A 57671-nucleotide genomic window follows, 5' to 3' on the forward strand; every position below is an offset into this window, starting at 1 on the left:
AGCCGCCACCCGCGCCCATATTACCATCCATCATAACCACCAGCATTGGCTTTGCTTTACCTGCAGCAATAAGGTTGTCCATGATCAGATCGGTCCTACCCTGGCTGGCCCAGCCCCGCTCATCCTCTCCGCCGCCATGCAACAGGTACAATGCGGGATACAGCTCAGGACTTTTATCATAACCTGGCGGTGTATAGATATAGCATCTGCGCCATGAATTGGTGACTGCAGAAAAATAACGCTTGATGCGAATGTCGCCATGCGGTACATTCTTTACTCCATAATAGCCTCCATCCCTGAAAGGAATTTCGATCCCGCTTGCCATGCGTCCCATTCCATAAAAGGTTTCACTGGCAGGATCTGCCAATGCCAAACCATCGATGAGTAAGGAATAATAATGGAACCCTTCCCCAATGGAATCGGTTACTACATTCCAGAATCCATCCGCGTCTTTTACCATATCATATTTACGGCCCAGGTCTACCTGTACCTGCCTTGCTTCGGGAGCTTTAACGCGGAAGGCTACCCGGTTATCCGGCAATACCTGTGGATAGGTTGCTGATCGTACATTGGTGCTGGCCGGAGTGCCCAGTATCGTAAAACGCCGGAAAGAAGAAGTGTCTACGGGTTTGAAAAGAAATTGACTGAACATATAGAGACCATTCTTCCATACTTTGAAATCGTGTACACCCGGTTCGATGTAATAGATATGGGGCACATTTTTTTCGTAGAGATAGTCGTGGGTCCTTTTACTGAAAGTGATAAGATTGTCTTTATCGCCACAGGAGATCCAGAGCAATTTGAGTTGTCGTTTTGCCGCTTCCGGATCTGGAACCAATTGTTCCGGCGCCCTGGTATTGGGAGCGGAGGAGAATCCGCCTACCCAGGCAAAGCGGTCAAGGTTTCCGAGGCCAAAGTTAAGCGACTGCCCTCCTCCCATCGAAAGACCTGCAATTGCGCGGTGTTCCCTGTCTTTCAACACCGGATATTTCTTTTCTATAAAAGGGACCAGATCATTCAACAGGTCCTGTTCAAATGTGGCAAATGCCTGCACTTTGTCAGGGGCCATGATATTTCCGGTAGCCCTGTCATCTTTCATGGCCCTGCCATTGGGCATTACCACGATCATTGGCGCCAGCTTACCTTCTGCATACAGGTTATCCAAAATGATTTGCGGCTTACCATGGTTAAACCATTCTTTTTCATCGCCACCTATTCCATGCAGCAGGTACAGTACGGCATATTTATTCCTGGAAGAGAATCCCGGCGGCGTATAAACGAGCGTTTTGCGAACAGCGCCTACTGTTTTGGAGCGATAACTGACCGTATCGATCTTACCATGCGGGATACCGCTTCTTTCAATATCAAAACCTGCTGGCGCTTCCTTCACAGAAGGCTGGGCAAAAGAATGGAATCGAAGAAGAAGGCATACAAACAGGAAGAGAAACCTGTTATTCATAACGGCAATATTATTTCAGCAATTAATGAACGATGTAAGGGTTGAAGGTTTCCATCTTAACACCCCTGTCGCGCAATACGATGGTATCTTTGAAAGCATGGGTGGTAGTTCCAAAATCTGCCTGGTACTGCAGGTACAGCACATCTCTTTTTTCATTTCCCCACATATCGCCTTTCTTTACCAGCTCACCGGTTCCTGTGATGGTATAGGATGCTGTAGCAGGGTTGGCAATACTGCATTTTCCCTGGTTATCGAAATGCAGGATCAGTTGGAAAGGCACATTCACATTCCCGCGATTCTTCGCATTCAGGGAAACAGACACTTCATTGAGAGAAGTGGTGACCATATTGCAAAGCTCATCCTTTTCAACAAATGGCGCATGGTAAATCACTGTTGTGTCCAGCGCCGTATTACCTCCTGCTCCATTTACATTATCTATCCCCCTGCGCAAATAGGTTCCATGATAGGGGTTGATATACTTTACTGCAAATAGCACATAATCTTTTGGCACTGTAACCCAATCTCCGGCATTCCTCCGGTCGGGGTCCGGAAGATTGCTCTTACCGCTAAGTACAGAATCGGCATTTGTTACTCCAGTGATGCGCATCGGAATAACGAAAGTATTTTTGATGGAGCGCGGGTCCTGGAAGAATTCATCTTTCAATTGCACTTCAAGACCGCCCATGAATTTACCTGAAGGGATCAGGATCGTCTGGTCTTTGGTTGAAGGTAAAGAGTAATAGCTCTCAGGCATCATTACAATATCGTCACCGGCAGCTGATTCAAATTTCAGGTCCTGCGCCAGCGATGGATCTGCAACAACAGTCAAAGTAATATTCTTCTTATTTTCATATACTCCACCCATGGTAGCCATCACAAGGCATTTATGCTGGTTATCCAAGGTATTGTCATAAATATCCTCTCCCAGCACCAGTGTTTTTACAGGCGATTGATAAGGGAAATAAACAGTGGAATATTTATAGTCGGGAAATACAGTATCCTTATTGGAGCATGAGTAAAAGACCACCAGAAGTATGAACGACAGCAATATCAATTTTTTCATTTGTCTATTTTTTTATGGTTAGGCAACCAGTTCTACCACCCCTTGTTTTGCAGCAGGTTTAATTTCAGAACATCATTATAGGGCAAAGGACCGTAGTTCATATAGTCTGCATACTGCCTGTTCTCAACATTACTGACCGTGTATACATTATTGTTGATACTAACTCCTTTGGCCGGTTCAGTAAGGTTTTCATTCCACCTGCGCAGGTCCCAGAACCTGAACCCTTCGAAGCACAGCTCTATCCTTCTTTCGTTGTGGATCAGCTTTCTCATATCATCTTTACTGGTAACAGAAGCAAGATAAGCATCAGGCTGTGTTATTCCTGCCCTGTTCCGGATTGCGGCAATCACTTCCCTGGCGGAATAACTGTGTGCACCTTTACCATCGGGTCCCCATGCTTCATTGGCAGCTTCTGCATAAGCGAGGAACAATTCCGTATACCGGATATACGGCACATAATGTCTCTGCGTATTGGTGCTGGCCGGATTGAGGTTCACATCTTCGCGGAGCAGTTTACGCATATAGTAGCCGGTACGGGTAGAGGTGGAAATAGCATTCAATCCATCATCGGAAGTGCCGACCCTTGTATAGATAGTGGCGCCGCCGGGTCCCATCTTGCTTCCATTCACCACAATATACAGCGCCAGACGCGGGTCCCTGTTTGTATAGGGATTGCCGGCATCATAGCCGCTGGCAGGATCGTTAACCGGAAAACCGTTCAACATGGGGAATGCATCCACCAGGTTCTGTGTTGGGTTCACCCGTCCATTACCATAGAGTGTTGGAGGATAATTATCCCTTTCCAGGTTATTCCCATCGCCTACATTACCTCTCCAAAGCACTTCCCGTGGATTATTCCCTGCCGCCAAACCGTTGATCTCACCTGCGTTCTTGCTCGCATACCAGTACACCCCATTATTGGCAATGCCAGACAATCCGCCGATAAGGTCCAATACTGCTGCTGCATCATCTGCTGCTTTATCCCAGGTGATGGAAGTTCCCTGTGCGTAGGCAGGACTTGCAGCGAGTAAAGATATTTTCGCACGGATTCCTTTTATAATACGAGAAGTCATTCGTTGTGCATTATAGGCGCCAAATACGCGGTTGTAATCAGACACTGTTGTTTTACCTGCATACTTCGATGGTATTTCTCCGGCGGACCCGATATTCACAAAATCTAGGGGCAGAAAACTTTCCGCCATTTCCAGGTCTTTGTAAGCCTGTTGCACACATTCTTCAAAAGTATTGCGCGGCACCCTGAATTCGGATTTGCTATCCAATGATTTTGTGAGTATGGGTACTCCCAGCAACTTATTGTCTGTTCCCCAACCACCATGCGCCTGCAATAAATAGAACATGAACAATGCCCTAAGTCCATATGCTTCACCTTTAACCCTGTCGTTGAACATCTCTTTCGTGTGTTCGCCTGTCGATGCCCAGTTCACTTTGTCGGCTTCCTCCAAAATCAAATTCAAATATTGAATGGCGGCGAATGATCCTGTCCATTGGTCCATCGGATTGTTGATGGATGACCAGTTACCGGTGGCCATCAAGCGAAAACTGTTGTTGGGGTTGTTAGACACTGCATCATCAGTGGCAACATCATTGAGGGAATAACTACCCAACGGTAAACGTACATAACCATTCAGCAAAAGACCTTCTGCAAATGCCGCATCATTGTAAATATCACTCAGCCCGCGATTATTTTCATCGGCAGGGTTCAAAATCTTTTTACAGCTGCAAAAGGCGATGCCCAAAGCAAATATGAAAATATAACTAGCTTTCATAAAATTAGTTGTTTCGAGATTACCTAAAATTCACCTTTCACGCCAAAATTGTAGGACCTTGATTGTGGTATGGAACCGATATTCAGTTCAAGGATCTCCCTGTTTTTGGCAATTGTAAGCAGATCAAAGCCACTAACGTAGATGTTCACCCCTTTTACGAATGATCCCTTCAGGATCTTTTTTGGCAATGACCAGGTAAGTTGCACTTTTGAGATGTTGAACCTGTCGGTGCTGTAAGTCCAGTAATCAGAGTTGCGAAAATTATTTCCGCTGCCAAGCGTACTCAATGCCGGATAGCTGGCAGTGTTCTTTGTTTCTTCCGTCCAGCTGTTCCGCACTACCCCTGAATATTTAGCAGCTCCCGTTACCCAGAAATAATCACCGTTCTTTATGGCTGTTCCACCAAATGATCCGGTTCCCAGCACAAAGAGTGTGAAATCTTTCCATTGCGCAGTAATATTCAAACCTCCGGTAAAAGGGCTGCTCCAGCGTCCTAACATCACTTCATCCCGCTCGTCAATCACTTTATCGCCATTTTGATCTACATACCTGATATCACCCGGCTTTACAGTACCGAATCTTTGGGTTGCATGCTGATCAATTTCACCCTGGTCTCCAAAAAGGCCCTGACTTTGCAGTCCGAAAATCGCATCTACCGGTTTACCAGCGCGGTTGCGGTAAGCATCGGTGAATAATTCATCACGCTTCAGCGCCTTTGTAGTAACATAAGTGCCTGCTGCTCCAAGAGTGAGCCTGACCTCACCTACCCTTTCATGAAAATTCACACTGAAATCGAATCCCTGGTAACGGTTTGCCCCGAAGTTGGCGTAAGGCACAAAAGATGTTTCAGGATAACCGGTAAAAAAGAATCCGGGATACAGGCTATAGTTCTGCACAGGCATTCCATCTTTTTTGATATGGAACAAACTGGCCATGAAATCGATCTTTCCTTTATACAATGCGCCCTCGATGCTCAGATTGAACTCCTTTCTTTTGGCATAAGTAAGCCCCAGGTTCTCACCGCGGGAAATGGTGGTGGTGCGGTTGACGAAGGTCCCATCTGCCCAGGAGTAATAAGCCGTAGGAGAATAAACGGCATCGTACAGGTAGTAATTATTAATGCCAAAGTCCAGGTCTGTATTCACAATACCGGCAGAAGCCGTCAGTTTCAGGCGGTCCACCACAGCGGAATTTTTCAGAAAATCCTCTTCGCTCAGCACCCATCCCAGGCTGGCGGTTGGGGAAAATGCCACACGTTTGCCTGCTGGCAGCCTGGTGCTGTTCACAACCGCTCCGCTGAATTCCGCATAATATCTCTGATCGAAATTGTATCCCAGGTGCAGTCCGGCATTTGCGTTTGTACGGTACTGGTAGTCGCCCGTCTGCCTCCTGCGCATGCCATCAGCCAAAAGCATTACGGATACATTGTGCTTTTCCCGGAAGGTGTTTTTATAGTTGATCTGAAAATTGAAATCGATCAGCTGATCACTCCAGGTATTGCTGAGGTTTTGTGTACCGGGCCTGGCATCCTTGTTATACATGGTAAGGTCCGTAATGGAATCCTTACCATTGATCTTATTCCAGGTGGGCACATAGATCGCATAAGTATTGTTCACAGATTCATTATACCGGTTTGAATAGTCCACGCTCACTTCACCGTGAAAAGACAGTCCGCTCAACAAATTCCTGAGATCCACATCTATACCGCTGGTATACTGAAATTGCCTGTTGGTGAAAATATTATAACCTGCGCCATAAACATCAGAGATAGGATTTGTGAGAAATTGCTGGGTGCCTCCCTGTAAATACTTTCCTTCTATCAAATTCCGGCGGCCACCCGCCAGCGCCTGCGCTCCCTTGGATCCTGCTGCTATATAACTGACAGGGATAAGCGGCGCAAAGCGATGTGGCTGCAAACTATCTGCACGCTGCCAGTAATTTCCCAATGCATTCCTGCTGGTGAAAAAAACGGCAGACACATTTACATAGGTGCTGATAAAATTATTCAATTTAAGATCGATATTACCACGAAGGTTCAGCCGGGTAATATGCTCATCCTTTCCTTCACCAAAATTCAGCAGTGAATTTTGATTATGGAAACCAGCCAGCGCATAGAACCTGGCACGTTCAGTACCACTTGAGAATTCGGCATTGGCCGTATGTGTATTAAAAAATTTGCGCAAATAATCAGAAGAGAAATAATCGATATCGGGATATTGGTAAGGGTTTGAATGTGCGGCATGTTTTGCGATGGTGGAGTCTGCATATAAAGCAGGCAAGCCATCGTTCTTCAATGCCTGGTTGTAATAGGTCATATAATCGGCAGCACCCAGATAATCAGGATATGATTTCGGTTTGCTCACCATTGTATTGAGACGCACATTGATTACCGGGGCGCCGGCCTTCCCCCTTTTTGTGGTGATCATCATCACGCCGTTTGCTGCGCGGCTACCATATAACGCAACAGCATTTGCCCCTTTCAGGAATGTGATCTGTTCAATTTCGTTTGTAGTGACGTCAGTAACAGACCGGGGCACTCCATCGATGAGAACGAGGGCTGCACCCAGGTTCCATAAATTGGTCCCTCCGGCAAATGCTTCAATGCCTTCGAGGGGATTGGTGCCATAATGCTTATCGAGGTATTGAGGAGGATTCAATATGGAAATGGCGCCAGGAGCATCTTTCCTGTCAACTGTCCTGTATGCTACATGCACCAGTGAATCTTTGCCGGGGGTTTGCAGGTCTTTTGAGTTGGCGGAAGTCTGTCCCAGGGCATCCGGACCAATCCCCGCACACAATCCACAGGACAGCACCACTCCAGCTAATATATTTTTTTTCATTTATTTCCTTTTAATCTTTTTGAACGAACGCAATTAATAGCCGGGGTTCTGAGGAAAGGAGAGATACAGGTTCACATCGTTTACCTTCAGAGGCAACCAGTAATTCTTATCCTCGAATTTGCGTGTTACCAGTATTTTCTCCCTTATATTTATCGGATTGCCGTTGATATCGCGATCAAATTCAATGGCAGTTTTTTCCCTGTACTTCAATTGGTCAGCAAGCAGCCATCTGCGCAGATCGTTGTAACGGAATTCCTCTTCAAACCCAAGTTCCATCGCGCGTTCACGAATGATCTCTCCCATGAATTTCTCTTTGTCCGCAACAAATTTTGCATCAACCCTTCCGGCGCCGCAGCGGTCCCTCACTTTGTTGAAGGCTGCTTCAGCAGTGATATAATTGGGACCATTGCTTGTTGCAGAACCGTATCCCTGCAATACTGCTTCTGCGTACATCAGGTATACATCAGCGAGACGCATATAGGCCAGCTGCATATGGTTATTGGGGAAATTATCGATATTGTTGGCTGTCATCGGAGTGAGCTTCCGGAGAAGATATCCTGTGCGTCCGATAGCGGAGTTATCACGACTGTGCCCGTTATTTGCCAGATTGGTATAACGGAATTTTTCTTTATCGGCCGGCGCAGACCCTTTGATGACCTGGTCCCTGTCTATCACGATATCATGATAAAAGCGCGGATCACGGTTCACCCAGGGATTGGCCGGATCATAACCTGACATTGGATCATCAATTGGTAAACCATTCGCCATGCCATAATTCTCCACAAACCTTGCATTCGGGGATGCATAACCGCCACCGATATTTCCTTCGGCAAATATGGAACTCGGCCCCCAGGGACAACCGGTAAACCAGGCGCTGTATACCGGATTCTGAAAAATAGCTTCAGGATATCCGGGAATGAAACTTCCGCCATTGGTGTAGAAAAGATTACTGTATTTGGAAAATTCGATCAGTCTTACCCAGGTCTCACCATTATCAACCAGCTTCAGTAATTCCGCAAATGCCTCTGCCGCTTTCATGCAATAGTTCACATCAAAACCTGCATTGCCGGTGGATGAACGATTCATCAGCGGGCTACCGGCATACAAATAATTCTTGCCAAGATACCCCAGGGCAGCGGTTTTGGTTAGACGAAGCTGATTCTTGCCCAGCGTAGCCTTACCTGCTTCCGTGTTATCCCAGTTGACTGGTAAAAGATTGGCTGCTTCTCTGAAATCTGCCGCCACACGATCTGCCATGGCATGATAAGTCAGGCGCGGCAACTCAAGTTTTGCACTGGGCGATAATACTGTATCGATGAAAGGAAGTCCACCCCAATAGGTCATCAATTCAAAATGGTACCAGCCTCTGAAAAATAATAATTGTCCTTTGATCAGGTCTTTCTCCTCCTGCGTACCGTTAAGTTTATCCATATTGGCCAATCCTAAATTGGCTTTATGGATCCCATACCAGGAATTTGGCCACAGGCCCTTTCCATGCCCGGTTGCCGGGTCGGCAACATACCTGGGAGCATCCAGCCATGAGATCCATTCACCCGTGGTCCAACACCAGGAGTCACCATTGTCCAGTTGCTCATTCAACCAGGTAACGCCGGTCTTATGGATGATCTCATCGCCCAGGATCCAGTCACAGGCCCAGGTCTTACTTGTATATTCAGGAACCAGGGAATAAAGCTCTTCAGTGAAGCCCTGGAAATTTGTAAAATTGATGAAGGCGTCGGTTGGAGATACATCTGCTGCAGGAGCCCTGTCAAGATAACGCGTACAACCAACCATCCCCGTTAGCGCCAGAAAGATAAAGCTGGCAATGATAATATTCTGATACCTTTTCATAAAACAGGCTTTTAAAAGGTTATGTTGCAACCCAGGTTGATACGTCTGATGGTTGGATAGGCTGTAGCTGCCCCCATACTCACTTCGCGATCATCTGGCATTTTTGTCCACAAAAGGAGATTATCCCCGTTGATGTAAAGCCGGAATGCATTGATTCCGATATTCTTTAGCTGGGCTAACTTGAATGTATAAGCGATCTCGGCATTTTTCAATCGCAGGTAAGAACCATCGTACAGGTAGGTGGTTCCATAGTATGGCATTACACTGGCATACCTGGGCATAGGAACATCAGCATTGGGATTGTCCTTTGTCCAGTATGCGCCCTGCTTATAAACATTGTCGTAATGGTACTGTCCGGAGAAGCTCACCAATTGCAGGTAACGGTTGATATTGTTCACTCCGTAGAACTGCACAAAAGCGCTGAACCCTTTCCACTCAACACCAATGGTAGCATTGTAGGTGTTTTGCGGTCTCTCAGGGTATCCGGTGGGAACAACATCTTTATTATCGATCACACCATCACCGTTATAGTCGATCATATTGAGGTTACCCGGCAGTTTCTGATTGTCGTAGGTATTGAGGCGTGTACTTCCATACACTTCGTTCCAGTTGTTGTAATAGCCACTGCTCACGTACGAATATGCCTGACCGATAGGCTTTCCGGCCCTTTTCTGGTAATCATCCAGCAGTTGCGCATCTTCCGCTTCAATGATCTTGTCTTTTGCGTGGGTCATTGCGAAATTCGCCCATACTCTCAGGTCCCTGTTCAAGGATTTATTAAGACGAAGTTCAATCTCATAACCTTTGTTTCTCACTTTTCCCAAATTGGCCGTGGCCGGCTGAACCCCGAAATAAGAAGGCACAGAACGGGACGATCCTGCCAACAGGATATCTGTACGATAATCATTGAACACTTCAACGGTACCGGACACCAGGCCATTCCATAATGTATAGTCCAATCCAAAATTTGCCTTGGTCACTTTCTCCCAATGGATATCCGGATTACCTACACTGGCTTGTGCTTCAGACCACCAGGTATAAGGACTGTTCTGGCCTGCAGATGAGCCCAGGGGCGTATTACGCCCATAGGTCCAGTTGGTCATATACAGCCAACGGCCATTCACGTTATCGTTCCCTACCTGTCCGTAAGATGCACGAAGTTTCAATGAATTCAGGAATACCAGGTTCTGCATGAATTTCTCATTACTGATCATCCAGCCTACAGCAGCAGAAGGGAAGAAAGCGAAACGGTACTCCGGTCCGAATTTTTCAGAACCGTTATAGGCGCCATTGAATTCGGCGAAATACCTTTGATCGAAATTATAGGTCACCCTGCTCACCCAGTCCTCGCGGAAATGCTCAAACTCACTACCGGTTGCATACTTGTCACGGCTGAACAATCCCATGGCAGTAATATCGTGCATACCAAACCTCCTTGCATAGTCTATCTGCAGCTGGTAAAATAATTTGCGGTAGGAAGAACCGTTTAACACTGCATCCACATTTGGATTCCAGCGTGGAGGGATCCAGTCGAACTGATTTGTACCCAGGTACCGGCTGTATTTTTTTTCACCGGTCACAGGGTCTATGTACTCTTCCTGGATATTTCCATTGTCATAGATCCCGCCCTGTGACACGAATGAATTGTCGAATGAAAGTGTTCCTTTGGCGGCCAGCCCTTTCAGGATCGCACTAAGGTCCTGCCTCAGCGTAAAATCAGTGGTGATCCGTGTTGTGGTGGTTTTTCGAATTCCATTATTACCCATTACGGCCAGCGAGTTGATGGTAGATACCGTTTCCAGTGGGAAGTATCCCCATCCGCCATCTGAATATCGTGGATAATAAAGGTTGGGAGCATTGTTATAGATACTTTGCCAGATACGGTATTCCCAACTGTCCTGTCCATACGCATCCTGCTTCACGCCATAAGAGCCGGCCAGATTGGCCGAGAGCAAAGTGGTTTTGGTAAGATTGAAATCCAGGTTGGTGCGAGCATTCACGCGATCAAATCCATAACCGGGCTTATAGGTTTTACCATTATCGATCTTTTTGATGATATCACCTTCATGCAGGAGATCGATCGAAGAGAAATATTTTACGTTCGGAGAACCACCCGCAATGTTCAGGCTGCCATTATAAGACATTACATGATTTTTGATCAACTGGTCCTGCCAATCTATATTCGGATATCTTTCCCTTTCCTCCTGGTTTGCCGGATTCCTGTATTTTTCCAGCTCGGCATGGGGCACATAACTGAACCACGAGGATGGAGAAATGCCCAACTCCCTTTCAATGGCCAGATCGCGAATTTTGATAGCATCATAAGCGTCGTGTTTGCTTGCCAGCTTGGAAGGGATCTTCATGGTCATATTTCCGGTAAAACGGATCTCAGCTTTGCCTTCTCTTCCCCGTTTTGTAGTGATCAGGATAACGCCATTGGCGCCCTTCACACCAAATACCGCCGTGGCGGAAGCATCTTTCAAAACAGAGATCGTTTCTACAGAGCCAATGTCCACGCTGTTCATCGGACGTTCAATTCCGTCTACCAGCACCAGCGGGTCACTATTATTCCAGGTACTCTGTCCGCGGATATAGATCCTCGGGTCTTCTGCGCCCGGCGTTCCCTGCGTTGCAACAGTGATAACGCCTGGCAGGTTTCCTGTTAATGCAGCGCCCAGGCTGGATACACCACCGGTCCTTTGCAGTGTTTCACCTTTTACCTGTGATATGGCGCCTACCAGGCTTTGCTTTTTTTGTTTGCCATAACCCACCACAATAGTACTGTCCATTGCCGAAGTAATGGGTATCATGCTGACCAGGATATTTCGCTTCCCTTCAACAACCAATTCCTGACGTGCATAACTAACATGCGTAAACACCAGCACAGATTTTTCATTGGCAACTGTGATGGAGAAACTGCCATCTGCTTTTGACATCGTATTATTATTGGTGCCTTTTTCATGTATAGTTACCTCACCCACAGGCGTACCTTTATCGTCAGTTATTTTTCCCGTTATGATCAGCGAATAACGATCATTGGCAGCATCAGTACCAGGCCCTGTTTTATAAAACCTGTTATCCGGACCACCCGCCAGGGCGGGAAGCGATATCAGGAGTAAAACCAGCATGCCCAACAGGCCGTTGGGTGTAAAGCAAGACCTGCGCAACAAATGGTCTCGTCGAAAATTTTTCATATCGTAGTTTAAGAAATTAAATAGGGTTCCATCCGTCCGGGGAGCTATGGCCCGGCAGGCAGGGAATGTCTTGAGCTTCGCAATAAATGTGAAGTGGAGATTAAAAAACGACGTGAAGTAATGTTCAGGTAACTTTTTTCATATGGCAGTAGTTAATTGGTTTAATGAAGTTTTGGCTTTGATATCGTTAGCGGCTGATACCCTTGAAATCGCGGAACTGGTATCACCTACCTCCATAAAATTAGTCCCGTAATAAGGGAAAGGTGCGCTTATTTGTGTTTACTTATGGCACAAATGTTCAATCGGAACATTTTTGGTTATTCAAAATCAACCCAATCCACCGCTACGCGACTTTTATCCTTCGATACCACAAATAAATGCTGCACCCCGGGCTTGTATTTCGTCAAAGGCAGCTTTACGGATTGCCATTGATTGTCCGCAACAAGCGGCAGCTCTGCCAGCAGTGGTCCTGCAGCGTCCTGTATACGTATTTGTAATGTTCCGCCTTCCGGCGCCAGGGCCCGGACCCGGGCCCAGCGCAATGATTGTTTCCCAAAATCAACACTGTTATATTGCACCCAGGCGTCGGCCGCATCAAACACTACTTTCCATCCGGAGAACCTGCTGGCAGTATCAAGAAAATCGATGGACACACCGCTATTACTGATCCGCGAGTAACGGTCCACCTGGATCTTTGAACGGGCCCCGGTAATCCCAATACCCCTGTAAGTAGGATTCACTTTTTGTATGGTGCCGTCCGGATTGAAAAAAAGACTGTCTGCCCTCACCGATCTCGCCTTATCAAATGAAGGAGAATAATCATTATGATGATAGAAAAGATACCATTGATCTTTGAAGCGGATAACCGAATGGTGGTTGGTCCAGCAGCCGGTGGCAGACTCATCCATAAGGACGCCCGTTTTTTTGAAGGGCCCCAGTGGATGATCGCCTGTTGCATATTCTAATCGCTCGATCTTATTCTCAACATGCGGGTAGGTCATGTAATAGATCCCGTTCCTTTCAAAGAGGTATGGCCCTTCTTTCAATCCTTTTTCCGGCAAATGCTGTAAAATCACCGGCGCCGAAGCAAGCTCCACCATATTGTCTTTTAGTTTGGCGCCATAAATATTTCCCTGTGACCAGTACAGATAGGCCTGTCCGTCTTTATCGATAAACACATTCGGATCGATGCCCCGCACATTTTTGACAGGTTCAGGTAAAGGAGCATAAGGCCCTTCCGGTTTGGAGGCAATGGCCACTCCAATGGTAAACCCTCGGCCCAGGCTGGTATCCCGAGCAGTGGATGGGAAATAGAAATAATATTTCCCGTTCCTCTCAATGCAATCCGGAGCCCACATGCTATAACTGTCAGGCTTAACCCAGGGCACTTTATTTTGTACAACGATCACTCCATGATCAGTCCAGTCTGTAAGGTTTTCCGAAGAGAATACATGGTAATCTTCCATACAAAACCACCCCACCCTTCCGCGGGATTCGCCGGCCAGGATATCATGCGACGGGAACAGGTAAACTTTGTTACCGAATACCCGGGCGGAAGGATCCGCGCTGAACTGGTCACGGATCAATGGGTTCTGCGCTTCTGATCTCATTCCAGAAATGACGAACCATACACAAACACCTGCCTGTATAAAATATTTCAGCATAGTTCAAAGTTTACAGTTGATTCATTTGAGAGAGGTTGTTATTGTTTTTCCATTGTACACTATACTTTTTTTCAATTCCGGCTTTTCTGCACAAACGATATTGAAAACCCTCTTTTTCAGATACCCGGGAAAAGAACCTTGCATAGCGCCAATTGTTAGTTGTTGCTTCTTCTCATTCCACCTGATTGGGATAATGGTATATTTTCCTTTTTCATAATTGTATCCATCGCCTTCATCTTCATACAGGTCAAATTCACCGTTTGCACCTTTGTAAATGCGGAGCTGCAAAGTATCCATCGCCTTTTCACCGGTATATTGCATCTCTTTTCCCAGTGGAATGATAGAGCCGGCCTTCACAAAAACAGGAATGATATGCTGAGGCGCATCGGCCAATACTGTCTGACCTCCGCTATAACGCTTGCCTGTATGGAAGTTGTACCACCCGTCCGTTTTCGGGAGATAAACATTCCATTGTGTAACGCCAGGTTCCGTTACAGGCGCTACCAGCATGGATTTGCCGAACATATATTGAAAAGGCAGCCGGATGGCAACAGTATCACCACTGAAATCCATCAGCATGGGGCGCATGATGGTAGATCCATTTTTTGTTACCTGCCATGCTTCTGAATAAATATATGGTAACAGGCGATATCGAAGGTTCATGATGCTTCTCATATTCTCTTCAACGGTTTCACCATATTTCCAGGGTTCGGTTTCAGTCTGGTAACCGTGAATACGGAATACGGGATTGAATGCCCCCCACTGGAACCAGCGGGTAAGGATCTCATGATATTTCACATCTGTATACTGACGTTGTCCCGGACGGAAAAATCCTCCGATATCGGTTGTCCAATATGGCATTCCTGTAATAGAAAAATTCAGCCCTGCTGCGATCTGCCTTCTGTACGCATCCCAGTCCCATCCGATATCACCAGACCAGTTGATGGCGCCATATCGTTGCTGCCCCGGAAATGCGGACCTGGTAAGGATTGTAACCCGCTTACCGGGATCAGTTCCACGCTGTCCCTCATAAACAGCTTTGCTGACAAAAAGAGGATATGTGAGACGATAAAAATTGCCGGGACCAAAAAATGTTTGCTTCCCGGTCAAAGCATCATTCTCGGGTTCCGTGGCATCCATCCACCAACTATCCACACCATAGCTGAAGAGATTTTTCTTCAGTGCCTGCCAATGTGTTTGCTGAGTTTCAGGTTTATAAATATCTATCCAGGGACTATTGGGAATATAAAGGTCTTTTTGAATATACTCTTTCGCTATTTCTGATTTTTTGTCGAGGTTCTCCCAAACAGAAATGGAGAAACGTGCATTCAGCTCATGCAATTGCCGAATGAACCTGCCAGGATCGGGATAGCTGTTCTCATCAAATTTCGGCACACCCCATCCGTATTTACCCCAGTACTGCCAATCCTGCACGATCACATCCAGGGGCAATTTTCTTTTTCTGAATTCCTTCACTGTGTTTACCAAATGCTCGCCGGATGTATATCTCTCCCTGCATTGCCAGAAGCCAAAAGCCCACAATGGAAGCATAGGTACATTTCCCGACAGATTTCTGTAGTCCGCAATGATCTCATCGGTGTTGTTTCCATGAAAAACAACATAGTCCAGCATTTTCGCTTCCGGTGAACGGAAAACAGTTTCGTTTTCCGCCTTCTTCCATGAGAGAACAGGTGTATTGGAAGATTTGCAAACCACCTGAACGGTATGCTCTCCGGCCTTCAGGAATATTTTCTTACTCACAGCTGGTGGAAGCCAAAGATTCGACTGATCGATCAAAGGCTTTTCATCTACCAGCAAGAGGTGACGATTGTCCATATTTCCCAGATCCAGCATAACAATGTACTCCCCGTCTTTCTCAATATTGAATTTTCCTTCATGCACAGATTGTTGCTGATTGATCCGCTGTGTTCCGGTAGTGGTAGTAACTTCTGCTTCCTGATTTGTGTCAGAAGTTTTCAGCTTTTTAGTAAGAGGCACCAACTGATCGGCTGGATTAAAATAAGTAAGACCATATTGATGCCAGAGAATACCATACCTTTTACTGGACAGCAGAAAGGGAATAGCAATCTGGGTATTCACCTGGATCAGCTTGCGGGAGATATTACGCAGGTTATAATGACCATCCTGGAATTGTCCAAGTCCAAACAGAAATTCATCCTCCGGTGAAATGAAGCTTTGCTCCGCGATATAGCAAGGTTGCTCCATAACTGAGGCTGGCTCCAGCTTTCTGCTTCCTGGTTTTTCGTTCAGGAATATATTTCCTGAAGCATCGCGAAAATTTAGATCGCCTGATTGCTTGTTGATAGTGACAGTTACAAACCTGGTGGCAAGTTTCAGGTCAGTGTCAGTTTCGGAAAATTTCATCGCAGGAGCCGGTTGTTTGTTTACAAACACCAGTTCATTCATTTCTTTCGCTGCATCCTTTTCCCATTGCACCCTGACGGCTTTATCAGATAATGGAATAATGTTCATTACCCCTTCTGAAAGCTGAAGGGAAAGACGGTCTTTCTGCTTTGTATACTTTTTCACTACCTGTGTATATACAGCAGCAGGCAGTGAAACGATCAGTAAAAGGAATATCACTCTCATAAATAATAATTGAAAAGAAGCACAACTGGATCTTTTTACAACGGATGCAGATAGGCTACAAATCCACCTCTTCGCAACAGGTTCACATCAACGGACGCAGCGCTGTTCACTACCTGGTAGCTGGTGGTTAGCTCTTTATCATGACTACCATCGGCGATCAATGTCAGTTTGTATTGTACCCCATTGGGTAAGAAATCAAATTTTATCGTTTTTTTCTTTTCTCGTGAGGCTGCATTGATACCTCCAATGAACCAGGCAATTCCTTTACGGCGTGCAATGATGACTTCCTTCCCCGGAAATCCACCCAGTAATTTCGTATCATCCCATGCGGCCGGTAATTGCCTGAGAAAATTTCTTGCAGCATCGGGCAATGAATTATATCCTTCCGGTCTGTCTGCCAGGTGTTGAAGCGCTGATTCAAACAATACCCCCAGCGCCAGCTCATGTCCATACGAAGTGATATGCGGGAATTGCGAATTGGTGAAAGTAACTGGAGTATAATCCATGGAGCCTACAACATTCCTTGTAAATGGCAGTATGGAATTATGTTCAGGAGCTGCTGTAGTAAAATCAGGGCCATTATTATACCATTCAGCTCCACGGACAGCCTCATAGGTCATCAGGTTGGGGTAAGTGCGGGCCCATCCGCGCGGCACGATACAGCCATGGAAATAGACCATCAAATTGAACTGCGCCGCGTCTTCCAGGATATCCAGATAATATTTTATCATATCCTGTTTTTCACTTTCGAAGAAGTCGACTTTTATACCGGCAAATCCTGATCTCTTCAATTTGGTAAACTCCGCTACACGATTTTCATGCGTAAGCATTCTGTCTTTGGGCGTTGAAGGAACCCAGGTATGTTCGCCTCCCGAGTTATACCAGATGAGCGGCTTCACTCCTTTTGAAAGAATATATTTTGCAGCATCCTCAACATTGCCTCCATTGCGCATCACATCCCATTCCCAATCCAGTAATGTATATGGCCAGTTCATTCCTGCCGCCAGGTCTGCGAATGCACAAACCGTTTTATAATCCTGCGTACCGTGATTGTTGGACCAATAGTTCCATGATACCAGGCCGGGCCTGATCCAGTCAGTATTCTTCACCACAGAGGGGGCAGACAGATCGTCAACCAGGGTGGAGGCTACTATATCCTGCAAACTACCGATGATCCCTAAGCGCCATGGCGATTTCCATGGAAGCGTGATGGATGGAGAACTTGCTCCCTGCCCTCTTCCATCACCCGGATCAGGGAAAGCGAGTGCGTACTTCGAACTATCGATAACATTGCTGAGTTTTGAACCGCAATAATTTCGGTCAAGGTCTGCCTCATGCAGGAGGAACCAGCAGGCGCTGTCACTCGTCATGAAAAGCGCCGGGTAACCCCACTCCTGCTTCCTGACTTTATTTCCACTCATAGCGGCGTAGTATCCTTCATTGGCAGGATTCCATTTTTCCATCCAACGGTGCGTATTCATTGGAATAGTGTAAGCAGTCAGTTCTTTTTTTACCTGGAATGATCCCTGCTTTTCCGGAAACTCATACCTGAATGCGAACCCATCATTATAGGCCCGGATGATCACATTCAATTTGTGCCTGTTCTTATTTGCAAAGTACAAGGTCATTTCGTTGGCAGCATTACTGCGAGCCGATCTCTTTCCATGTATTGCATTGTATTGTTCAGTGATGAGTGCCGGCTTTCCAGGCTTCAGCAATTGTAATTCTTCAGCAAAATCCTGATCACTACGCACCAGTCCAAGGTCGATCCGTGGAATTGCATCAGCAATATTTCCGTGATCATTATACGATACAGCAAGGTACCAACTCTTATTGCCGCTGGTCTGGCCTTTGTGAAGCGACACCATCACCTTACCGTTCGGAGACGACATATTTACCTGTTGCGCTGAAGCAACCTGCATGCACGCCATCACTATGACCCAGGAAACAATCACCCTAATATTATGCTTAAGCCAATTCACCATTTATAGTTTTACAGAAATTTCATTGCCGGAATATTCTATTACCTTTTCTGTTTTTTCAGGCAACTCATTCTTACTTTTTGCGGAAGCACCTATCAGCTCCAGTCTGAACTTCCTGCTATTGAGCATTCCCGGGAAAGAACCATTCCTCTTGCCGATAGTGAGGGTCCTTTTCTTATCATTCCAATGGAAGCTGATAGTGGAATGGACCCCTTTTTCATAATTGTAGTTATCGTTTTCATCTTCATAAAGCATAAAATCCCCATCAGCTCCGGGATACACCCGTATTTCCAGGTCATTCCATTTTATTTCTTCGGCATACTGGACCGGCGGTCCAACAGGCAGGATGCTACCGGTTCTTACATACACAGGTATGATATCGATGGGCGTTTCTTTTGCTACTTTCTTTCCGCCTGAGAACTTTTCATTTGTCCAGAGATCATACCATTCGCTACCGGCAGGCAGATAAGTTTCTTTCTTCTGAATGGAGCTGAAATCTTCCACCAGCATGCTATCCGTCCCGACGATAGCTTTCTTCACATACATTGGCCGGGTAACCGGACTTACCAGCAATGATCTGCCGAACATGAACTGATCATTGATATCCAGTGCATTTTTATCCTTTGCAAAATCCATCACCAGGGCACGCATCAAACTGGAATGATTAGCCGTTACCTCCCATGAGGAGGAATAGATATAGGGCAATAAACTGTAGCGTAGTTTGATGAATTTTTCGATGGCATCGAAAGCTTTGTCGCCTTTCTTTCCAAACTGGAATATTTCGCGGGGAGCATCTGCACCGTGCGACCGCATCATCGGACAGAATGCCCCAAATTGCAGCCACCGCACATACAATTCCCTGTATTCCGGGTCATCCAGTTTCCGGGGAAAAGCATTCAGGAAGAATCCCCCGATATCACTGTTCCAGTAAGGGATGCCGCAAAGAGAAAAGTTCAGTCCTGCCGATATCTGATTTCTCAATGTATTCCAGGAGGCGAAAACATCCCCCGACCATGTATTGGCGCCATACCTTTGCTGACCTGCAAATGCAGAGCGGGTAAGAATGAATACGCGTTTACCGGAAGTCATATCCCGCTGATGCTGGTATACGCCCCCTACCGTCATCAATGGAAATGCATTGCGGACTTTCCGGAAGGAGCCCAGGAAAGTCCTGTTGTTAAGATCGCCTGGTTTGGATTGCAGATGATCGGGCTCGGAAGAATCCATCCACCACCCATCGATGCCAATGGAAAACAGACCTGCATTGAGGTATTTCCAATAAATATCACGAGCTGCAGGATTAAAAGGATCATATACCCGCACACCGGATGGATATTCCTGATTGGGCGGCCATTTCTCTGAACCGGATTCGGGCCAGGTTTTGAAATCCATCAATGCCTGTATCTTCTCCAGCTCCTTGTATTGTTTTGTTTGAGGGCCAAAAGAGTTCCAGATGGAAATGATCATATGTGCATTCAGGTTATGAACATCACGCACCATCTTTTTTGGATTGTAAAATTCAGGGTTCAGGAAATCCATAGCATTCCAGAGATAATTATTACCCCAGTACTGCCAATCCTGGATGATGCCATCCAGCGGAACACCCAGTTCACGGTACTTCTTCACTACTCCAACTAATTCATCCTGACTTTTATATCGCTCTTTACTTTGCCAGAAACCGAAGGTCCACAAAGGGAACATAGGCGCCTGCCCGGTAAGGTCACGCATACAGGCAATCACACCATCCGCATTACCTCCGTACATAAAATAATAATCGATCCCGTCTCCCACGTCTGACCTGAACAAAGTGCTGTCTGGATTATCGGCAAATTGGGTAGGAGAATAATTATCCCAGAACAGTCCATATCCTTTTACAGACTGAAAAAAAGGAACATAGTCGTCAGTATTACCCTGCACCATATGCAGCCTGAGATTCCGTTGGATCATTTTTCCCCGTTGCTGCTGCCCTAGACCATAGATGGCCTCATCGTGGTCGAGAACGAAGGACTGCTGAACAGTGAATGTTTTGTTGCCGGCATCATCAAATGGAGAAAACCCGGCGCCATTTTCTTTTTCTTTCAGAAGTGGGGCGCCTTCCCTGGAATAGTAGCTGACCGCCCCGGAAACAAGGTGTAGCTGTACCCTTATCTTTTCGTTCCTGATATTCAGGAACTGTCCATTCCTTGTTACTTTCATGGAGTTCTTTTTCGGCTTCCCGGTCACTGACAAACTTTCTTTTTCAAAAGATCTTCCTGCAGGAAACTTAATTACTCTAACAATCGAAGGACTATAAAACTGAAGTTCAATACTCATGCCCGCAACGGATGACTTCACTCCATACTCAGTTTGTTGCCAGTTCTGCGCTTTCGTACCGGTAATGCAAAACAGGAACATTGCCAATGCAAAGACTGGTTTAAGTTTCATTATCGAAATGTTGATTATCATTTTTACATTTTTCATTTCTTAACGGATCCTGACATTTACCTTCTTCAGATCTTTATCAGCCGAACTATTGCCGTACAATAATTCATAATCTCCCGCCATCACAGTCATTTTCAATTGTGTGTCATCAAAGAATTCAAATGCAACAGATGGAAACGTGATCAGAGCAGTGGCGGTTTTACCAGCAGCAACAGGTACTCGCTTAAACCCGCGCAAAGTTTTCAGTGGTCCATCCTGATCTCCTTTTTTCCGGATATACACCTGAATAATCTCTGTACCGTTCCGCTTACCTGTATTGCTGACAGGAATGGACAATTCAATTGTTTCATCCTTTCGGATCTCATTCTTATTGATGGTTGCTTCGCCCACAACAAACCTGGTATAGCTCAATCCGAATCCAAATGGAAAAAGTGGATCAGACATGAAGCGATAGGTTCTGCCTTTCATGGAGTAATCTTCAAAATCCGCCAGCTGAGAACTGTCTTTATAAAAAGTGACCGGCAGTTTTCCGGAAGGATTGTAATCGCCGAACAATACATCTGCTACGGCTTGTCCTCCCGATTCTCCGCCATACCAGGCTTGCAGGATAGCATCGCAGGTGCCGGTTTCAGGGACCAACCCGATGGCAGAGCCTGAACAATTGACAAAAACAACTTTCTTTCCGGCTGCTTTCAAAGCTTTCAGGCAATTGCGTTGCACTTCCGGCAATTCAATATCTGTACGGTCGCCACCTTTGAAGCCCGGGTAAGAAACAGGCATTTCCTCTCCTTCCAGCAAAGTGGACAGCCCACCAACAAACACGACGGTTTCTATACCATTTAATTTTTTGATCAGGCCATTAAAATCGATATTCACTTCCCTCCCAAAATCAAATTCCAGGTCTGCCTGCCAATTGTTCAACTGTGCGTACTGAATTTCTATTTTATATTTTTTCGCTTTTTCAACTTTGAAAGGATACCTGGACAATAAGGTCCGCCAGTTGTTGGTGGAACTGACCGGAACGCCGTTTACAAACAACTTCATGGACCCGGTAGCTCCACACTTAAATACGATCTCTTCCGTGGCCGCCGCCACAAATTCCGTTTCATATAAAGCAGAGAAATTCTCAAGCTGAACTCCGGAAGCAAACTCATGCTGGCCTGCAGTAGTCAGTTTCAAAGGATGGGTGACCTGTTCTGTGATAACAGGCGCTCCATCCCGGTTTCGGTTATTCCAGTACGTTGCTTTGAAACCTCTTTTATCCAGGAAAGAGCAATCCGGGAAAAAACTTTGTGTCACTTTGTTCTCAACAAGGTCACAGGCTTTATCGTACAATACACTGTTGGCCGGCATTTTGGAGCGAATACCATCCAGGATATTGATGGTCCTGACAGGCTTGCCATTGTAATTACCCCAAAGCATTGGATCATTGTCTGCATTGGGCCCGATGACTGCGATCCTTTTTGCGGATCTTTTCAGGGGAAGGGTCTCATTCTTATTTTGCAGAAGGGTCATGGATTCCCGGGCCATCTGCAAAGCTATCTCCCTATGCTGCTGGTTATTCACAACAGCCATGGGTATGCCGGCCCAGGGGACCAGATCGTCCTCGTCCATTTCTCCCAGATCAAAGCGCCCGGTCAGCACACGCAACAGACTTTTATCGATCTCCGCCTCGTTGATCAATCCCCTTGAAACAGCTTCAGGAAGATTCTTATAAGCATAGCCTTCCCATACACATTCCACATCCGTTCCGGCCAGCACGCCTTTTGCTGCTGCATGCGTTGCATCAGAAGATACTTTATGGCTGGTATAAAAATCAGTGATGGCCCCGCAGTCGGATACAACAATATGTTTGAATCCCCAGTCGCGTCTCAGAATAGTTTGTAGCAGGCGGTTGTTGCCGCAGCAGGGCTCATCATCCAGCCGCTGGTAAGCACACATCACCTGACGGACATCAGCATCCATCACCAATGATCTGAATGCGGGCAGGTATGTTTCATGCAAATCGCGTGGCTTTATTTGAAATAAGTTCAGTGTATGCCTGCTCCATTCCGGACCTGAGTGTACGGCAAAATGCTTTGCGCAGGCAAGTAATTTCCTGTATTTGGCATCAACAGGTCCCTGTAATCCTTTTACAACGGCAATGCCCATACGGGAAGTCAGGTAAGGATCTTCACCGTAGGTTTCCTGGCCGCGGCCCCAGCGGGGATCGCGAAAAATATTGATATTGGGAGTCCAGACAGATAGACTGAGGAAACGCCTGTTCTCTTTTCCACTTCTGATTGCCTCATGATATTTTGCACGCACTTCATCTGAAGTGGCATTGAATACCAGGTATGCCAGCGAATCGTTGAATGATGCAGCCATACCAATAGGCTCCGGAAATACTGTAACGTTATCATTATTGGCCAGCCCATGTAATGCCTCGCTCCACCAGTTGAATTTTTTTATGCCCAGCCTGGGTATTGCGGGCGACTGATCAAATAACAAGGATACCTTTTCTTCGAGCGTCAATTTTGATATAAGATCTTTTGCTCTTTCTGCTGATGGCAGTTGCGGGTCCTGCCAGGGATGCTGTTGGGCAAAGCCCAGGACCGGGAAAAAGATCGCCGCCCCCACCGCCAACACAGCAGCCAATAATTTAAAAATTCCATTATTGCACTTACATTGTTTTCGTCTTATTTTTAGCGGACGCAGCAGACAGACAGGAGATGCTGATATAACAAATCGAAAGGGACCAGGCAGCAGTTCCTTATTGGTTCGTTCCTTTCCTGTAATCAATGGGTTATCATTCCACATGGAAGCAGCGTTTTAAGCAATCAAAAATTTATAAGGAAATAATAAATGTCATTCGTACATTTATTATGTGAAATTAAAAATAAAAAAGCGATAATTGAGGAAATAGACCATTTGTTCAGGATAGTAGCAATTTTGTTCATTACTGCTGAAAACTGCGCCAAACCAAAACGATTGCAACATGCGAAAAATTATCTATATACTTTTTTGCTCTGTTTTTGCCATTAGCTCCTACACACAGGCACAAACCGGGCAGATAAAATTCACATCACTATCCACGAGGGACGGTCTTCTGTCCAACGCAGTGAATACTATATTGAAAGACAGATATGGGATCATGTGGTTCGGCACCGATGATGGATTGAATAAATTCGACGGTACCAATTTCACTGTGTACAGGTATATGCCCGGCGATTCCACCAGCTTACGGACCAACGAAGTACTGGCATTACATGAAGACCCTTCAGGCAATCTCTGGATTGGCACCAGTGGCGGTGGACTCAGCCTGTACGACCGGAAAAAAGATCATTTCCTGCATTATCCTGTACAATCCGGCAGCACCACACTCACTGGCAGTGATGTGATCAGGAGTATTTGCAGCGACTACCGGGGTAAGATTTGGATTGCCCAGTTTGAAGGGTTATACGTAATGGACCCTCAATCCCAGTCCATCTCAAAGCATACATTAACAGACGAAAAAGGCACCCCCATCATCACAACGCTCATCGCTGTATACGCAGACAGCAAAAAAAACTTGTGGATCGCTTCAGAGAACGGTTTGTTACAGTATGCTATCACAACAAACACCCTGAAAGTTTATGAAAACGATAAAACAGATCCGTCCAGTTTACCCGATAACAGAGTAAGAGCAGTAACAGAGGACAAATGGGGCAATATCTGGGTAGGCACTGCAACAGGATTGTGCAAATTGAAACCAGACGGCTCCGGATTTACCCGCTCCTTCCTGAACAACCCGGAAATCACCAGCATCGCAGCAGATGGTGAGGGACTTTTATGGGTAGGCTGCTCCAATGGCTTGTACGTTTACAATATAGAAAAAGATACCTATTCCCTGTTCACCCAGGATTTTCGCAATCACCAAAGCTTATGCAGCAAGGGCGTACGCTGCGTTTACATTGATCAGCAGGGCATTTACTGGCTGGGAACTTACCAGGGAGGTATTTGCAAGTATGATAAAAACCTGAATCTTTTCAACCTTACGCTAAACAGCTGCTTTCAGGAAAACAGGAATCATGTTGCCGTACTCACAGCACTTGCCGAAAATAAAAACGGGAATGTTTTGCTGGGTACCGATGGCAATGGATTGTATGAGCTCAACCGGGAAAAAGACCAGGCGCATCCCGTAAATCTTTCGCTAAAGCATGTTGAGGGCAACTCCCTATCCATTCTCGCATTGCTGCGCAGCACAAACGATAAACTTTATATTGGCACATATTCACATGGCTTGATCATCCTGGACCAGAGAACAGGTGAATGCAAACAACTGGTGAAAGGCAATGGCGTGAATGACCTTACCAATAATGATATCTTCTCTTTATTTGAAGACAGCAAAGGCAATATCTGGATCGGTACAAATGGAGACGGAGTGGTTGTGGTTCAGGGCTCACGTGTGATAGCCCGCTACTCTCCCCTGGCCCGAAACGGCGAAAGCCTCATGCCCATCAATGGGTATATCCGGGCAATCGGGGAAGATGCCGAAGGCAATATCTGGATCGGTACACATGGCGGTGGTGTTGCTTTACTCAATACATCTTCAGGAAAATGGAAAATATACACACAGGAGAACAGCCTGTTACCGAGTAATAAAATACAAAGCCTGCACCGCGACAAAAAAGGAAAAATGTGGATCGGTACTTTCAGCGGACTGGCTGCCTATATCCCGGATAATCAACAATTCAAACTTTATACAGAAAAGGATGGCCTCCAAAATGCCATGATCTACCAGATAGTGGAAGATGGTACCGGAAAACTCTGGTTATCTACCAATACCGGCATCAGCAGGCTGGACACGGCTACAGAAAGTTTTTGGAACTTCACCCATATGAATGGCCTGCAAAACTCAAACTTCGTACGTGCGGCAGGGTTAGAACTCAGTGATGGCGAACTTTTTTTTGGCGGCCTTGAAGGCTTCAATCATTTTTATCCCAACCAGTTGAAGGTAAACCGGAATGTACCCCGGGTTATTCTCACCGATCTCAGGATCTCCAACAAATCTGTTCCGCCAGGCAACGATGCTCCCATCAAAGAACATATTTCCACTGCCGGTGAAATACACCTGAATTATAAACAGAATTTTGCCCTTAGTTTCGTTGCATTGAATTATACCATTCCAAGGCAGAACAGTTATGCCTATAAACTGGATGGCTTCGATAAAGACTGGAACTATATCGGTCCGGGGAATACGGCCTCCTACACCAACCTGGACCCCGGAGAATATACGTTCCGGGTGAAAGCCGCTAATAATGATGGGATCTGGAGTACAACCGACACTACCATAAAAGTGTTTGTGAAACCTCCTTTCTGGCGAACCGCTTATGCCTATATTTTTTACATCCTGGCAATTGGAGGAACACTTTTGTACATCCGTCACAGAGGGATCTCCAGGCTAAGAAGGAAGTTTGCACAGGAGCAGGAACAACAGGAAATTGAGAGGACCAGACAATTGGAGCAGATGAAACTCAAATTCCTCACCAATCTTAGTCATGATTTCCGGACGCCCATCTCCCTGATCATGGGGCCTGTAGACCAATTGATAGACGGAGAAGACAAACCGGAAAAACAGGAGAAGCTCAATATGGTAAGGCGGAATGCGAGAAGGCTGCTCAACCTGGTGAACCAACTGCTCGACTTCAGAAAACTGGAGGAACAGGAATTGAAACTCCAGCTATCAAAGGGTGAGTTCATTTCCTTTTTGAAGGAAGTAACGGACTCTTTCAGGGATATGTCTGAAAGGAAGAATATCCAGTTCACCCTCAAAACCTGCATAGACAGGCTGGACGCCTATTTTGACAGGGATAAAATGGAAAGGATATTTTTCAATCTATTGTCGAATGCATTCAAATTCACTTTAGCCGGCGGTCGCATCACCGTTGATCTTCAAAAAACCGAAAGCGCTGATGATCCGGAATACACATGGGTATCGATAAGTGTGACCGACACCGGTATTGGTATCCCGGAAGATAAGAAGGAGTTGATCTTTGACCGGTTTTTCCAGAATGAGAGCAGCGCCGCCGTTCTTAACCAGGGCTCCGGTATCGGCTTATCCATCACCAAAGAATTCATCGAATTACACAATGGCAGGATCCGCGTTGAAAGCGAGCCGGGCAAAGGCTGTTCCTTTATCGTAAAAATACCGCTCAAACGTGCTTATGAAACAGCAAGTATATTACCTGCACCAGTACCCGAAGAAACCGTTGAGGAGAAGCCCCAGGAAGATCCTGCTGTATTGCGGGAAAACAGTAATATCTCCCATGAGCCGTCTTTGTTACTGGTTGAAGACAATGAGGATTTCAGAGATTACCTAAAAGACAATCTTCGCCATCAGTACAAGATACTGGAAGCAGTCAATGGAAAAGATGGCTGGCAAAAAACGCTATCCAATCATCCACAGCTGATCCTGACAGATATCAGCATGCCTGAGATGGATGGCATTGAACTGGTGAATAAATTAAAATCAGATAAGAGAACATGCCATATCCCGGTAATACTACTTACTGCCATGACGGGCCAGGAACAGCAGTTGAAAGGACTTGAAACAGGGGCCAATGATTATATCACCAAACCATTCAACCTGGAAGTTTTAAATGCCAAGATCCGGAACCTGTTGCACTTAAAGGATACGATGAAAAACACTTATTCAAAACAGATCAGCGTTGCATCGCCAGAAGTGGAAATGGAATCGCCGGATGCTAAACTATTGGCAGAGATTGTGAATTATCTTGAGAACAACCTTACCAACCCGCAATTATCCGTTGAGAATTTGAGTAAACATATCGGTATGAGCAGAGGAACGCTGTATGCCAGGCTGCTGCAACTTTCCGGCGAGACGCCGGTTGAGTACATCCGGTCCTTCCGTCTCAACAAAGCCATCACTTTAATGGAAAAACGGAATATGACTATCTCCGAAACCGCCTATGAAGTTGGCTTTACAACACCCAATTATTTCACAAGGTCCTTTAAAGAGAAGTTTGACATGCTTCCTTCCGAATATATCGCGAAGATTAAGAAAGCGAAAGCCGGTAGTAAGAACGAAATCCCAACCAACATAGAAGATAACGGCCGGCAATAAACGCCAGCACTGCGTTGCACGGGTAGCACTGCCCTCTCTGTCACCTGTTCATACTGAACTGTCTTATTTCCTCATTGAAAGAAAATCAAACAGGACCATTGTGATTATTGAAAAATAGTTTTAAATTTAATAATAAATGTCATTTTGACCTTTATAAAAACGCCATTATGAAATCATTGATAATTCTATTCACTGCGGTATTGATGAGCATTGCGGTTTTTTCGCAAACGAGCTCAATACTGATAAAAGAAGACTTCAAACCTTCCGTGCTCAATCAGCCCGGACAGGAATATCCGCAGGTAAATTCGCAGGGCTATGCCCGGTTCAGGATCATTGCTCCTTATGCAGACAGCGTGAGTGTGAGTCTCGGGCTTGGCGGAAGAGGCGGAACCCGGCTCAAACAAATGCCGGACTCTTCCTGGATGGGTACTACAGAAGGACCGTTGGACGAAGGCTTTCATTATTATAACATAAAGATCGATGGTGGAAAATTCAACGACCCCGGCGCACTTAACTATTACGGCTCTGTTCGTTGGGAAAGCGGGATTGAAATCCCTGCACATGATCAGGATTTCTATTCACTGAAAAATGTACCGCACGGAAATGTGGTACAGGTGCTGTTCCCCTCTCCCAGCACCAATACATCCCGCAGGGCTTTTGTATACACACCTCCGGGATACGATGGTAAATCAAAGAAGAATTATCCCGTATTGTACCTCCAGCATGGATGGGGCGAGGATGAAACTGCCTGGAGTAACCAGGGGCGTGCAAACCTGATCATGGACAATTTGATCGCTGAAGGAAAGATCGAGCCATTCATTATTGTGATGACGTATGGCATGACCAACGATGTCAGGTATGGAGGGATCAGGAGTTTTAAAATAGAACCATTTCAAACCGTACTGATCGATGAATTGATTCCCTATATCGATGCCAATTTCCGCACTATTGCCAAATCATCCCATCGTGCAATGGCAGGCCTTTCCATGGGTGGCATGGAAACCCGTACTATCACACTCAACAATCCATCGATTTTTTCCTTTTATGCATTGATGAGCGGTGGAACCTATACACCTGCTGATATAAAAGATAAATCAGGCGTGAAGCTCATATTCCTGAGCTGCGGAAGTAAAGAGCGGCCGGATGGCGTTAAGAATGCTGTGCTTGAACTTAAAAAGGCCGGCTTCAATGCAGTATCATTTGTTTCTGAAAATACTGCGCATGAGTTTCTGACCTGGAGGCGCAGCCTTCGTGAACTGGCTCCCTTATTGTTTAAATGAAAATACAGGAGAGTAGCTTTTCATGCACAATCTTGCGCTTATTCAAAAAAGGGCACACCGGGGTGTGCATATTTTCTCAGGCCTTCCAGGTTCAGGTCAACACCAATGCCTGGCTTATCCGATATATTTAAAAATCCCTTTTCGATAAAGGGTTTGTCATACGTCACAATCTCTTTCCATTTTTTCACTGTATCGAATTGGCTTTGCCATTCGAGGATATGGAAGTTGGGTACTGCGGCGCAAACATGAGCTGAAGCCATAGCTGCAAGAAAGGACCCAACCATATGCGGCGAAAAAGGCACATAATAGGCATTCGCCAGGTTTGCTATGCGTTGCCCTTCTCCAAGTCCTCCGCACTTTTGAAGATCGGGCATGATTATATCTACTGCGCCTTCCGATAATAAGCGCGTGAAGCCATAGGTGAGATAAAAATTCTCGCCACCACAAATGGGTGTACTGGTTTCCTGCGTGATCGTTTTATATACATCCACATTATCTGCCGGAACAGGTTCCTCCAGCCACATCAGGTTTAATGGCTCCATTATCTTCGCCACCTTTCTTCCCGTTGGTGCATCATAGCGGCCGTGCATATCACAACAGATATCGATATGCGGGCCCACTTCCTTCCGAACAGCAGCAATTGAATTGTACATTCTTTCTACTTCAGCAAGACTTGCCGTCCAGTTCCACCGGTCATATTTGTTGGGATCGTTTGCTTCATCGAGATCAAATTTTATGGCGGTATAACCTTTATCAACCGCAGCCCGCGCCACTTTAGCAAACTCCTCCGGTTTGGGATTCCGAACGGAGTACAACTGGGTATCGCAGTAAACTCTTATCCTATCACGGAATTTACCACCCAGCAATTGATAAACGGGCAGACCTAATGCCTTGCCGCATAAATCCCAGAGGGCAGCATCGAATGCACTCAATACAGCCACGTACATTCCTGACTGTCCACCTCCAAAAAAAGCGCCTTTGCGGAATTGTTCAAAGATCAGGTTAGGGTTCAATGGGCTCCTTCCGTTCAACAGCCTTCCGAGACGTTGCACCAAATGATAAGTTCCACCAACGGCATCTACCGCTTCGCCATATCCCACAATATCCTGGTTGGTGGAAATTTTGATGAACAGTCCACCACCAGCGTAACCACATTTCACATCTGTGATCTTCAGATCAGACGGAGCCGATGATTTGGGCGTTTTATCTATTGCTGCTGTAAGGCCGTTACCGAAAGAGGACAATGCTGCAAGAGGCGTCATGGCCGCTGTTACAGCTGCTGTTGCTATGAATGATCTTCTTGACTTCGACATTGTATTAATTTAATAGTGATAAGCGTTTAAGATTCTTACATATTCCTACCATGTTCTTTCCTTCAGAAATTCCTGGATCTGTTCTTTAGCTACGGGCAATTCATTGATATGATCATTGAGCCATCTGGAAAAATCCTTTTCAATTTCATCCGACCAGCGGGTATCAATCTGCCCGGCAGTGTACTTTCCTTCTTTCAATCGCTGATGACCAAACAGGTCTCTCAACCGGACGATTTCAGAAGTTGTTACTACACGTTCCGCCAATTGCGGCGGAATAAATACCACTACCCCCATTTTCCCCAACACCACATCACCGGGCATTACAGTTACAGTACGGATGCGCGTAGGTCTGTTGATCCCTGTAATCATGGTGGTCAGGTCCCTGTTTGGTCCTGTTCCCGGGTTATGATAGGAAGGATCGTAGCTTGTATAGAATGAGGTGAAGCCGCCGATTTCATTTAATCCTTCCACATCCCTCAATGCGCCGTCGTATACAATTCCATTTCCTGTTTTTGCATAAATAGCATTCCCTACATTATCACCGATGGTAGGTCCGTTTCTCTTTGCGCCAAATTGATCAGCAACATACACATCACCTTTCTGCAGTATTTCCACGGCCCAAACATTTTGCGCTCTTCTGCCTTCTTTTTTGCCCAATGAATCAATTACTTTCCATACATCGGGTCGTCCGGGCATGAATGTTACAGTTACTGCCCGCCCTACAAGTACACTATCAGGATTGATGAGTTCCCATCCTTCTGCAATCTGATACCTGTAACCTGCATTACTGAGCGTAGCCCAGGCCTCTTCCACACTGACTGATCTCATTCTACGAATGATATCTTCCGGAACCTTTGGCCTTCCATCGGGAAACCTTTCACCATTCCATTCAGGAGTAAGCGCAATCAATTCATCTTTGCTTATCTGGACCTGCTGACTGTAAATTGGCAGGCCGGTGCAGACAGCTATCAAAAAAAACAATAAGTATCTGATCATGGTTTTTATTTTAGTTAGGATAATTCCTTTGCCGTTGGTTCATCGCGGGGTGGACGATTGTGCCACCAGCTTGCGAGGGAAGAACCGGTTACATTCATCATGGTGCCAAAGATCACTGAGGCCAGTCCCACAGTAGCTATTTTACCCATACCCCTTGCAAGTGCAGAAGCAAGTCCGGCATTTTGCATACCTACTTCCAGTGCAATGGTGCGGCAATCCCTTTCGGGAAATCTGAACAAACGGGCAGACCAGTAACCTAAAAAATATCCGGAGATATTGTGAATGAATGTGGCAATGATCAGCAGCCCACCGATCTTCAATAAATTATCCCGCCCGGCAGCGGTAATAACAAGCAGCACCAGGGCTATCCCTACCATGGAGATGACCGGCATAATCTTATCGATCCATTTCACTTTTCCACGGACCAAATAATGGAAAGCAAGACCTGCCGCAATAGGAATGATCACGATGATGGTGATATCCCATACCATTGCCCATAAATCGATCTCAACATATCTGCCACCGAGCCATTTCATCAGAAGCGGGGTCAAAAACGGCGCCAGCAAGGTTGAGATAGTAGTAACAGAAACCGACAGTGCAAGATTTGCTTTTGCCAGATAGCACATTACGTTGGATGCAAGTCCGCTGGGGCAACATCCTATCAGAATGATTCCGGCAGCTATCTCGTTCGGGAAATTAAAAAGATGCGCAAGTGTATACCCTACCAAAGGCATGATGATATAGTGGCATACTGTGCCAATGAATACGCCCCTGGGCATGCGCATGACCTGTGCAAAATCTTTAAGGCTTAGTTCAGTTCCCATTCCAAACATGATCACCTGTAAGAGGATGGGAATGAAGAAAGAAGCATTTCTTCCTCCCACAGTTATGAAATGCTGTGGATAATACATGGCAATAGCAGCCACGGCCAGAATGATAACGCTGTACCAATAACCTTTAAACAGCCGGCTTCCGCGGAATGCAAGTGCGATACTTACAAAAAACAAAGCCAGCAAAATCCCCGCCCAACTATGGAAATGCTGAAACGTGGCGAACATAAAGGCCAGCAGGAAAAATAAAGCCGCGATATAACAATAATGATAAACCGATCTATTTAAGACTGCCATACATAGGTGGTTTGAGGTTTATTGAAGGCTGGCTACATTTTCAAAATCAGGCTTCAACCTGCTGCTCAGGGTTTCAAAAATTTCAAAATGCTTCATGTAAATGCCATGATTATTTTTCCCCGGAACATACTGTTCATCCAGCGTTATGCTTCTCGCGGCTTCATCCAGACTTTTGAAAATGCCCATCTCTGTAGCGCTTAACAGGTAAGCACCTGCTCCCACACTGTAATTATGCTGGCTGATACTAACGGGTTTATTGAAAATATCAGCAATGATCTGTGCACACAGGGGAATGGAGGCGAAGCTTCCGTTAATGGATAAGCTATTGATTGTACTATGTTCTTCCAGGATTTTACCGATGCTGTATATTTCGAATAAAATCCCTTCAATAACAGCCCTGACAAAATGATTTCGTTCATGTTTGATATTGATTCCAAAGAAAACGCCTCTGGCATTGGCATCCCAGATAGGCGCCCGTTCTCCAAGCAGATAAGGGAGGAAAAGCAATCCGTCAGATCCGGCTTCCACCTTTGCCGCAACAGCTATGAGATCTTTCATGGTATGTTCCAGGTCAAATGGATTTTTAAAGTCGCCGAATTGTTTGGCGAACCATTCGAAAATGACTCCGCCACTGTTGGTAGGTCCACCAGACACATAACAATTCTCAGTAAGCAGGTAATTGAAGAACCGCTGTTGTTTATCGTTCAATACCTTTTCCCCCACCACTCTCACTGCACCACTGTCTTCAATGGTAATAGTGGCCTTGCTTCCATCCCAAACACCAGCTCCCAGTGTGGCCAGGCAGCCATCACTGGAGCCAACAATCAGTTGTGTATCAGCCGTGAGTCCAAGGGAATTCTGGTAAGCTTTCTTCAACTTTCCGCAGGAAGTAAAAATGGGCACCGGCTCAGCAAGCATATCCTTACTGATTCCCGCAAAGGCCAAAGCTTCTTCTTCCCATTTGATAGTGTGAATATTCAATAATCCTGTTGCTGATGCAAGGCTGTAATCGATCAGGTATCCGCCCGTCAATTGCTGGATCACATAAGTTTTCAACTGGATGAACTTACTGGTATTATTGAACCTTTCTTTATCATTATTCTTGATCCAGGCTATCTTGAACAAGGGAGACATAGGATGCATAGGCGTTCCCGTGGCTGTGTAGATACTGTTGCAGGCCGGAGAATTTTTCAATTGCTGCACTTCTTTTTTGGCCCGGTTATCTGCCCATGTGATTGCATTGCCCAGGGGAACGCCGCTTTTGTCGATTGCCAGCACACTATGCATAGACGCACTGAAACAAATGCTGAGCACCTGTATTTTAGACGGATGAATATGCTCATTCAGGAGGTTCTTCAAAACATACAGCAGCGTGATGAAAATTTGCTCAGGGTCCTGCTCGCTGAAATCAGGTTGAGAATGAAAAGTTGGGTATGATCCTTTCATGGAAGCAATAGTCTTCCCTGAAAGATCAAACGCAACAACCCTTACGGCATTTGTTCCGATCTCGATGGTGATGATGCATTTTTTGACGGATGACATGGCAATGAGTTTAAATATTGTTTTTCCGGAATTGACTGGGTGTATGTCCGGTTAGCTTTTTAAAAGTTGTTGCAAAATGCTGCGACGAATAGAATCCCGTATCAAGGGCGATATCTGTAACCTGCACATCTGGTTTCTTCAATAAGCGGATAGCCTCAGAGATCCTGATATTGATCAGGTAGTTCATGGGGGAAAAGCCCGTGAATTTTTTCACTTTGTCGCTGAAGGCTGTTGTGCCCAAACCTACAAGGGCAGCCATTTCTTCTACTGTCCAGTGATGGGATAGATCCCTTCTCAGTGTTTCTTCCAGTTTTAGAAAAGTCTGAGGGAAGTCGCGCTGTGGATTTTCCTGCTGGGTGAATTTCCTCGTAAGCAGGATCAATAGCTCGTCCAGCAGTTGATTGACCCTGGTAATGTACCCGATTTCCTGGTTGAATAATTCATTTCTCAGACAGGTAAAAATGGGACCAGCTTCCGGCACCCTGGAAAGCACTGGGGTAGGACCCATGAATAACATCTGCCTGACGGAGATCAGTTCCTGGGGAGAAATGTGGCTCCATCCGCCAGGTGAGCGCCTGTTGTTTTTTTCCGGCAAAGGAAATTGCAGATGTAACCAATAAAGCGAACCTATATCAAGATATCCTTTTTCTGCGCACAGGCGATGGCCTGGAAGTATGACACCAAGATCATGAGGATAAAGCGTATACAGTTTCTCGTTGATAACCCAATCAAATTTTCCTTCGAGTATAAAATAGATGCGGAGATGGTTTGAGCAGACATCGGTAAAAGCACTCAGATTGATTGAATTATTTTTCTTTTGCGCAAATTCATGAATATGCGCAAAATGTTCCAGTTCAGGGGAATGATCATTTCGTAATAGAAATTGACTCATCAGCAATCGTTGGCAATTAAATATACATCCGATGACAGAATAAATATCTGTCAATTCCACCAGCATTTTGTACAAAATCCAACAACGAAGAATTTTGGAAGTTTTTATGCTGCTTATGTAACAATATTGTAATGCAAAAAGCCTGGCTTTGGGCTACTTTAATTACGAAACAACTTGCTGTTATGAAGAAAAAAACCTTACTGGCATTCCCGCCAGGTAACCCCTATTCTTTTTTTCTTTTTTTATTCCTGCTCCTGATCACTGCAGCGGCCAATGCCCAGACAGTAACAGGGAAAGTGTTGGATAATGAAAAGAAACCTGTTGATGGAGCAACCATTGCTGTAAAGGGCACATCAAAAGCCACGTCAACAAATGCATCCGGAAACTTTACCATCAATGCGCGCCCTACTGATATCCTGGTTGTAAGCTATATTGGTTTTGCCACACTGGAAGTGCCTGTTAATGGCAGAAATGAAATTGAAGTGAGCCTGTTCAGAGGCGATGGGACCGATTATAGTGAAGTGATCGTAACGGCCCTGGGTGTAAGAAAAGCATCCAAAAAATTGGGGTATGCCACAACCAGTGTGAGCCCTGATGAACTGGTCAGGAACCGGACTGCCAACCTGGGCGAATCACTTGAAGGAAGAGTGGCCGGTCTCAATATTACTCCACCGGCAGCTGGCGCCGGAGCCAGTAACCAAATTCGCATAAGGGGCCAGGTTGGTTTTTCCGGGGCCGACAATTCACCTCTCCTGGTGATTAACGGACTTCCAATAGATCAGGGAGCCAGATTTGCAGAAGGCCGTGATCAGCAGCGTGACCGCGGAGATAACCTTGCCAATATTAATCCCGATGATATCGAAAGCATGACTGTATTGAAAGGCGCTGCTGCGGCTGCGTTATATGGTTCAAGAGCAGCCCGCGGAGCAATCATTATCACTACCAAGTCCGGTCAGAAAAACCAGGGCATCGGAGTTGATTTCACTTCCAGCTATACCAATTCGCAGGCATTGAATTTCATGGACGAAATTGTTCAGACTGAATACGGTCAGGGACAGGGAGGGAACAAGTTCACTACAGCTGAACAGATCCAGGGCAATGGCCAATTCGGATGGGGAGCTAAACTGGATGGCGTACCTACCATCAATTATGATGGAGTGATGCGCCCCTACGCTGCGCATCCCCACCAGCTTTTCGATTTCCTGCAAACAGGGACCAATCTAACCAATACGCTCGCATTATCTGGAGGAGGGGCCAATGGAAGTTTCAGGGCATCCATATCAACCACCAATTCCAAAGGCATTGTACCATCCAATGAATACAAGAGAAGGATCTTCAACATCGGTATCAATCAAACGCTGGTAGATAAAATCAAGCTGTTGCTCAACGTCAACTACGCAGATGAAGATTATATAAACCCTCCGCAAATTGGTACGCAGGGAGACGGCGCTGTGAATTTCTTTACCAGGATGCCTATCTCCACTCCCATTGAAGCGTACAGAGAGCATGCCACGGATCCGGCTACAGGTGCAGAATGGAAAACCAACGGCTTCCAGGGGACCGTCAACAACCCCTACTTTGCCCTTCAGAACGGGCAGAAATACCAGGAAGACAGGAATCGTCTGCTTGGAACGGCTACACTACGCTATGATGTTACCAGCTGGCTCTATGCACAGGGAAGGTTCAATTATGACCGTGGCGATAATTACGCCGAATGGAATACACTCAACGGAACCGGCGCCAATACCGTGATAGCCACTACCACACCCACCATCACATACAGGGGCAGTTACAACCTGAACCATACTACTACCACAGACATCAATGCCGACTTCCTGGTAGGCACCAGTAACCAGTTTGGGAATTTCTCTGTTGACGCCAGTTTTGGTGGCAATACCCTGAGATCAGAATGGAAGAATATTGTGCAAACCACCACCAACTTTACCGTTCCCAATCTATATTCTTACCGGAACGGAACAGTAAAGGGAACGAACGACGGATTCAATTACAGCCAGCAACGCGTTAACTCACTGTACGGCACAGCCGAATTAGGTTTCAAAAACTTCTTATACATCAATGCAACCGGAAGAAACGATTGGTTTTCAATTTTACACCCTGACAATAACAGCAAATTCTATTCTTCCGTTTCAGGTAGCTTTATTTTCTCGGAACTTCTGAAGGACCAGGTTTGGCTTTCCTATGCAAAACTCAGGGCTTCCTGGGCACAGGTAGGAAGTGTTGCTTTGGTGAACCCTTATGACGGTCAGCTGATCTATGGTCTTGGCGCCAACCTGTTCAATGGCCAAACCCTCGCCAGCATTAACGGTACTGCTGCTCCCAATCCATTTTTACAACCTTTTACCGTAACGGAAAAAGAAATAGGACTCGAAACCAGGTTGTTCAATAACAAGTTATTGGTAGACATCGCCGTATTTGATAAAGTAACCACCGATCAAATCATCGATGTCAATCTTTCAACAGCATCGGGCTATGCCACTTCAAAACAAAATGCAGCATCATTGAAGAATAGCGGCCTGGAAACCCTGATCGAATTCAAAGCTGTACAGAATAAAGATTTCAGCTGGACAAGCTCCTGGAACAATGCCTATCTGAAAACAAAGGTCCTGGATGTCGGGAACCCCAGTGGTTCAATCCTTCTGCTCTATTTCAATGGTACAGGTAATGAGTTCCTGGGTGAAATCAGGTATACGGAAGGGTTAGCCATGAACCAGCTGTATACAAGGACCTACAAACGGAACGACAAAGGTGAGATCCTCGTGAGTGGCGCCGGCGCCAACATTGGCCGTCCATTGGCATCCACTACAAATCCTCCGGGTGTTACCGCAGGTTTTCAACCGTTGGGAAGCTCCATTCCAAAGTTCACAGGAGGATGGAACAACAATTTCACCTATAAAAACCTGAGCCTGGGTATACATATCGACTATAAATTCGGAGGCACCGTATTGTCTTCTACCCTGCTGAACATGACAAGACAGGGACATAGTAAACTGTCTCTCCAGGGCCGTGAAAATGGTTATGTTTTCCCCGGCATTGATGAAGTCACCGGCACTGCCAATACTAATGTGATCACTGTTGCCAATAATGGTTTACAGAATTTCTGGACAGACTACAGGAATAACCAGATCGGTGATCCTTTTACGTTCAAGTCTGATTTCGTGAAACTCAGGAATATTTCCCTGGCCTATAATTTCTCCAGCCTCATCAAAAAAGTGGACCTGCTGAAATTCATCAAAGGCCTGTCATTGTCTGCCTCCTGCCGCAATGTGGCAATTCTATACAAAGACCTGCCTGGGCTTGATCCTGAAGCCATCCAGTCATCCGGGGATATCAGGGCCGGATATGAGAATTCAGCCTTGCCTACCACACGTAATTACAACCTAACCTTAAATGTCAAATTCTAACGATATGATCAAAATGATAAATCGACTGGTCCTTATCAGCTGCATTATTTCCCTTGCAGCCTGTGATAAGGATTTCGAAAAAATAAACAAGAATCCTTATGGCGTAATTTCCATCGATCCTTCACTCCTGTTTGCAGGAGCACAAAGGAACCATATCGGCACCTGGAATGCAGAACATATCATCGTACAGCAATTTATTGTTCCGTACAATACCGGAGCGAATGCTGGTTTCAGCTTCAATAAGGATATTGACGGAAATAGCAATACCAAATGGGAGCAATCATATGCCAACACCGGAAATACCGTTTTGGCCAATGGAAACGCGCCTCCCGTCAAAAATCTTATCCAGGCATTGAACCTGCTGGGGCCCAATACTCCACATGTGAATTTACAAAGCATGATCAGGATCTGGAAAGCACAGCTGTTCATGGGCCTCGTAGATAACTACGGAGATATTCCATACTCAGAAGCTGGAAAAGCAGTTTCGGAAGCATTGTTCTTTCCAATATATGATGACGATGCAGCCATCTACGATGATTTATACAAAGAGCTCAAAGAATCGATAGCCGCCCTGAATCCTGGTGGCGAATTTGTATCTGCTGATCTTTTTTATGGCACCAATGCACAGCCATCCACCAAAACATCCAATGCAACTGACCAGGTAGCCAAATGGAAAAAATTAGGTAACTCATTATTGTTAAGACTGGGAATGCGTTATTCCAAAATCAATCCAACAAAAGCAGCGGATATAGTGGCGGAAGCGTTTTCTGGCGGCGTTATGACCTCGAATGCAGACAATGCCTTCGTGAAAAATGATGGTACTGTATTTGCCCAGCAGGATAATCTTGCGCTGCGGAATTTCTCTCAATTCCATTATGCTGCAGAGCCTTTCGTAAACCAATTGAAGTCAACCGCCGACCCCCGCGGCAAATTCATGATAGCGCAATATGCCGATCCCGGCGCCATCGCCAATAATCTTTCCCCGGATGTTACACTGGCCAATCAGTATGGGGTACCCATCGGCGTTACCAGCGACCAGATCCTGGAACCCGGCAGTCCATACAGAGGCGCGCGCGGATCAGGCCTCAACTATTCACAATTCAATGTAAATATTATAGCCGCCCCTGGCGTACCTGAATTCTGGGTTACGTATGCCCAAACATCCCTGCTGCTGGCGGAAGCCGCTAAAAGAGGCTGGATTTCAGGTGGCGATGCCCAGGCTGAAGTATATTATGAGAATGCGATCATCGCTGATATGGCAACGTATGCTCTATATCCCGGTACTACACCTATTTCCAACGGTGATGTAAACACATACCTGCAGCATCCGGATGTAGCGTATTCGCCCGCAGAGGCACTCAGGCTCATCAATACACAATACTGGATCGTCAATATCAGGAACGGTACGGAAGCCTTTGCCAACTTCAGAAGGAGCGGATTCCCCGCCTTAACCCCCAATCCTGTTGCTGGCGACCTTCAAACAATTGGATTTGCAAGAAGGCTTTCTTATCCCGACCTGGAGGCTTCCGCCAACACTGCCAATTATAACGCTGCGGCTGCAGCTATCGGTGGTGATAAATTAAGTTCAAGAGTGTTCTGGGATACACCTTAACGATGGATTAAAAGCAAAACAACCATGATACAAGGCCGGCAAATCATAGGGTTTGATTATTCTGCGGATGGAGACGAAACATTCTATTCCTATAATCCTGCGGAACAACACAACACAAATTACCTTTTCCATAAAGCAACAACCGGAGAAATAAACCTGGCTGTTGATAAAGCTGCTGCCGCATTTCAGATTTACAGAAAAAAAACTGGTGCTGAAAAGGCTGTCTTCCTGACCATGCTGGCAGATGAACTATCAAATACTGGAGATGAACTGATCAAAGTTTGTTGCGAAGAAACCGGCCTCCCTCCCATCAGGATCGAAGGGGAAAGGATGCGAACGGTCAATCAGGTAAAAATGTTCGCAGCATTATTGTCAGAAGGGTCCTGGGTGGATGCGAGAATTGATACAGGTAATCCTGAACGAACACCGTTACCAAAGCCAGATATACGATCCATGCAAATCCCGCTCGGGCCGGTAGTGGTTTTTGGAGCAAGCAACTTCCCGCTGGCTTTTTCGGTTGCCGGAGGAGATACCATCTCTGCCTTCGCAGCAGGTTGTCCGGTAGTGGTGAAAGCCCATCCTGCCCATCCCGCCACATCAGCGATCATCGGCAAACTGATCCAAACAGCAGCACAAAAAATGAATATGCCCGATGGTCTTTTTTCTTTACTCTTCGATAACGGCATCAATGCAGGAGTTCATCTGGTAAAACATCCAGGAATAAAAGCTGTCGCTTTCACAGGCTCCTACAAAGCCGGTAAAGCATTGTTCGATATTGCTGTCAGCAGAAGGGAACCCATTCCCGTGTATGCAGAGATGGGAAGCACCAATCCTGTTTTTATTTTACCGGAAGCGGCAAAACAACGGGGACAGGAAATAGCGGCTGCATATGCGGCATCAGTAACAATGGGTATCGGCCAATTCTGCACCAATCCCGGATTAATGATCTATCAAAAACAGGACGATCATTTTCTACAATTACTGAAAACGGCATTTGAAAAAACGACAGGCGGCGTAATGCTCACGCCCAAAATATTAGACAGTTACAACTCAGGTGTACATCAGCACCTCTCCACTGATGGCGTTGAACAACTGGCGGTTTCAAAATCCTCAGCCGGTAACAGCACAAACATCGCAGTACCTGTATTACTGCAGACCAGCGGCCAGGTCATAAACAGTAATCCTGTTTTAAGCGAAGAGGTCTTTGGCCCAACCGGCATGGCAGTGTTGGCAAACTCGAAAAAAGAAATGCTCGAAATAGCAGAGAATCTTTCAGGCCACCTGACAGCTACTGTTCATGGTACAGAAGAAGAGTTGATCGGGTACCAGCAATTACTGGATGTGCTGGAACAAAAGGCGGGACGTGTGGTGATCAATGGCTTTCCCACAGGCGTGGAAGTAGGTAATGCGATGGTGCATGGCGGCCCCTATCCTTCCACTACAGACAGCAGAACAACATCTGTAGGCACTGCTTCCATCTACCGGTTTACAAGACCTGTCTGTTACCAGAACACGCCGCAGCAGTTATTGCCTCGGGCATTGCAGAACAAAAATGTATTGAAGATCCATCGCCTGATCAATGGAGAGTGGTCAACAAAAGACATTTCCTGAATGAAGAAGGAGAATCCATTAAAAAATAATTACGATGAGCAGAAAATTTAGAAGCTTCGACTGGTTTGGAAAGGATGACAAGATGGGATTCGTGCACCGCTCATGGTTGCGTAACCAGGGATACCCGGACGACTATTTTCGTGGCCGGCCGGTAATTGGCATTTGTAATACCTGGAGTGAACTAACTCCCTGCAATGGCCATCTCAGGGATTTCGCGGAAATAGTGAAGCGCGGTGTAATTGAAGCGGGTGGATTCCCGCTTGAATTTCCTGTTACCTCATTGGGTGAAACCATCATGAAACCAACCACCATGTTATTCCGAAACCTGGTGAGCATGGATACAGAAGAAAGCATCAGGGCCAATCCACTGGATGGCGTGGTATTGCTTACCGGTTGTGATAAAACAACCCCCAGTACAGTCATGGGTGCCTGCAGTGTTGATTTACCTACTATCGTTGTTCCCGGAGGTCCCATGCTGAATGGAAGATTCAAAGGAGAATGCCTGGGATCGGGTTCCTTCAACTGGATGGTAAAAGAAAAAAAACTGAACGAAAATTATACTGCTGAAGATATTCTGGAAGCGGAAATAGGGACAGCCAGGAGCCAGGGACATTGTATGAGTATGGGAACTGCTTCCACCATGGCCTGCATGGTAGAAGCACTGGGACTTACACTTCCGGGAGCTGCAACCATTCCTGCAGTGGATGCAAGGAAAAAGGTAATGGCGCAGTTAAGCGGAAGAAGGATTGTGGAAATGGTGAAAGAGGACCTGAAACTATCAACTATCCTCAACCGTAAGGCATTTGAAAACTCCATCGTCATAAACGCGGCAATAGGCGGGTCAACCAATTTCCTTATCCATCTGCAGGCCATAGCAGGGAGAATTGGAGTAGAACTGAAACTGGAAGATTTTGATCATATTGGCAGCAAGATCCCCTTACTGGTGAACCTCAAACCATCCGGCGAATTTCTGATGGAAGATTTTTACTATGCCGGCGGGTTGCCTGTTGTAATAAATGAAATGAAAGAATATCTTCACAATGAGAGCATAACAGTAAATGGGAAAACCATCGGTGAGAACTACAGTAATACCGTATGCTATAACCGGAATGTTATTGCATCTGTTGACCACCCTCTTCAACACAATGCAGGAATTGCCGTACTGAAAGGAAATCTATGTGTGGATGGCGCCATCATAAAGCCATCCGCTGCTTCAAAGAAATTGATCAAACATCGTGGCCGCGCTGTGGTATTTGAAACAATGGAAGATTATCATGCCCGCATTGACGACCCCGACCTGGACATAGACGAAAACTGTGTGATCGTTCTAAAAACTGTTGGCCCCGTTGGGTATCCGGGAATGCCGGAAGTAGGGAATGTTGACCTGCCGGAAAAATTATTACGAAAAGGTATCACGGATATGATCAGGATCTCAGACGGAAGAATGAGCGGCACAGCTGCCGGGACAGTAGTGCTGCATGTATCACCGGAGTCTGCTATCGGAGGAACATTGGCATTTGTTAAGAATGGAGATATGATTGAGCTGGATGTAGAACAAAGAAGATTGCACCTGGATATCAGTGACGGGGAACTACAGCAGAGAAAAGCAGCCTGGGTGCCGCCGGAACCCATGGCAGCCAGAGGCTACGTGAAAATATATATCGATCATGTACAACAGGCCCATCTTGGCGCTGACCTGGATATTTTACAGGGAAAATCAGGCGACATAGTGAAAAGGGATTTGCATTAAGAAAGGCATTGAAGCAAATATCTGTAAAACAAAAAAAATGAAACTATACAAAACGAATCAGGGAGTTATCATTGAAAATAGCGAAGGCATTTTTATTGTTCAGGTTCAGGACTGGGATAATTTCATTAATGATGACAATTTAGCAAAAACGATTCAATCGCTGCTGGCTTCGGGATATGGCACTAAAAAAGAATCGCTGAACGGCGCTGTGATATTGCCCCCTGTTGGCAAACAGGAATTGTGGGCATGCGGCGTAACTTACCTGCGTAGTAAAGTGGGCAGGCAGGAAGAATCAAAATTGTCCGGCGGTGCAGACTTCTATGCAAAAGTATATGAAGCGGAAAGACCTGAAATATTCTTTAAGGCTACTGCAAACCGGATTGTTGGTCCCGGTGAAAAAGTAAAAATCAGGAAAGACTCCACCTGGGATGTTCCTGAACCAGAGCTCACGCTGGTAGTGACATCATCGGGAAAAATAATTGGCTATACGATCGGGAACGACATGAGCAGCAGAAGTATTGAAGGAGAAAATCCACTTTATCTGCCACAGGCGAAAACCTATGATGCCTGTGCTGCTATCGGCCCCTGCCTTTATATTACTGAAGAGCCACTGGATAAAAACACAATGATAAGTCTCGAGATCATCAGGAACGATGTGATCGAATTCAGCGATAAGATCGCCATCAGCCAGATAAAACGTTCACTGCAGGAATTGGTGGGATATGTATTTCGCGAATGTTCATTCCCCTATGGCTGCCTGATAATGACCGGTACAGGCATTGTTCCAGGTAATGATTTTACATTAAGAGCTGGTGACGAGATCAGGATAACAATTGACAATATCGGAACCCTGGTAAATACAGTAGGCTGATAAAAAGCGCCATATGGAATTAGTTGTTGTTTTCTTTGCTATTTGTCTTCAAATCTTTTTAACCTATAAAAAAGTAAGCCCTTTCCTTTCATTACTTTTTGTAGCAATACTATCCGGCCTTTTCCTGGGAATGGACCCCATGATGATCATTCAATCGATGGAAAAAGGAGTTGGCAACACAATGGGAGGGCTGGCGTTGATCATTTGTCTGGGCGCGATCCTCGGAAAAACACTGGAGATCAGCGGCGCCGCTGAAAGGATCTCGATAACATTGATTACGGGGTTCGGTCAAAAAAATATCCAGTGGGCAGTTTTGCTCACTGGTTTTTTAATTGGGCTTCCCTTATACTATAATGCCGGATTTGTGATTTTGGTACCATTGGTATTTTCCATCGCAAAGAAAGCGCAACTACCTTTATTGTATGTTGCCATACCGATGGCTGCATCCCTGTCCACTACACATTGTTTTTTACCACCTCATCCCAGCCCGGTATTCCTGGTTAATTCATTCCACGCGGATATTGGAAAAACATTGATATACGGACTGATCATTACTATTCCTGTGATCATTATTGCAGGTCCTTTGCTGGGACGTTCCATGAAGCAGATACGCGTTAATATTCAATCTTTCTTTTTATCGGAAGAAAATGATCTGAACAGGAAATTACCGGCAGCATTCCCAAGCTTTCTGATCGGACTATTGCCTGTAATACTGATCACCTGCGCAGTAATAGCAGGTAGCTTTTTGGCTGATAACTTTCTTCGGAAAATCCTTTTGTTCATTGGAGATCCCACTATAGCGCTTTTACTGACCAGTTCGCTGGCTATCTGGTATTTTGGTTTGAAGTCCGGTTATACAATGGAAACAACCATGAAGTGGTTGAGCGATGCCATTTCCGGGATCTCTGTGATCTTATTGATCATTACTGCGGGTGGGATCTTCAAGCAGGTACTTCAGGATAGTGGTACTGACCGATACATATCCTCTTTCAGTGAAAGATGGGATATGCCTCCGTTGGTTTTCGGTTGGGCTATTACTGCATTGCTGAGAGTTGCTATCGGTTCTGCAACAGTTGCCGGTATCACGGCAGCTGGCGTTGTTACGCCCCTGGTGGCAGCGGGAGGAGTATCGCCGGAACTCATGGTACTGGCCGTGGGTGCCGGAAGCGTGTTTGGTTCGCATATCAATGATTCAGGATTCTGGATGTTCAAGGAATTCTTCCATCTTTCACTGAAGCAAACATTTTTGTCGTGGACAGTAATGGAAACCTCTATTTCAATTATCGGACTGCTTGGCGTGTTGTTGCTGGATAATATAATTTAGTGATTGATGGCAAATCCCATCCATCACATGACTATTCCGGATAACTAAAAGGCTATGGATATTGGCGCCTTTTTTTGCAGCTCCCTGATACCATTTGATAATGTATGTGAGTTTATCGTTTCACTAACCGTAAATAAAAAACTTTTCCGGCAGTTGTGCCTGGCAACGATTGAAATTTCACGCGAACAAACTCTTTACCTTTCAGCATTTCTGCAGGTATCGGATACTCTATATCAAAATAGGTGGATTGGTTCCATCGGCCGGTATTGTCCTCTGCAACAAATTGCTGGTCATCGATAAAGATCTTAAAACTCCTGTTGCCCCATTCGCTGCCCCAGTAACGAACCCTCAATGTCAACTGCTCTTCATTCTTTGTATTCATTTGATAACTGAAGTACCCGCCATTGGAAGCTTCACGCCAGAAGGCATCCATGGTATTGCCTGAACGGGACCCCTCTTGCATGAGCATATGATCAATCTCCGGTTGCTGCTCACCGGGAGCAATATAGTCTACTGTACGTTTTTCCAGGAGCATCCGTTCCTTTTCAATTACCGACAGGGAATCGAGATAACCTTTGTACTGGCCATTGCTCAAAGCCATCCAGTAAATCATGTACCGTGCATCATGTATCCCATAAAAAGGTTCCAGCTCTATCTTTACAGGATTGATCATTTTAATTTCAGGAAAAGTAAAATGAAGCGGACGGCCCTTTACCGGTTCTAATCCATCTATCACCCGGGTAAAATTATCTGAAACAAGGATCGGCGCTTTGTTGATGGGTAATTTTTCTCCGCCGGCAATATGCGACCATCGTCCGTCATCTGCTACCAGTCCGGAAAGGTTTCCGGTACCCGATTTTGCTCCCAATAGAATTGGGCCATGCATGATTGCTTTATACGCAGGAACATTCGGCAACTGCTCGATGGAATTATGCATGGGCAGGATCACCTGCACCATATCGCCTTTTTTCCAGGTCCTGTTGATGGCTACATATGAACCCGGATGCTGTTGATAGTCAACTTTCTTTCCGTTTACAAGTATTTTCAACGCTCCCTTCTTTACCCATCCGGGGTAGCGGACCATCATTGTAAAATGCGACATGCCCGAAACGATGGAAAGTTTTGTATGCTCTTCTTCCGGAAAATTTGTTTCCTGCCTGATCACCATCTTTCTATTCTTCCATTCGAGTTCTGAAGCTGTAAAAAGATTTACAAAAAGAGAATCCTGCCTTTGTGTATAAATGAGCCTGTTGTATTGGCCATGATTTTCCATGCCCGTTCCCACACAGCACCACATTGCCTCATTGGGTGCAGAGTATACCCGGTAATGCCTGGGGCGGAGCGGTGTAAAATAAACATATCCTCCATGAACAGGATGTTGTGTGGAAAGTATATGATTGTACAATGTTCTTTCGTAATAATCCATATACTTTGCCGAAGGTGTTCCGCGAAACAGGTCCTCCGTGAGTTTGAGCATATTGTTAGAATTGCAGGACTCTGGCCCTTCCACGTCTGTAACCATATCCATACAGGCTGCTTTTGCAGGAAAGAACTCCCGCCTGCTATTGCCCCCGAATGCGACAGTTCGGTTACCGGTCACCGTTTCCCAGAAGAAACTGCCTGCTTTTTTGAAAATACTGTCATGCGACAATTCTCCTATCCGTTGAAATCCGACTGCCTTCGGCACCTGTGTATTGGCATGTTTGTTATCAAGGTTGTCTATCCCCGCTGCCATAGGCTCCAGCAGCATCTTATGTGAAAATCCTTTGGCTGCCAGCAGGTATTTTTCCTGACCGGTCATTTGGAAGGCATCAGCCATCACTTCGTTCATACCTCCGTGTTCTGTGTCGAGTATCGATTGCATTTGAGTATCCGTCAATCCGCCCGTGATATCGATGGCCCAATCGCAAAAGGAAAGGAATAGTGTTTTAGCTTCCTGGTTGCCGGTGTAAAGCCAGGCATCCCTAAGTCCCGCAAAGAGCTTATGCAAATTGTACCATGGCACCCAGGCAGCCCTGTAAGCCCTGAAATCGCCCACCCTGAATGCAGACCAGATAGAATCGCTATTGGGCACACCACCCAGATAACCTTTACCCCATTCCTGGTGGCGCCTCGTATTTTCCTGCTGACATGCTTTCAGTTCTGCAATCATATAAAGCATCCGCTTCTTACATTCAGCATTCTGCGAGGTTGCATAATGCATGGCAAGAGCCGATAGATAATGCCCTCCTATATGCCCATCCAATCCTTCCCAGTTGGAATAACCGGAAGCCCGCGCTGGCAATCCCGCTTCTTTCCTGAATGGCGCCAGCAGTCTGTCTGTATCGTATGACAACAACACCCGGATATTAAGGTCCCTGGCCCGTTTGAAGGGACCATCCAGCAAGCGGATATCCTTTAACGGAAAACTGTTATAGTATAAACTATCCTGTGCCTGAACTGCATATCCTGGCAGCATAGTCGCACTCAATAAAAATATTCCAATGGCATTTTTGATATTCATCCTCAGCAATTATTTGGAGTTTGAAAGCACCTGATCAAAAGCAATATAAGTTTACGAAGAATACTTTATCAGCATTTTTAAAATTTGAGACAAATCAACCATTCCGGACAATTTTGATCAGGTGAAAAAATGAAGGAACAACTTATTTTTGATCTCATGCAACACAAGAATTTGTACAGGACCTTCTTCCCACTCCGGACTCTGTTGACCGGCATAGCCATTATGCTGGTAATCTATTCTACCAAAGCACAATCCTCCGGCATTACAAGCCCCGACAAAGAAATAGCAGTAATACTTCAGACCGCTGATGGAAAAATAACCTGGCAGGCATCGCATCACAATAAACTGGTCATTCATCCTTCAGCGCTTGGCCTGTCCATTACTCCGGATGCCCCTGCTGGGGCATGGCGGTTTGACAGCAGTTCTGCAGTGACGGAGGTCAATGAAAAATATGAGTTGTTCACTGGCAAGAAAAGTCAAATCAATTATAAGGCAAACAAGAAGACATTCTATTACAGTGATACCTCAGGCAGGCCGCTACATATTATCTACCAGGTTTCCAATGACGGCATTGGATTCCGGTACTATATACCTGCCCATGATACAATACATATTTTTGATGAGCTCACTACTTTCACTTTCGATACCAGTACCCGCGCATTCCTGCAGCCCATGCAGACAGCCAAGACAGGTTTTGAAAGCACCAACCCGGCTTATGAAGACAATTACCGTCAAAATATTCCCGTAACCAGTGCATCACCTACGGGATGGGTCTATCCAGCACTCTTCAAACAAAACGATGATACCTGGGTCCTGATTTCAGAGGCAGCACTGGATGGAAAATATTGCGGCACACGCCTGAAGAATGAACAACTGTCCCCTGCATATAAAATAACATTCCCGGACCCGCGTGAAACCATGGAAATTGATGGATTATTACCACGCTCTGCAGGATCTTTCTTTTCTCCCTGGCGCGTGATCACCATTGGCTCACTGAAGAACATTGTGGAATCAACACTTGGAACAGATCTTGCGCCTCCTGCTGCGCTTACTGATCACCGGTTTATTAAACCAGGAAAAGCATCCTGGAGCTGGATAATGTCGAAGGATGATTCGATCGTTTATTCCGAGCAAAAAAGATACATTGATTTTGCAGCTGACATGAAATGGGAGTACTGCCTGATAGATGCCAACTGGGACAAGAATATCGGATATGACCGTATGAGGGAACTGGCAGCTTATGCAAATTCAAAAAAAGTGGGATTGTTATTATGGTATAATTCTGCTGGTAACTGGAATACAGTGAAGATGACACCCAAAGACAAATTATTGACTTCTCAAAGCAGGCGCGAAGAATTTACCCAGCTGAAAAGTATGGGCATTAAAGGTATTAAAGTTGATTTCTTCGGTGGAGATGGACGGTCTGTGATCCAATATTATATTGATATTTTGAATGATGCAGCTGAAGCAGGTTTGCTGGTCAATTTTCACGGCGCCACTTTGCCGCGCGGATGGAGCCGGACTTACCCGCACCTAGTGACAACAGAGGCGGTAAAGGGGTTTGAAATGATCACCTTTAACCAGCGCGATGCAGACAATGAGGCCAATCATGCCGCTATGCTCCCATTCACCAGGAATGTTTTCGATCCTATGGATTTTACGCCCACTAATCTGTATAAGATCCAATCTCATGTTCAACGGAAAACCACCGGCGCCTTTGAGCTGGCAACATCAGTAATTTATTTATCCGGCATTCAGCATATTGCAGAGTCGCCTGCAGGTATGAGCCAGGTGCCGTTAATGGTCAAGCGATTCATGCAACAGCTTCCTGACCGTTGGGAAGAGGTACGGTTCCTGGAAGGCTATCCGGGTAAATACATCGTTATTGCACGAAGGGCGGGGAAGAAATGGTATATCGCCGGCATCAATGGTGAAAATACTCCAAGAAAAGTGCAGTTCAATCTGTCATCATTTAAATCAGGCAAAGCAACCTGTATCAAGGATGGAAGCACAAAAATGGATTTCGCAACTGTAACACTGAACCCTGCTGCGCTTACCAGCCTGGAGATGCAGGGCGCAGGAGGTTTTGTTATTGTGCTGGAGTAGTTTTCAGCGATGGAATGTGAGATTGATTGAGTACCATTTCCATTCGCTGGTAATTGCCAGGGGTTACCTTATATTGTTTAAGGAACATTTTTCCAAAACTGCTTTGAGTTGTATATCCAAGCATTCTGGCCACCTGGAATGCTCTGTACCTTCCTTCGGCCAGTAATTCAGCTGCCTTCTCCATTCTGGCCTCGTTGATCCATTCATTGGGAGTGAGACCCGTTACGCCTTTCAATTTTCTATAAAGCGTTGCACGGCTCATATGCATGAGTGTTGCCAGGTGTTTGACATCGTTCTTCTTGTTGTGGAACAGGGCAGATTTGCATTCATTCAGTTTGAGCAACAATTCTTTTTGCTCCTGACATGCAACAATATTAACCGGAAATTTATTACGAACATTCAATTTACCAGCGGAGGGAGGAATGGTCATTACGTGGATACCCATGTAAAAAATCGTTTTGAGGGCGCAAGCCGGCCCGGGTCTTTATCATTGGATAACAGACTCAAAACTAATAGCTCCTCTTTTCCGGCCATGCTTCATTTGTGGGAATTACTGTCACAAATGTTAATGATCAGCCTACATGGGCAGCCTGCAGAGGGCGCCCGGCAAAAACAGCATACCAGTTTGCTGTGGGGTTGACTAAAAAGGTCAGACGCTGAATGTTGGGGAGCCCACTCGTTCGCCTCTGGCGAATGACTGCCAACTCTCCGCCCTTTTTAATCAGCCCCGTATACACAGGATCACCCCCGATCCGCAGGTTACTGTTCTTCAGCACCCGCAATTCAACAATCGGGTATTTGAAAGTGAGCTCCGCAATTATAACACTGCTTGCAGATGATATGCCGGAGGCAACAAGAGAGAGTTCAGATGGACTGGTTTATATTGATGCGTTTCAAGCAATCAGCAAAGTTCCCAATCAACTCCTCGCTGTAGCTGAAGAAAATGGAAGGTTAGCCGGAACGCTGCAACCGTAAAAGTGAAAAAATCATTTCCCGAACTTCTTCACCACCCAGGGTAATGTCAAACCTTGCCCCAGCAAGGAAAGCAGCACAACGGCAATGGAAATGAAAATGATCTCATTCCGCATCGGGAAAGGTTCGCCGTTCTCCAGCGTGATGGGAAGGCCAAGCGCGATAGCCAGAGAAACGATCCCCCGCATCCCGGACCAGGTAATGATGAAACTGGTTTTGGAATCGAATAATGCTTCTTCACTGATATGGCGTTTACCCCGGAAACCCCTTTGCAGGTTGAATTGCTGCCAGTACACCCTGATCATCCGGATCAGCAGCGCTGCAAGCGCTATCACCAATGCATAACCGATAAACGGCCATACATGCGCCTCCTGCAACTGCTTCAATACAAGGGGGAACTCCAATCCGATCAATAAAAAGATCAGGCCATTGAGCAGGAAGATGATCACGTCCCAGAAATGTTTTGATTGAGCCTTGATCCTTTCAGGGAATTTTTCCCTGCTCAGTCTCGACATTCCCAATCCCAATACCACTACAGCAATCACACCCGATACATCAAGATGTTCGGCCAACAGGTAAGTGACGAAAGGCATCAATAGCATAAGGCTGATGATCACCAGGTCATTGTTGCGGAAAAAACGCAGGGCGAACGACAATGTTTTCACCAGGACCAATCCAACCAGGAATCCTCCTCCCAATACAACCAGGAATTGCAGCAATGCCTTCCAGGTAACAAAAGCGATCCCGGTTACCGCAGCAACAGCAAATCGGTAGGCCACCAGAGCAGATGCATCGTTCACGAGGCTTTCACCTTCCAGGATGGTGACAGTTTTGTGTGGAAGGCCGAGTCCTTTGGTAATACCGATGGCTGCCACAGCATCCGTTGCAGATAGGATGGCGCCCAATACGAAAGCCAGTGGCCAGGTCATGCCCGGGATCATGTAATACGCCACAGCTGCAATACCTGCGGTGGTAATAAAAACCAAACCGATGGCAAGGGTACTGATGGTATTGATATTTGTTTTGAAATCCTTGAAGGAAATATTGAAAGCCGCATCGTAAAGCAAGGGAGGGAGGAACAACAGCATGATGATTTCCGGGTTCAGGTCCAGGACCGGCATGGCGGGCACAAACCCGATCACGATCCCAACAACCAGCAGCATCACCGGCACGGCCACTTTGATCTTCTCAGCAAAACCCGATGCAACGATCATGAGGGCCATGATCAGCAGTATGACGGCATAGTTTTCCATTCCTTTTTATTTAATCCAATATACTATTTCTGAATGACCATCTCCTTCCATGAACCCTGGTAAAGGAATATGCCGACAGCTTCAATTTAGATACCAGCAGCTCAATCCAACAGGAGCAGCACAATATCTTCATAGCCCATTCTTTCGGCCCAGGCAGCGGGTTGGGCCCATAGGATATGTTTGGGGGCAAATGCATCGGCGCCTTCCTGCAGAAGGAAAGCCACCATACTGCGCTGTCCTTTACGGGCGGCCCAGCCCATCGGCGTAGAGGAATAATCAGATTCAATGGCATTGATGCTGGCGCCGTATTCGAGACAGAGTGCTGCCAATTCGATATTACCTTCCGATGCTGCACGGTGAAGCGGTGTAATGCCCAGCCAGTCGGCATTATTGGGATTCAATCCATTCTTCATCAGCCACCTTGCAAAATTGACATTGGAGATACTTCCCAGCGGATGCTTTTTCAAGAGCTCAGGTTGATAACGAAGTAATAATTCAACAACCAGTTGATGTCCTTCTCCGATCGCCGCATCCAGTGCTTCCGGTGGCACATGTAATTGGGGGTTTGCCTGGAACACCTGCGACAACTCTTCCAGGTTATTGTAATAGCATAACAGTTCCACTGTTTGAGCTCCGCCGTACAGTGCAAGGAGGTTGATCAGCCCGGGAGGAGCGTTGCATGTTTTGGCGCGCGACATACAATTACCGGAAGACTCTACAGCCGCGTTTGGATCAGCACCATGTTCCAGCAGTAATTGAGCAATCAGCCGGTGATGGCCTCCTATTGCAGCATGCAATGCGCCACCGCGCGGAGCTATATCGAGCTCGGGAAAATTAGGGTCAGCCCCTCTTTCGAGTAGCAATTGAACGGTGGCCAGATGGCCTGCTCCTGCTGCATTCCGCAGCGCATAACCGGAATAGTAAGAAACATAATCAGGAAGTTTTTTGACGAGTGACGGGTCTGCATCAAGGAGTTCCCTGACGCGTCCGGCATCTCCGAATTTAGCCGCCACACTGAGATCATATGAGGCTCCGCATGCGATCAGGTAGCCTGCTACAACTTCGTGTCTTTGGATCGATTGCGGGGGAAGGTCGCGGTACCAGCTCCGGTAATGGTAATCGCCGTTTGTGAGATCGAGTGGACGCGCCCCATCCGGCCTTTGCGCGTTGATATCTGCACCTTGCTCCAATAGGTAGCGGATGAAGGATAACTGACGGGTAAGCACAGCCCAGTGAATAGCTTTGTTACCGAAAGAATCAGCGGCATTGATCAGTGAAGGTTGATTTTCGATCATTTTCTGCAGGGCAGTCAGATCCCCTTGTTTGATAGTGGATGACACGGTTTCAGCTTCAGGGCGTATGTCGTACAGCTCTAGTAAGAGTTTTTCAACGAAATCTGCCAAAACATGATTACCTCTCTCACGGGCAATCTCTGGCAAACGTCCGGGATTAGAAGGGGGTCTGGGTGTATTTTTCAGCAGGAATTCCACTAATTGCGGGTGATTTTCCCGGATAGCAAAATAGAGAGGAAAGTAATAATGATAAGAGCAGTGCAGTAATCCCGGTTCTTGTTTCAATAATTGTTTGACGTGATGAAGGTCTCCTGTGATGGCAGCGGTGAGCATTTGCCAAACACTGGTTCCTTTGCCCTGCCACCAGGGTTGCCATTCATCGGAAAGTAGGTCTTCCGGCTGACGCATTATCGAAATCCGGGGATCCTGTTGCTGATTCATACAAATTGATTGGGAATAAGGTCTTGCAATAATTTACGAAAATCCGGGAAGAAAATACGGAAAGCGGCCTGGTATTTGGGTTTGAATGCGAATGGAGAATTTGATGCAGAGGGCCCAGGGCAAACAATCATATTATATTTTTTAAATATACCAAATAACCTTATCCAGATCCTGCGGTAATGCAATCGGGGAAGAATTTTTCGCATTCAGCCCATAACACCCCTTCTCTCACAATTTTACAGGGAAAAAATTCGATTTAACCTTTCTATTTCCTTGATTCCAATCAATTTTTTTGAAAATTTTTATAAATTGGATAGTTAAAGAAATAAATTGGAGTAATTTTTCAATGCTAAGTGTTAACCCCTATCCAAGGGGCACTTAATTTTGGTTACAAAAGGCTCAGTTCTATTCTCCCCTTTCCTATCTATGCGACTATCAGTCACTTAGGCGTATTACCACGCAGTACAAAATTGGGAATATCTAATCTGGGCAATTTCCATATGCCAATAAGTTCTGTATACATTCTATGTATTGGAATTAAGAAAAGTGCGAGAGCGGGATCAAACACTCAAACAGATTAAAGATATTCTCCGATATGAAAAAGAAGTTAGCACTGGAAGGCATCATCGCATTATTGATATTGTTATATCTCTACACTGGTTTAACCCAGTTATTAGCATACAAATTTTTTCACGGGAATATTTACAACCAGCCGATTTTTCAATGGAGCAAACCGATATTGGTCTATCTCATTCCCGGGGCGCAGTTGCTGATTGCAGCAGGTTTGCTTTTTGAAAGAACGAGAAAGCTGGCATTATGGTCTTCACTGGGTTTACTGACAATGTTCACCGTTTATATCATCCTGATCATTTCGAATGCATTGGCAAGGGTGCCTTGCACCTGTGGGGGAGTTCTCAGCTCATTCACCTGGCCGCAGCACCTGATGTTCAATATATCCTTTATGATTTTGAATGCTGTTGCGCTGCTGCTGAGGAAGAAGTCGTTCAATGATAACGAGCGTGCACAAGTTGTGGCTTACTGATCATTTCCAAATCATTCGGCCTGCCCACACCAACGCTATTCATTTCCTCCTGATCATTTTCATGGAGGCTTTCTATAACCATCATTTCACGAACACCCCATGGCATCTGATTTTTTCAACGGATCAAGGCTAATCGTCCCTCCACTGCCTTACCTAATAAAACTTACCGGAGCAATCATTTCTTCGCATAGCCATATCCGGCAATGGCGGAGATGAGTGTATTGCTAAAAAATAATCCCGGCAGGAAGCCAAAGGCTTTTTGCAGAGGCAAGTTCTTCCGGGCTGGAGAGGTTAAACCTGTTCCATCCAGTCAAGCACCGTAAAACAGGGCAAATAATTTTTTAAACTCAAAAACAATTTTATGAAAAAAATCAAAATGGTGTTGCTCGCGGTAGCTATCATTACAGCGGTTACTGGCTCTTTTGCAGCAAAGAAGAAATTTGACTGCTATAATCAAATACAGTATCATCAACCTACACCAGGTAATTATACGCTTGCCGGGACTTGGGGAATTAACTTCTATTGTACCGGCGGAGCACCTGAAACATGTACATACATATTAAATCCTTTCACACAGCAATACGAAGCTTGCAGGGTTGGAATTTATACTCCTAATTAATGGTAAAACTCGAAACAAAGCGTAAATAATTAATACCAGCTCAACATAAAAGGTTCTTATATCAAGGTAAAAATCTCAAACCACCCTCGGAGCCATTTGTAATAAATGGCTCCTTTAGTTCTAGTTTTGTCAATAGAATTCCACACGTATACCAAAAACGAAGCAGTCACTATTCCGTACCTTCCCCAGTCATTAAACCAAATAAGTTCTATGAAAATGATAAAAGCCGGTCTGTTGACAACGGTTATTGCTGCTTCTATAACAGCTTCGATTGCCAGAATACCGCAACCCTATTGTGCTCAACAAGAACAGTTTTACAAAATGAGCACTCCATGGGGCTACTATTTCTATCCGGCCGGTAGGTTAGGTATTGATTATATCTGTGAATATTCCCCTTCTACCACCTGCACTTTTTACAGGCCGGCTGGCTGTAATCAATTTATTCCCTGCCAGCAGGGACAGTTTATGCCCTGGTGCATATGGTAAGAAAATATGATCTCCCACATTCATGCACCAGAAATCTGGTGCATTTTTATTGATTAATATGAAGAAAAAGATATCCCCTTATGACTATAGGATCATCTTTACTTCTCTTCACACACTTATACCGTACAGTCAACTCCACAAAATTTTTGGGATATTACAAAATGTCCTAAATTCATGTTTTCATAGGATAAGGTTTAATGGTTAATGGTATTTGATTAGTACAGTCCCCCCGCTTCTTCGGGGGGACTTGCATTTAGCGTTGGTTCTGTTGGACGCCGCCGAGTGAGATGACGTCTGGCGGAATAGGCAGGATGTATTTGGGATCAGATGGTGCAAGTGTATGGATAGTCCCTTTGAGTTTTCTTTTCAACGTGATATTCGCGCCTTCTTTATTTAATCTTTTCAAATCAGTCCATCTAACACCACGAAAAATCAATTCCTTCTTCCTTTCATCAAGGATTATTTTCAATGCAGCTTCTTTAGTTGATGCAATCTTTTCAACATAAGTCCCCGTCAAGTATCTCTTTAGCAACAGGGCATTCAGATAATCCATTCCTTCCTGAATTTGATTATTCCTTGCCAAACATTCTGCTTTGATCAAATAAATCTCGTCAACTGCCAGGCCACCAAATGTGAAAACTGTACCACTAAAACCGCCTTTGATATTGGGTAGCCCATCTCCATTAATCCGGAAATAAATTGGCTTACGCAAGTCTTGTGGATCGTAAGACCGGTAAAGAGTTGAGTCAATAATGCATCCTGGTGCGCTAACACCAACAACTACCAATGAGTTCGATAACAATTTAGCCTGATAAAGTGTTTCATCATTCAGAGGTTTGAATGCTAAAGATGCCGTCCTATCAACTGTATTAAAGTCAATTAACTTATTATAATACTTTAAGCAACTATCTGCGGCTTCATTCGCCTTGTCATAAGATAACATACTGAGGTATACTCTTGCCAGTGCAGCAAATGCGGCAGCTTTGCCTGGCCTGTTCCTGTATTGATACGACAATGAATCCTGTAACAAATTCGAAGCCGCTACCAGGTCAGTAAGGATCTGGTCATACGACTCCTTCAAAGTAGCCCGATTGGATTTCTGATCTATTTCTGGCGTTAAGCGGATAGGAATCCCTAATTGGGTGCCATTACTTCCATCAAAACAATCGGCATAAAGCAACGCTATATTGTAAAAAGCGAGCCCTCTAATAAAAAGTGCGTTCCCTTTCAATTTGTCGATG

The 57671-nt window shown here is 45.6% G+C and carries 33 protein-coding genes (2 of these 33 running past the window's edge); 12 read left to right on the forward strand and 21 right to left on the reverse strand.

Annotation, left to right across the window (positions count from 1 at the left end; translation table 11 throughout):
- From D9Y29_RS00940 to xyl3A, 11 genes are all read right to left on the reverse strand, one after another.
- Positions 1 to 1459, reverse strand: the 5' portion of a protein-coding gene (locus D9Y29_RS00940) for an alpha/beta hydrolase-fold protein (RefSeq protein WP_127124560.1). 458 nt of this gene lie to the left of the window's left edge; only the first 1459 of its 1917 coding nucleotides appear in the window; its start codon is at positions 1457 to 1459; the stop codon falls past the left edge of the window.
- Between the two features lie 22 nt (positions 1460 to 1481).
- Positions 1482 to 2522: a DUF5627 domain-containing protein gene (locus D9Y29_RS00945; protein WP_127124561.1), complete on the reverse strand. Its 1041-nt coding sequence runs from the start codon at positions 2520 to 2522 to the stop codon at positions 1482 to 1484.
- Positions 2523 to 2554: 32 nt separating this feature from the next.
- Positions 2555 to 4309: a RagB/SusD family nutrient uptake outer membrane protein gene (locus tag D9Y29_RS00950; RefSeq protein WP_127124562.1), complete on the reverse strand. Its 1755-nt coding sequence runs from the start codon at positions 4307 to 4309 to the stop codon at positions 2555 to 2557.
- A 23-nt stretch (positions 4310 to 4332) separates the two neighbouring features.
- On the reverse strand, positions 4333 to 7149 hold the full coding sequence (locus D9Y29_RS00955) for a SusC/RagA family TonB-linked outer membrane protein (RefSeq protein ID WP_127124563.1): 2817 nt from the start codon (positions 7147 to 7149) through the stop codon (positions 4333 to 4335).
- Between the two features lie 33 nt (positions 7150 to 7182).
- On the reverse strand, positions 7183 to 9000 hold the full coding sequence (locus D9Y29_RS00960) for a RagB/SusD family nutrient uptake outer membrane protein (protein WP_127124564.1): 1818 nt from the start codon (positions 8998 to 9000) through the stop codon (positions 7183 to 7185).
- 11 nt (positions 9001 to 9011) lie between these two features.
- Positions 9012 to 12194: a SusC/RagA family TonB-linked outer membrane protein gene (locus D9Y29_RS00965; RefSeq protein WP_127124565.1), complete on the reverse strand. Its 3183-nt coding sequence runs from the start codon at positions 12192 to 12194 to the stop codon at positions 9012 to 9014.
- Between the two features lie 317 nt (positions 12195 to 12511).
- Positions 12512 to 13858: a family 43 glycosylhydrolase gene (locus D9Y29_RS00970; RefSeq protein WP_127124566.1), complete on the reverse strand. Its 1347-nt coding sequence runs from the start codon at positions 13856 to 13858 to the stop codon at positions 12512 to 12514.
- Positions 13859 to 13879: 21 nt separating this feature from the next.
- On the reverse strand, positions 13880 to 16468 hold the full coding sequence (locus D9Y29_RS00975) for a glycoside hydrolase family 31 protein (protein WP_127124567.1): 2589 nt from the start codon (positions 16466 to 16468) through the stop codon (positions 13880 to 13882).
- Between the two features lie 35 nt (positions 16469 to 16503).
- Positions 16504 to 18360 (reverse strand): glycoside hydrolase family 97 protein, encoded by a 1857-nt coding sequence (locus D9Y29_RS00980; protein ID WP_241237818.1) that lies wholly within the window; start codon positions 18358 to 18360, stop codon positions 16504 to 16506.
- A 93-nt stretch (positions 18361 to 18453) separates the two neighbouring features.
- On the reverse strand, positions 18454 to 20874 hold the full coding sequence (locus tag D9Y29_RS00985; protein WP_206513678.1) for a glycoside hydrolase family 31 protein: 2421 nt from the start codon (positions 20872 to 20874) through the stop codon (positions 18454 to 18456).
- A gap of 39 nt (positions 20875 to 20913) precedes the next feature.
- Entirely contained in the window at positions 20914 to 23499 is a 2586-nt protein-coding gene (gene xyl3A / locus D9Y29_RS00990) for a xylan 1,4-beta-xylosidase (RefSeq protein WP_241237833.1), read from the reverse strand.
- A gap of 349 nt (positions 23500 to 23848) precedes the next feature.
- Here xyl3A and D9Y29_RS00995 point away from each other — a divergent pair, with 349 nt between their 5' ends.
- Together D9Y29_RS00995 and D9Y29_RS01000 are read left to right on the forward strand one after the other, a co-directional pair.
- Positions 23849 to 27976 carry a hybrid sensor histidine kinase/response regulator transcription factor gene (locus D9Y29_RS00995; protein ID WP_127124569.1) on the forward strand — a complete coding sequence of 1376 codons (4128 nt, stop codon included), beginning with the start codon at positions 23849 to 23851 and terminating at the stop codon, positions 27974 to 27976.
- Between the two features lie 167 nt (positions 27977 to 28143).
- Positions 28144 to 29256 carry an alpha/beta hydrolase-fold protein gene (locus D9Y29_RS01000; RefSeq protein ID WP_127124570.1) on the forward strand — a complete coding sequence of 371 codons (1113 nt, stop codon included), beginning with the start codon at positions 28144 to 28146 and terminating at the stop codon, positions 29254 to 29256.
- A gap of 38 nt (positions 29257 to 29294) precedes the next feature.
- On the opposite strand, the gene D9Y29_RS01005 is transcribed toward D9Y29_RS01000, so the two are convergent.
- Genes D9Y29_RS01005 through D9Y29_RS01025 form a run of 5 tightly spaced genes read right to left on the reverse strand, consistent with a single transcriptional unit; the run spans position 29295 to position 35126 of the window.
- Positions 29295 to 30569: a mandelate racemase/muconate lactonizing enzyme family protein gene (locus tag D9Y29_RS01005; RefSeq protein ID WP_127124571.1), complete on the reverse strand. Its 1275-nt coding sequence runs from the start codon at positions 30567 to 30569 to the stop codon at positions 29295 to 29297.
- Positions 30570 to 30614: 45 nt separating this feature from the next.
- A complete protein-coding gene (locus D9Y29_RS01010; protein WP_127124572.1) occupies positions 30615 to 31565 on the reverse strand; it encodes an RraA family protein in 951 nt (316 codons plus the stop codon).
- A 14-nt stretch (positions 31566 to 31579) separates the two neighbouring features.
- Entirely contained in the window at positions 31580 to 32692 is a 1113-nt protein-coding gene (locus D9Y29_RS01015; RefSeq protein WP_127124573.1) for a bile acid:sodium symporter family protein, read from the reverse strand.
- 18 nt (positions 32693 to 32710) lie between these two features.
- Entirely contained in the window at positions 32711 to 34234 is a 1524-nt protein-coding gene (locus D9Y29_RS01020) for a gluconokinase (protein WP_127124574.1), read from the reverse strand.
- A gap of 10 nt (positions 34235 to 34244) precedes the next feature.
- The gene (locus D9Y29_RS01025; protein ID WP_127124575.1) at positions 34245 to 35126 is read right to left on the reverse strand and encodes a helix-turn-helix transcriptional regulator; all 882 of its coding nucleotides are present in this window, start codon (positions 35124 to 35126) and stop codon (positions 34245 to 34247) included.
- Positions 35127 to 35308: 182 nt separating this feature from the next.
- Between D9Y29_RS01025 and D9Y29_RS01030 the strand changes: the two genes are divergently transcribed.
- Genes D9Y29_RS01030 through D9Y29_RS01055 form a run of 6 tightly spaced genes read left to right on the forward strand, consistent with a single transcriptional unit; the run spans position 35309 to position 45716 of the window.
- Positions 35309 to 38548, forward strand: a complete 3240-nt coding sequence (locus tag D9Y29_RS01030; RefSeq protein WP_164735190.1) for a SusC/RagA family TonB-linked outer membrane protein — start codon at positions 35309 to 35311, stop codon at positions 38546 to 38548.
- A 4-nt stretch (positions 38549 to 38552) separates the two neighbouring features.
- A complete protein-coding gene (locus D9Y29_RS01035) occupies positions 38553 to 40160 on the forward strand; it encodes a SusD/RagB family nutrient-binding outer membrane lipoprotein (RefSeq protein ID WP_127124577.1) in 1608 nt (535 codons plus the stop codon).
- A 24-nt stretch (positions 40161 to 40184) separates the two neighbouring features.
- Positions 40185 to 41771 (forward strand): aldehyde dehydrogenase (NADP(+)), encoded by a 1587-nt coding sequence (locus tag D9Y29_RS01040; protein ID WP_127124578.1) that lies wholly within the window; start codon positions 40185 to 40187, stop codon positions 41769 to 41771.
- Between the two features lie 34 nt (positions 41772 to 41805).
- A complete protein-coding gene (locus tag D9Y29_RS01045; protein WP_127124579.1) occupies positions 41806 to 43521 on the forward strand; it encodes an IlvD/Edd family dehydratase in 1716 nt (571 codons plus the stop codon).
- A gap of 37 nt (positions 43522 to 43558) precedes the next feature.
- Positions 43559 to 44392, forward strand: a complete 834-nt coding sequence (locus tag D9Y29_RS01050) for a fumarylacetoacetate hydrolase family protein (protein WP_127124580.1) — start codon at positions 43559 to 43561, stop codon at positions 44390 to 44392.
- Between the two features lie 13 nt (positions 44393 to 44405).
- Entirely contained in the window at positions 44406 to 45716 is a 1311-nt protein-coding gene (locus D9Y29_RS01055; RefSeq protein WP_127124581.1) for a gluconate:H+ symporter, read from the forward strand.
- Positions 45717 to 45828: 112 nt separating this feature from the next.
- On the opposite strand, the gene D9Y29_RS01060 is transcribed toward D9Y29_RS01055, so the two are convergent.
- On the reverse strand, positions 45829 to 48219 hold the full coding sequence (locus D9Y29_RS01060; protein WP_206513680.1) for a glycoside hydrolase family 127 protein: 2391 nt from the start codon (positions 48217 to 48219) through the stop codon (positions 45829 to 45831).
- A 129-nt stretch (positions 48220 to 48348) separates the two neighbouring features.
- Here D9Y29_RS01060 and D9Y29_RS01065 point away from each other — a divergent pair, with 129 nt between their 5' ends.
- Positions 48349 to 50325: a glycoside hydrolase family 97 protein gene (locus D9Y29_RS01065; protein WP_241237819.1), complete on the forward strand. Its 1977-nt coding sequence runs from the start codon at positions 48349 to 48351 to the stop codon at positions 50323 to 50325.
- Here D9Y29_RS01065 and D9Y29_RS01070 read toward each other — a convergent pair.
- The 3 genes from D9Y29_RS01070 to D9Y29_RS01080 all read right to left on the reverse strand — a co-directional run bounded on the left by D9Y29_RS01070 (position 50309) and on the right by D9Y29_RS01080 (position 54283).
- The gene (locus D9Y29_RS01070) at positions 50309 to 50770 is read right to left on the reverse strand and encodes a helix-turn-helix domain-containing protein (RefSeq protein WP_127124582.1); all 462 of its coding nucleotides are present in this window, start codon (positions 50768 to 50770) and stop codon (positions 50309 to 50311) included. The genes D9Y29_RS01065 and D9Y29_RS01070 overlap by 17 nt on opposite strands.
- A 541-nt stretch (positions 50771 to 51311) precedes the next feature.
- Positions 51312 to 52550, reverse strand: a complete 1239-nt coding sequence (locus D9Y29_RS01075; protein WP_127124583.1) for a Na+/H+ antiporter — start codon at positions 52548 to 52550, stop codon at positions 51312 to 51314.
- A 101-nt stretch (positions 52551 to 52651) separates the two neighbouring features.
- Positions 52652 to 54283, reverse strand: a complete 1632-nt coding sequence (locus D9Y29_RS01080) for an ankyrin repeat domain-containing protein (RefSeq protein ID WP_127124584.1) — start codon at positions 54281 to 54283, stop codon at positions 52652 to 52654.
- 595 nt (positions 54284 to 54878) lie between these two features.
- On the opposite strand from D9Y29_RS01080, the gene D9Y29_RS01085 reads away from it, so the two are divergent.
- From D9Y29_RS01085 to D9Y29_RS26455, 3 genes are all read left to right on the forward strand, one after another.
- Positions 54879 to 55325, forward strand: a complete 447-nt coding sequence (locus D9Y29_RS01085) for a MauE/DoxX family redox-associated membrane protein (RefSeq protein WP_127124585.1) — start codon at positions 54879 to 54881, stop codon at positions 55323 to 55325.
- Positions 55326 to 55686: 361 nt separating this feature from the next.
- Positions 55687 to 55944, forward strand: a complete 258-nt coding sequence (locus D9Y29_RS01090; protein WP_127124586.1) for a DUF6520 family protein — start codon at positions 55687 to 55689, stop codon at positions 55942 to 55944.
- Between the two features lie 210 nt (positions 55945 to 56154).
- On the forward strand, positions 56155 to 56430 hold the full coding sequence (locus tag D9Y29_RS26455) for a hypothetical protein (protein WP_164735191.1): 276 nt from the start codon (positions 56155 to 56157) through the stop codon (positions 56428 to 56430).
- A gap of 253 nt (positions 56431 to 56683) precedes the next feature.
- On the opposite strand, the gene D9Y29_RS01095 is transcribed toward D9Y29_RS26455, so the two are convergent.
- A protein-coding gene (locus D9Y29_RS01095) for a RagB/SusD family nutrient uptake outer membrane protein (protein ID WP_127124587.1) crosses the window boundary here: on the reverse strand, positions 56684 to 57671 show its 3' portion. 395 nt of this gene lie beyond the right edge of the window; the window shows 988 of its 1383 coding nt (coding positions 396–1383); the start codon falls outside the window, past its right edge; it ends in the stop codon at positions 56684 to 56686.

The organism is Pseudoflavitalea rhizosphaerae (assembly GCF_003991355.1).
GTDB classification, from domain to species: domain Bacteria; phylum Bacteroidota; class Bacteroidia; order Chitinophagales; family Chitinophagaceae; genus Pseudobacter; species Pseudobacter rhizosphaerae.

Bases quoted from the DNA above. Each gene is read 5' to 3' on its own strand.
- D9Y29_RS00965 (WP_127124565.1), bottom strand. From the start codon at position 12,194: ATGAAAAATTTTCGACGAGACCATTTGTTGCGCAGGTCTTGCTTTACA.
- D9Y29_RS01010 (WP_127124572.1), bottom strand. From the start codon at position 31,565: ATGATCAGATACTTATTGTTTTTTTTGATAGCTGTCTGCACCGGCCTG.
- D9Y29_RS01005 (WP_127124571.1), bottom strand. From the start codon at position 30,569: ATGTCGAAGTCAAGAAGATCATTCATAGCAACAGCAGCTGTAACAGCG.
- D9Y29_RS01020 (WP_127124574.1), bottom strand. From the start codon at position 34,234: ATGTCATCCGTCAAAAAATGCATCATCACCATCGAGATCGGAACAAAT.
- D9Y29_RS00945 (WP_127124561.1), bottom strand. From the start codon at position 2,522: ATGAAAAAATTGATATTGCTGTCGTTCATACTTCTGGTGGTCTTTTAC.
- D9Y29_RS26455 (WP_164735191.1), top strand. From the start codon at position 56,155: ATGAAAATGATAAAAGCCGGTCTGTTGACAACGGTTATTGCTGCTTCT.
- D9Y29_RS01050 (WP_127124580.1), top strand. From the start codon at position 43,559: ATGAAACTATACAAAACGAATCAGGGAGTTATCATTGAAAATAGCGAA.
- D9Y29_RS01085 (WP_127124585.1), top strand. From the start codon at position 54,879: ATGAAAAAGAAGTTAGCACTGGAAGGCATCATCGCATTATTGATATTG.
- D9Y29_RS01080 (WP_127124584.1), bottom strand. From the start codon at position 54,283: ATGAATCAGCAACAGGATCCCCGGATTTCGATAATGCGTCAGCCGGAA.
- D9Y29_RS01030 (WP_164735190.1), top strand. From the start codon at position 35,309: ATGAAGAAAAAAACCTTACTGGCATTCCCGCCAGGTAACCCCTATTCT.
- D9Y29_RS00960 (WP_127124564.1), bottom strand. From the start codon at position 9,000: ATGAAAAGGTATCAGAATATTATCATTGCCAGCTTTATCTTTCTGGCG.
- D9Y29_RS01075 (WP_127124583.1), bottom strand. From the start codon at position 52,550: ATGGAAAACTATGCCGTCATACTGCTGATCATGGCCCTCATGATCGTT.
- D9Y29_RS01025 (WP_127124575.1), bottom strand. From the start codon at position 35,126: ATGAGTCAATTTCTATTACGAAATGATCATTCCCCTGAACTGGAACAT.
- D9Y29_RS00955 (WP_127124563.1), bottom strand. From the start codon at position 7,149: ATGAAAAAAAATATATTAGCTGGAGTGGTGCTGTCCTGTGGATTGTGT.
- D9Y29_RS00970 (WP_127124566.1), bottom strand. From the start codon at position 13,858: ATGCTGAAATATTTTATACAGGCAGGTGTTTGTGTATGGTTCGTCATT.
- D9Y29_RS01045 (WP_127124579.1), top strand. From the start codon at position 41,806: ATGAGCAGAAAATTTAGAAGCTTCGACTGGTTTGGAAAGGATGACAAG.
- D9Y29_RS01090 (WP_127124586.1), top strand. From the start codon at position 55,687: ATGAAAAAAATCAAAATGGTGTTGCTCGCGGTAGCTATCATTACAGCG.
- D9Y29_RS00985 (WP_206513678.1), bottom strand. From the start codon at position 20,874: ATGAAACTTAAACCAGTCTTTGCATTGGCAATGTTCCTGTTTTGCATT.
- D9Y29_RS00995 (WP_127124569.1), top strand. From the start codon at position 23,849: ATGCGAAAAATTATCTATATACTTTTTTGCTCTGTTTTTGCCATTAGC.
- D9Y29_RS01000 (WP_127124570.1), top strand. From the start codon at position 28,144: ATGAAATCATTGATAATTCTATTCACTGCGGTATTGATGAGCATTGCG.
- D9Y29_RS01015 (WP_127124573.1), bottom strand. From the start codon at position 32,692: ATGGCAGTCTTAAATAGATCGGTTTATCATTATTGTTATATCGCGGCT.
- D9Y29_RS01060 (WP_206513680.1), bottom strand. From the start codon at position 48,219: ATGAATATCAAAAATGCCATTGGAATATTTTTATTGAGTGCGACTATG.
- D9Y29_RS00980 (WP_241237818.1), bottom strand. From the start codon at position 18,360: ATGTCGTCTCCGAACGGTAAGGTGATGGTGTCGCTTCACAAAGGCCAG.
- D9Y29_RS01035 (WP_127124577.1), top strand. From the start codon at position 38,553: ATGATCAAAATGATAAATCGACTGGTCCTTATCAGCTGCATTATTTCC.
- D9Y29_RS01065 (WP_241237819.1), top strand. From the start codon at position 48,349: ATGAAGGAACAACTTATTTTTGATCTCATGCAACACAAGAATTTGTAC.
- D9Y29_RS01070 (WP_127124582.1), bottom strand. From the start codon at position 50,770: ATGGGTATCCACGTAATGACCATTCCTCCCTCCGCTGGTAAATTGAAT.
- D9Y29_RS01040 (WP_127124578.1), top strand. From the start codon at position 40,185: ATGATACAAGGCCGGCAAATCATAGGGTTTGATTATTCTGCGGATGGA.
- D9Y29_RS00975 (WP_127124567.1), bottom strand. From the start codon at position 16,468: ATGAGAGTGATATTCCTTTTACTGATCGTTTCACTGCCTGCTGCTGTA.
- D9Y29_RS01055 (WP_127124581.1), top strand. From the start codon at position 44,406: ATGGAATTAGTTGTTGTTTTCTTTGCTATTTGTCTTCAAATCTTTTTA.
- D9Y29_RS00950 (WP_127124562.1), bottom strand. From the start codon at position 4,309: ATGAAAGCTAGTTATATTTTCATATTTGCTTTGGGCATCGCCTTTTGC.